Origin of the sequence: Rhizobium sp. ZK1, from assembly GCF_047782645.1 — a bacterium.
Lineage (GTDB): Bacteria > Pseudomonadota > Alphaproteobacteria > Rhizobiales > Rhizobiaceae > Rhizobium.
Window position 1 is genome coordinate 1436479 of the sequence record NZ_CP180586.1, and the last position, 55326, is coordinate 1491804.

57 protein-coding genes and 5 tRNA genes (1 of these 62 only partly in view) are annotated in these 55326 nt (G+C 59.0%); 35 read left to right on the forward strand and 27 right to left on the reverse strand.

The features are described 5' to 3' along the window. The first annotated feature begins 41 nt into the window (after positions 1-41). Positions 42-1523, forward strand: a complete 1482-nt coding sequence (gatA, locus tag ACK9YZ_RS07450; RefSeq protein WP_216757854.1) for an Asp-tRNA(Asn)/Glu-tRNA(Gln) amidotransferase subunit GatA — start codon at positions 42-44, stop codon at positions 1521-1523. A 157-nt stretch (positions 1524-1680) separates the two neighbouring features. After that, positions 1681-1956: a hypothetical protein gene (locus ACK9YZ_RS07455; RefSeq protein ID WP_416066150.1), complete on the forward strand. Its 276-nt coding sequence runs from the start codon at positions 1681-1683 to the stop codon at positions 1954-1956. A 52-nt stretch (positions 1957-2008) separates the two neighbouring features. Here the strand turns inward: ACK9YZ_RS07455 and ACK9YZ_RS07460 are convergent, their stop codons facing one another. Then, entirely contained in the window at positions 2009-2266 is a 258-nt protein-coding gene (locus tag ACK9YZ_RS07460; RefSeq protein ID WP_416066151.1) for a YjhX family toxin, read from the reverse strand. Positions 2267-2585: 319 nt separating this feature from the next. On the opposite strand from ACK9YZ_RS07460, the gene ACK9YZ_RS07465 reads away from it, so the two are divergent. From ACK9YZ_RS07465 to ACK9YZ_RS07490, 6 genes are all read left to right on the forward strand, one after another. Further along, positions 2586-3095 (forward strand): GNAT family N-acetyltransferase, encoded by a 510-nt coding sequence (locus ACK9YZ_RS07465; protein WP_216757857.1) that lies wholly within the window; start codon positions 2586-2588, stop codon positions 3093-3095. A 76-nt stretch (positions 3096-3171) separates the two neighbouring features. After that, positions 3172-4674 carry an Asp-tRNA(Asn)/Glu-tRNA(Gln) amidotransferase subunit GatB gene (gatB, locus tag ACK9YZ_RS07470; protein WP_416066152.1) on the forward strand — a complete coding sequence of 501 codons (1503 nt, stop codon included), beginning with the start codon at positions 3172-3174 and terminating at the stop codon, positions 4672-4674. 65 nt (positions 4675-4739) lie between these two features. Next, entirely contained in the window at positions 4740-5246 is a 507-nt protein-coding gene (locus ACK9YZ_RS07475; RefSeq protein WP_416066153.1) for a GNAT family N-acetyltransferase, read from the forward strand. A gap of 1 nt (position 5247) precedes the next feature. Further along, positions 5248-5715, forward strand: coding sequence for a GNAT family N-acetyltransferase (locus ACK9YZ_RS07480; RefSeq protein ID WP_416066154.1), 468 nt, complete (start codon positions 5248-5250; stop codon positions 5713-5715). A gap of 102 nt (positions 5716-5817) precedes the next feature. Next, complete coding sequence (locus ACK9YZ_RS07485) at positions 5818-6213, forward strand: NADH:ubiquinone oxidoreductase subunit NDUFA12 (RefSeq protein ID WP_416066155.1); 396 nt, start codon at positions 5818-5820, stop codon at positions 6211-6213. A 117-nt stretch (positions 6214-6330) separates the two neighbouring features. Further along, the gene (locus ACK9YZ_RS07490) at positions 6331-6771 is read left to right on the forward strand and encodes a DUF2155 domain-containing protein (RefSeq protein WP_416066156.1); all 441 of its coding nucleotides are present in this window, start codon (positions 6331-6333) and stop codon (positions 6769-6771) included. Positions 6772-6799: 28 nt separating this feature from the next. Here the strand turns inward: ACK9YZ_RS07490 and aat are convergent, their stop codons facing one another. From aat to ACK9YZ_RS07515, 5 genes are all read right to left on the reverse strand, one after another. Next, positions 6800-7417: a leucyl/phenylalanyl-tRNA--protein transferase gene (aat, locus tag ACK9YZ_RS07495; RefSeq protein ID WP_416066157.1), complete on the reverse strand. Its 618-nt coding sequence runs from the start codon at positions 7415-7417 to the stop codon at positions 6800-6802. A gap of 7 nt (positions 7418-7424) precedes the next feature. Next, entirely contained in the window at positions 7425-8777 is a 1353-nt protein-coding gene (gene accC / locus ACK9YZ_RS07500; RefSeq protein WP_216757863.1) for an acetyl-CoA carboxylase biotin carboxylase subunit, read from the reverse strand. 10 nt (positions 8778-8787) lie between these two features. After that, positions 8788-9264: an acetyl-CoA carboxylase biotin carboxyl carrier protein gene (gene accB, locus ACK9YZ_RS07505; protein ID WP_216757864.1), complete on the reverse strand. Its 477-nt coding sequence runs from the start codon at positions 9262-9264 to the stop codon at positions 8788-8790. Between the two features lie 21 nt (positions 9265-9285). Next, positions 9286-9723 carry a type II 3-dehydroquinate dehydratase gene (gene aroQ / locus ACK9YZ_RS07510; protein WP_216757865.1) on the reverse strand — a complete coding sequence of 146 codons (438 nt, stop codon included), beginning with the start codon at positions 9721-9723 and terminating at the stop codon, positions 9286-9288. Positions 9724-9967: 244 nt separating this feature from the next. After that, complete coding sequence (locus ACK9YZ_RS07515; protein WP_416066158.1) at positions 9968-10726, reverse strand: DsbA family protein; 759 nt, start codon at positions 10724-10726, stop codon at positions 9968-9970. 206 nt (positions 10727-10932) lie between these two features. Here ACK9YZ_RS07515 and ACK9YZ_RS07520 point away from each other — a divergent pair, with 206 nt between their 5' ends. Beyond that, positions 10933-12090, forward strand: a complete 1158-nt coding sequence (locus tag ACK9YZ_RS07520; protein ID WP_416066159.1) for a pyridoxal phosphate-dependent aminotransferase — start codon at positions 10933-10935, stop codon at positions 12088-12090. A 7-nt stretch (positions 12091-12097) separates the two neighbouring features. On the opposite strand, the gene ACK9YZ_RS07525 is transcribed toward ACK9YZ_RS07520, so the two are convergent. Both ACK9YZ_RS07525 and ACK9YZ_RS07530 read right to left on the reverse strand, forming a co-directional pair. After that, positions 12098-12889, reverse strand: coding sequence for an aldolase (locus ACK9YZ_RS07525; RefSeq protein WP_416066160.1), 792 nt, complete (start codon positions 12887-12889; stop codon positions 12098-12100). Between the two features lie 22 nt (positions 12890-12911). Next, positions 12912-13613: a haloacid dehalogenase type II gene (locus ACK9YZ_RS07530; RefSeq protein ID WP_416066161.1), complete on the reverse strand. Its 702-nt coding sequence runs from the start codon at positions 13611-13613 to the stop codon at positions 12912-12914. Between the two features lie 87 nt (positions 13614-13700). Here ACK9YZ_RS07530 and ACK9YZ_RS07535 point away from each other — a divergent pair, with 87 nt between their 5' ends. Next, the gene (locus tag ACK9YZ_RS07535) at positions 13701-14555 is read left to right on the forward strand and encodes a LysR family transcriptional regulator (protein WP_416066162.1); all 855 of its coding nucleotides are present in this window, start codon (positions 13701-13703) and stop codon (positions 14553-14555) included. Here the strand turns inward: ACK9YZ_RS07535 and ACK9YZ_RS07540 are convergent. Both ACK9YZ_RS07540 and phaC read right to left on the reverse strand, forming a co-directional pair. After that, positions 14552-15889 (reverse strand): tlde1 domain-containing protein, encoded by a 1338-nt coding sequence (locus ACK9YZ_RS07540; RefSeq protein WP_416066163.1) that lies wholly within the window; start codon positions 15887-15889, stop codon positions 14552-14554. The two genes, ACK9YZ_RS07535 and ACK9YZ_RS07540, sit on opposite strands and share 4 nt — an antisense overlap. Before the next feature lie 281 nt (positions 15890-16170). After that, positions 16171-18000: a class I poly(R)-hydroxyalkanoic acid synthase gene (gene phaC / locus ACK9YZ_RS07545; RefSeq protein ID WP_416066164.1), complete on the reverse strand. Its 1830-nt coding sequence runs from the start codon at positions 17998-18000 to the stop codon at positions 16171-16173. Between the two features lie 148 nt (positions 18001-18148). Here phaC and ACK9YZ_RS07550 point away from each other — a divergent pair, with 148 nt between their 5' ends. From ACK9YZ_RS07550 to recJ, 4 genes are all read left to right on the forward strand, one after another. Next, on the forward strand, positions 18149-18571 hold the full coding sequence (locus ACK9YZ_RS07550; RefSeq protein WP_416066165.1) for a hypothetical protein: 423 nt from the start codon (positions 18149-18151) through the stop codon (positions 18569-18571). Between the two features lie 224 nt (positions 18572-18795). After that, positions 18796-20013 (forward strand): LL-diaminopimelate aminotransferase, encoded by a 1218-nt coding sequence (locus ACK9YZ_RS07555; protein WP_416066166.1) that lies wholly within the window; start codon positions 18796-18798, stop codon positions 20011-20013. 66 nt (positions 20014-20079) lie between these two features. Beyond that, positions 20080-21405 carry a homoserine dehydrogenase gene (locus ACK9YZ_RS07560; RefSeq protein ID WP_416066167.1) on the forward strand — a complete coding sequence of 442 codons (1326 nt, stop codon included), beginning with the start codon at positions 20080-20082 and terminating at the stop codon, positions 21403-21405. A 439-nt stretch (positions 21406-21844) separates the two neighbouring features. Next, positions 21845-23647 (forward strand): single-stranded-DNA-specific exonuclease RecJ, encoded by a 1803-nt coding sequence (gene recJ, locus ACK9YZ_RS07565; protein ID WP_416066168.1) that lies wholly within the window; start codon positions 21845-21847, stop codon positions 23645-23647. Between the two features lie 178 nt (positions 23648-23825). Here the strand turns inward: recJ and ACK9YZ_RS07570 are convergent. From ACK9YZ_RS07570 to gloA, 5 genes are all read right to left on the reverse strand, one after another. Further along, positions 23826-23900 (reverse strand) — tRNA-Glu (locus tag ACK9YZ_RS07570). Positions 23901-24057: 157 nt separating this feature from the next. Continuing rightward, a tRNA-Glu gene (locus ACK9YZ_RS07575) sits at positions 24058-24132 on the reverse strand. A 74-nt stretch (positions 24133-24206) separates the two neighbouring features. Next, positions 24207-24281, reverse strand: a tRNA-Glu gene (locus tag ACK9YZ_RS07580). A gap of 194 nt (positions 24282-24475) precedes the next feature. Further along, positions 24476-25579, reverse strand: a complete 1104-nt coding sequence (locus ACK9YZ_RS07585; RefSeq protein WP_416066169.1) for a YcbK family protein — start codon at positions 25577-25579, stop codon at positions 24476-24478. Positions 25580-25675: 96 nt separating this feature from the next. Then, positions 25676-26116, reverse strand: a complete 441-nt coding sequence (gene gloA / locus ACK9YZ_RS07590; protein ID WP_216757878.1) for a lactoylglutathione lyase — start codon at positions 26114-26116, stop codon at positions 25676-25678. Between the two features lie 193 nt (positions 26117-26309). Between gloA and ACK9YZ_RS07595 the strand changes: the two genes are divergently transcribed. The 5 genes from ACK9YZ_RS07595 to ACK9YZ_RS07615 all read left to right on the forward strand — a co-directional run bounded on the left by ACK9YZ_RS07595 (position 26310) and on the right by ACK9YZ_RS07615 (position 28605). Next, a complete protein-coding gene (locus tag ACK9YZ_RS07595) occupies positions 26310-26888 on the forward strand; it encodes a cold-shock protein (RefSeq protein WP_183729593.1) in 579 nt (192 codons plus the stop codon). Further along, positions 26888-27376, forward strand: a complete 489-nt coding sequence (locus ACK9YZ_RS07600) for a DUF192 domain-containing protein (RefSeq protein ID WP_216757879.1) — start codon at positions 26888-26890, stop codon at positions 27374-27376. Before ACK9YZ_RS07595 ends, ACK9YZ_RS07600 begins: the two co-directional genes overlap by 1 nt. 83 nt (positions 27377-27459) lie before the next feature. Next, positions 27460-27536 (forward strand) — tRNA-Pro (locus ACK9YZ_RS07605). A gap of 632 nt (positions 27537-28168) precedes the next feature. After that, positions 28169-28474, forward strand: a complete 306-nt coding sequence (locus tag ACK9YZ_RS07610) for an ETC complex I subunit (RefSeq protein ID WP_112568114.1) — start codon at positions 28169-28171, stop codon at positions 28472-28474. Between the two features lie 54 nt (positions 28475-28528). Continuing rightward, positions 28529-28605: transfer RNA gene (locus tag ACK9YZ_RS07615), tRNA-Arg, on the forward strand. A gap of 109 nt (positions 28606-28714) precedes the next feature. Here the strand turns inward: ACK9YZ_RS07615 and ACK9YZ_RS07620 are convergent. Both ACK9YZ_RS07620 and ACK9YZ_RS07625 read right to left on the reverse strand, forming a co-directional pair. Beyond that, a complete protein-coding gene (locus ACK9YZ_RS07620) occupies positions 28715-30019 on the reverse strand; it encodes a DUF5623 domain-containing protein (protein WP_416066170.1) in 1305 nt (434 codons plus the stop codon). Between the two features lie 708 nt (positions 30020-30727). Beyond that, positions 30728-31252, reverse strand: coding sequence for a DUF992 domain-containing protein (locus ACK9YZ_RS07625; protein ID WP_216757903.1), 525 nt, complete (start codon positions 31250-31252; stop codon positions 30728-30730). A gap of 186 nt (positions 31253-31438) precedes the next feature. Here ACK9YZ_RS07625 and ACK9YZ_RS07630 point away from each other — a divergent pair, with 186 nt between their 5' ends. After that, positions 31439-31612, forward strand: a complete 174-nt coding sequence (locus ACK9YZ_RS07630; protein WP_216757904.1) for a hypothetical protein — start codon at positions 31439-31441, stop codon at positions 31610-31612. 150 nt (positions 31613-31762) lie between these two features. Here ACK9YZ_RS07630 and ACK9YZ_RS07635 read toward each other — a convergent pair whose 3' ends face one another. The 4 genes from ACK9YZ_RS07635 to ACK9YZ_RS07650 form a co-directional block, all read right to left on the reverse strand. Then, positions 31763-32539 (reverse strand): amino acid ABC transporter ATP-binding protein, encoded by a 777-nt coding sequence (locus tag ACK9YZ_RS07635; RefSeq protein WP_216757905.1) that lies wholly within the window; start codon positions 32537-32539, stop codon positions 31763-31765. A 15-nt stretch (positions 32540-32554) separates the two neighbouring features. Next, positions 32555-33700 carry an amino acid ABC transporter permease gene (locus tag ACK9YZ_RS07640; RefSeq protein WP_216757906.1) on the reverse strand — a complete coding sequence of 382 codons (1146 nt, stop codon included), beginning with the start codon at positions 33698-33700 and terminating at the stop codon, positions 32555-32557. Between the two features lies 1 nt (position 33701). Continuing rightward, positions 33702-34904 carry an amino acid ABC transporter permease gene (locus tag ACK9YZ_RS07645; protein ID WP_416066171.1) on the reverse strand — a complete coding sequence of 401 codons (1203 nt, stop codon included), beginning with the start codon at positions 34902-34904 and terminating at the stop codon, positions 33702-33704. A gap of 92 nt (positions 34905-34996) precedes the next feature. Continuing rightward, positions 34997-36022, reverse strand: a complete 1026-nt coding sequence (locus ACK9YZ_RS07650) for an amino acid ABC transporter substrate-binding protein (RefSeq protein WP_416066172.1) — start codon at positions 36020-36022, stop codon at positions 34997-34999. Between the two features lie 380 nt (positions 36023-36402). On the opposite strand from ACK9YZ_RS07650, the gene ACK9YZ_RS07655 reads away from it, so the two are divergent. Further along, positions 36403-37593: a cystathionine beta-lyase gene (locus tag ACK9YZ_RS07655; protein WP_416066173.1), complete on the forward strand. Its 1191-nt coding sequence runs from the start codon at positions 36403-36405 to the stop codon at positions 37591-37593. Here ACK9YZ_RS07655 and ACK9YZ_RS07660 read toward each other — a convergent pair whose 3' ends face one another. Both ACK9YZ_RS07660 and ACK9YZ_RS07665 read right to left on the reverse strand, forming a co-directional pair. Then, positions 37594-38742, reverse strand: a complete 1149-nt coding sequence (locus tag ACK9YZ_RS07660; protein WP_416066174.1) for an FAD-dependent monooxygenase — start codon at positions 38740-38742, stop codon at positions 37594-37596. It abuts the gene before it with no gap. Between the two features lie 28 nt (positions 38743-38770). Continuing rightward, positions 38771-39016: a zinc-finger domain-containing protein gene (locus ACK9YZ_RS07665; protein ID WP_007827409.1), complete on the reverse strand. Its 246-nt coding sequence runs from the start codon at positions 39014-39016 to the stop codon at positions 38771-38773. A gap of 147 nt (positions 39017-39163) precedes the next feature. Between ACK9YZ_RS07665 and ACK9YZ_RS07670 the strand changes: the two genes are divergently transcribed. The 6 genes from ACK9YZ_RS07670 (at position 39164) to clpA (ending at position 45023) form a co-directional block, all read left to right on the forward strand. Next, the gene (locus ACK9YZ_RS07670) at positions 39164-39949 is read left to right on the forward strand and encodes an alpha/beta fold hydrolase (protein WP_416066175.1); all 786 of its coding nucleotides are present in this window, start codon (positions 39164-39166) and stop codon (positions 39947-39949) included. 130 nt (positions 39950-40079) lie between these two features. Further along, on the forward strand, positions 40080-40913 hold the full coding sequence (cysE, locus tag ACK9YZ_RS07675; protein WP_216757912.1) for a serine O-acetyltransferase: 834 nt from the start codon (positions 40080-40082) through the stop codon (positions 40911-40913). A gap of 136 nt (positions 40914-41049) precedes the next feature. After that, on the forward strand, positions 41050-41253 hold the full coding sequence (locus ACK9YZ_RS07680) for a DUF3126 family protein (RefSeq protein ID WP_216757913.1): 204 nt from the start codon (positions 41050-41052) through the stop codon (positions 41251-41253). Between the two features lie 286 nt (positions 41254-41539). Next, positions 41540-41908, forward strand: coding sequence for a phasin family protein (locus tag ACK9YZ_RS07685; RefSeq protein ID WP_416066176.1), 369 nt, complete (start codon positions 41540-41542; stop codon positions 41906-41908). A gap of 264 nt (positions 41909-42172) precedes the next feature. Continuing rightward, positions 42173-42523, forward strand: coding sequence for an ATP-dependent Clp protease adapter ClpS (gene clpS / locus ACK9YZ_RS07690; RefSeq protein WP_216758832.1), 351 nt, complete (start codon positions 42173-42175; stop codon positions 42521-42523). Positions 42524-42533: 10 nt separating this feature from the next. Further along, positions 42534-45023: an ATP-dependent Clp protease ATP-binding subunit ClpA gene (clpA, locus tag ACK9YZ_RS07695; protein ID WP_216757915.1), complete on the forward strand. Its 2490-nt coding sequence runs from the start codon at positions 42534-42536 to the stop codon at positions 45021-45023. 76 nt (positions 45024-45099) lie between these two features. Here the strand turns inward: clpA and ACK9YZ_RS07700 are convergent, their stop codons facing one another. From ACK9YZ_RS07700 to ACK9YZ_RS07715, 4 genes are all read right to left on the reverse strand, one after another. Then, complete coding sequence (locus ACK9YZ_RS07700) at positions 45100-45528, reverse strand: HIT family protein (protein ID WP_416066177.1); 429 nt, start codon at positions 45526-45528, stop codon at positions 45100-45102. Positions 45529-45582: 54 nt separating this feature from the next. Then, on the reverse strand, positions 45583-46785 hold the full coding sequence (locus ACK9YZ_RS07705; RefSeq protein ID WP_416066178.1) for a GNAT family N-acetyltransferase: 1203 nt from the start codon (positions 46783-46785) through the stop codon (positions 45583-45585). A gap of 76 nt (positions 46786-46861) precedes the next feature. Further along, positions 46862-47581, reverse strand: a complete 720-nt coding sequence (locus ACK9YZ_RS07710) for a glycerophosphodiester phosphodiesterase (protein ID WP_416066179.1) — start codon at positions 47579-47581, stop codon at positions 46862-46864. Further along, positions 47581-48048, reverse strand: a complete 468-nt coding sequence (locus tag ACK9YZ_RS07715) for a RidA family protein (RefSeq protein ID WP_216757919.1) — start codon at positions 48046-48048, stop codon at positions 47581-47583. Before ACK9YZ_RS07715 ends, ACK9YZ_RS07710 begins: the two co-directional genes overlap by 1 nt. A gap of 150 nt (positions 48049-48198) precedes the next feature. On the opposite strand from ACK9YZ_RS07715, the gene ACK9YZ_RS07720 reads away from it, so the two are divergent. From ACK9YZ_RS07720 to rseP, 8 genes are all read left to right on the forward strand, one after another. Continuing rightward, a complete protein-coding gene (locus ACK9YZ_RS07720) occupies positions 48199-49038 on the forward strand; it encodes a cell envelope integrity EipB family protein (protein WP_216757920.1) in 840 nt (279 codons plus the stop codon). Between the two features lie 250 nt (positions 49039-49288). Further along, a complete protein-coding gene (gene rpsB / locus ACK9YZ_RS07725) occupies positions 49289-50056 on the forward strand; it encodes a 30S ribosomal protein S2 (RefSeq protein WP_183729538.1) in 768 nt (255 codons plus the stop codon). A 238-nt stretch (positions 50057-50294) separates the two neighbouring features. Continuing rightward, positions 50295-51221, forward strand: a complete 927-nt coding sequence (gene tsf / locus ACK9YZ_RS07730; RefSeq protein ID WP_183729535.1) for a translation elongation factor Ts — start codon at positions 50295-50297, stop codon at positions 51219-51221. A gap of 95 nt (positions 51222-51316) precedes the next feature. Next, positions 51317-52039, forward strand: coding sequence for a UMP kinase (gene pyrH / locus ACK9YZ_RS07735; protein WP_183729532.1), 723 nt, complete (start codon positions 51317-51319; stop codon positions 52037-52039). Positions 52040-52090: 51 nt separating this feature from the next. After that, a complete protein-coding gene (gene frr / locus ACK9YZ_RS07740) occupies positions 52091-52651 on the forward strand; it encodes a ribosome recycling factor (RefSeq protein WP_183729529.1) in 561 nt (186 codons plus the stop codon). 37 nt (positions 52652-52688) lie between these two features. Beyond that, positions 52689-53432: an isoprenyl transferase gene (locus ACK9YZ_RS07745; RefSeq protein ID WP_183729527.1), complete on the forward strand. Its 744-nt coding sequence runs from the start codon at positions 52689-52691 to the stop codon at positions 53430-53432. After that, positions 53432-54262 (forward strand): phosphatidate cytidylyltransferase, encoded by an 831-nt coding sequence (locus tag ACK9YZ_RS07750; RefSeq protein WP_216757922.1) that lies wholly within the window; start codon positions 53432-53434, stop codon positions 54260-54262. The genes ACK9YZ_RS07745 and ACK9YZ_RS07750 overlap by 1 nt, the downstream gene beginning before the upstream one ends. Positions 54263-54291: 29 nt before the next feature. After that, positions 54292-55326, forward strand: partial view of an RIP metalloprotease RseP gene (gene rseP, locus ACK9YZ_RS07755; RefSeq protein WP_216757923.1) — the 5' portion only. It continues 99 nt past the right edge of the window; 1035 of the gene's 1134 nt are visible here — the first part of the coding sequence; its start codon is at positions 54292-54294; the stop codon falls past the right edge of the window.

The following is a 55326-nucleotide window of genomic DNA, read 5'->3' on the forward strand; positions in this document are numbered from 1 at the left end:
TCCGACCCTGTTGCCATTTTCAGATCTGAAGCGAAAACACGATGAGCGAACTCACCAGCCTGACCATTGCCGAAGCCCGCCAGAAGCTGCGCGCCAGGGAGATCACCGCAACCGAACTGACCGAAGCCTATATTTCGGCGATCGATGCGGCCAATGGCCAGCTCAACGCCTATATCAAGGTCACGCCGGATCTCGCACGCGTCATGGCGAAGAATTCTGACGAGCGAATTGCCGCCGGCAAGGCAGGTGATCTTGAAGGCATCCCGCTCGGCATCAAGGACCTGTTCGCCACCGTTGGCGTGCACACCCAGGCCTGCAGCCACATTCTCGATGGTTTCGAGCCCCGTTATGAATCGACGGTGACCCAGAACCTCTGGGATGACGGCGCCGTCATGCTCGGCAAGCTGAATATGGACGAGTTCGCGATGGGCTCTTCCAACGAGACCTCGTATTATGGCGCTGTCATCAACCCTTGGCGTGCCGCAGGCTCCAACCAGCAGCTCGTTCCTGGTGGCTCGTCCGGCGGTTCGGCCGCAGCCGTTGCCGCCCATCTCTGCGCCGGTGCGACCGCCACTGATACCGGCGGCTCTATTCGCCAGCCGGCAGCCTTCACCGGCACCGTCGGCATCAAGCCGACCTATGGCCGCTGCTCGCGCTGGGGTACGGTTGCCTTCGCCTCTTCGCTCGATCAGGCCGGCCCGATCGCCCGCGACGTTCGCGATGCCGCAATCCTCTTAAAGTCGATGGCAAGCGTCGATGCCAAGGATACGACCTCGGTCGATCTGCCGGTTCCGGATTATGAGGCCGCCATCGGTAAATCGCTCAAGGGCATGAAGATCGGCATTCCGAACGAATATCGCGTCGACGGAATGCCGGACGAGATCGAAGCTATCTGGCAGCAGGGTATCGCCTGGTTGAAGGATGCCGGTGCCGAGATCGTCAACATCTCTCTGCCCCACACGAAATACGCCCTGCCGGCCTATTACATCGTGGCCCCTGCCGAAGCCTCTTCGAACCTCGCCCGTTACGACGGTGTGCGCTACGGTCTGCGTGTCGACGGCAAGGATATCGTCGACATGTACGAAAAGACGCGCGCCGCCGGCTTCGGCCAGGAAGTCAAGCGCCGCATCATGATCGGCACCTATGTTCTGTCGGCCGGTTACTACGACGCCTATTACCTGCGCGCCCAGAAGGTCCGCACGCTCATCAAGCGCGATTTCGAACTCGCCTTCGATGCCGGAGTCGATGCCATTCTGACGCCCGCAACCCCGTCATCGGCCTTCGGCGTTGCCGACGAGGACCTCGCATCCGATCCGGTGAAGATGTACCTGAACGACATCTTTACGGTGACGGTCAACATGGCCGGTCTGCCGGGCATTGCCGTTCCCGCCGGTCTGGACCATAGGGGCCTGCCCCTCGGCCTGCAGCTCATCGGCAAGGCCTTCGACGAGGAAACCCTCTTCAAGACCGCCCATGTCATCGAACAGGCCGCCGGCAAGTTCACGCCGGCCAAGTGGTGGTAACCGGCTTAACGATCCGAAAGCTTACCTGACCATCCACAACAGTACGGGCGGGTTGATGAACGACATCATCAATCTCCGCGATTGAAGAAAAGCAGGTGCCGTCTCGGATTTCGAGGCGGCGCCTGTTATAGAGGGAGGACTTTGCGGGGAGGGCCTCATGCCGAAACGGGATCTTGCACGGTTGATCGAGGCCTTTGATCGCCTCGCTGCCAGCGGCTTTAAGATGGGCGCGGAATGGGAGGCGGTTCACGAAATCTGCCAGAACCATGAAGGCGAACAGCCCTTCGACTGGGGCCACGCGTTTTGTCATCGCGTCGAAGGCGACGACTGGAACGCCGGCTACTGGTATCGCCGCGCCGGCAAGACCGTCGGCGGGGGCACGATTGCCGAGGAGTGGACGGCGATGCGTCCGGAGCTTTCCGCAAGGCTCTGAAACTCTGCTGGCCGCACAGCAACTTTGCTGCACGGCCAGGCTCTCGTCAGACCTATCTGTTATCGAGTTGCGACCTGACCAGCTTCAGACCTCTGTCCGTGATCCGATAAGGCTGGCCGGCGGAAGATTTGATCGCCTTCAGCCGTTTCAGCTTACGGAAAAGCTCCAGACCGAAGCCAGGATAGACCCAGCCGTCGCGGGTGAAGCAGTTCACCGTTTCGATCTTCTTATTGTTGTCGCGGGTAATTTCGATACGGCCACCCTGGGCCATAAGGTGCAGGATGCGCTGTTCTGCGCGCGAGATGTCCATTGCTGTTGATCCGGAAACGCGCCTTCACGGAGGCGCACAAAAACGATCTGGCGTTCGGGCTTAGCCGATACGCCGCGGCTTCGTTTTTCGGGTCCATGCGCGCGAGCCTGTGCTTGCGGCAGGGACCTTTACCGGGTCTCAGACAGGTTAGACATAAAACACCTCTGGCGCGTCTTTTATCAGCAACCACAATCCGGTCAAGCCGGACGAGGGTTGCGGAGAAAAGCCGATCGAAATGCTTTCCCCTTTTATCTCATTGGAGGCACTGGAAAATTGCCCGACTCAATGGTCTACTCTCTATTGTAGAGCGGAGGTGCCATTGATCCACATTCGCAATGCCCGCGAAGGCGAAACGGAACTCTTGAGCGAGATCGGCTTACGAGCCTGGCAAAGAGCAATGGCATTGATCGGCGAATCGGACGCCATGACGGATGGAGCCCGCAGCGCCTTCCGGACTTTTGTGGATAATAGCTGGCTGACCATCACTGTCGTCGAGCAGAACGGACAGGTTGCCGGTTGGGCGGCGCGCGAGGGGCTGGACGAAACGATTTCCGACTTCTGGATCGACCCGAGCTTCAACCGGCAGGGGCTGGGTACCGCTCTGCTGGAGCGTATCGAGGCCGATATCTTTGAGCGAGGCTTCGAGGAGGCGGCAATGCAGACCCACTCGGGAAATTCCGAGGCAATCGCCTTCTTTCAGAAGCACGGCTACTCGATCCACTGGCTCTCGGTCGCCTATAATCCGAAGCTTGATCGTGACGTACCGTCCGTCGGGCTCACCAAGCATCTCGGCCCGCAGGAGCCGGAAGGTTACGGCCCCGGTTTCTAACCGCTGAAAGCCTTGCACCGGCAGGCCATTTCCTTTACCTCACCAGTTGAAAAGAACAGCCTTCGAAGAGCATCTCATGACCATTGTCGACGTTCGCACGCCTGATCCGAAACGTTATATCCCCGGCGCCACCGGCGATTGGGAAGTCATCATCGGCATGGAAGTCCATGCCCAGGTGCTCTCCAATTCCAAGCTTTTCTCCGGAGCCTCGACGGAATTCGGCAAGCCGCAGAATTCGAATGTCTCGCTCGTCGATGCGGCCATGCCTGGCATGCTGCCTGTCATCAACGAGGAATGCGTCAAGCAGGCGGTTCGCACCGGTCTCGGCCTGAAGGCTGCGATCAACAAGCGCTCGGTCTTCGACCGCAAGAACTATTTCTACCCGGACCTGCCGCAGGGCTACCAGATCTCGCAGTACAAGGACCCGATCGTCGGCGAGGGCAAGATCGTCATCTCGCTCGGCCCGGATCGTCAGGGTCAGTTCGAGGATATCGAGATCGGTATCGAGCGCCTGCACCTGGAGCAGGATGCCGGCAAGTCGATGCACGACCAGCATCCGACCATGTCCTATGTGGACCTCAACCGTTCCGGCGTGGCGCTGATGGAAATCGTCTCCAAGCCGGATATGCGCACCTCCGATGAGGCCAAGGCCTACATGACGAAGCTGCGCTCGATCGTACGCTACCTCGGCACTTGCGACGGCAACATGGATGAGGGCTCCATGCGCGCCGACGTCAACGTCTCCGTGCGCCGCCCGGGTGAGCCTTTCGGTACGCGCTGCGAAATCAAGAACGTCAACTCCATCCGTTTCATCGGCCAGGCGATCGAATTCGAAGCCCGCCGGCAGATCGGTATTCTCGAGGATGGCGGCACGATCGATCAGGAAACCCGCCTGTTCGACGCGAACAAGGGTGAGACGCGGTCCATGCGCACTAAGGAAGATGCGCATGACTATCGCTATTTCCCCGATCCGGACCTGCTGCCGCTCGAATTTGATGACGCCTTCATCAGTGATCTGGCCAAGCATCTGCCGGAACTGCCTGACGATAAGAAAGAGCGTTTCGTTCGCGAACTCGGTCTCTCGATCTACGACGCTTCCGTGCTCGTCTCGGAAAAGGCGATTGCCGACTATTTCGAAGCCGTTGCCGAGGGCCGCGACGGCAAGACGGCTGCCAACTGGGTCATCAACGATTTGCTCGGCGCACTGAACCGTACCGGCAAGAGCATAGAGGAAACCTCGGTTTCTCCGGCTCAGCTCGGTGCCATCATCGACCTCATCAAGGCTGAGACCATCTCCGGCAAGATCGCCAAGGACGTCTTCGAAATCATCCTCAACGAGGGTGGCGATCCCAACGAGATCGTTGAAAGCCGCGGCCTGAAGCAGGTGACGGATACAGGCGCGATCGAAAAGGCCGTCGATGAGATCATCGCCGCCAACCCGGATCAGGTTGCCAAGGTCAAGGCAAAGCCGACGCTTGCAGGCTGGTTCGTCGGTCAGGTGATGAAGGCGACCGGCGGCAAGGCCAACCCGCAGGCCGTGCAGGCTCTCGTCAAGGCAAAGCTCGGCATCGAGGAATAAGCCAACGGCATCCGCCGAAACGTGCGAAGCGGTTTTCGGTGGACCGATACCGCAAGGAGAAGGTCTTGGTTTATTTCGTCCGAACGGCCAGCGAACGTGATCTGGAAAAGGTCCGCACTCTGCTCGACGAGAGCTTCCATGCGGCCTACGATGCGAGCCACGGCGTTGCAAAGGTCAACGAACTGATCGCCCATCTTTTTTCGCCGGCTACGCTGAAGGCGCGATTGACGAAGAAGAATGCCGAGTTCCTCGTTGCCGATGACGGCCGGGATATCGGCGGCATGGGATACGCGGCGATGTCGGATGAAATGACGAAGACCGTCATGCTGCATCTGCTCTATGTCAGGCCAAACCTGCAGCGCCAGGGTATTGGCCGCGATATCTTCGCCGAGCTCGAAACCTGCTTTCCCGATGCCGAGATCATGCGGTTGGAGGTCGAGGTGCAGAACCACGAAGCCGTCCATTTCTACGAGCGCCTCGGTTTCGTCGAGATCAGCCGCAAGGAGAACAGCGGTCCCGATCAGTCCGGCATTCCGACACTGGTCTTCGAAAAGGCGCTCGAGCTCCACTGACATGGCATCCGGCGACATCATCATTCGTGAAGCGCGTGAACGCGATCTGCCCGCCTTGATTGCGATGTTTGCCGCCGATCCTCTCGGCGGTCATGGTGATACCACCGATCCCGAGGCCTATCCGGATTATGCCTGCGCTTTCGCGACGATCACGGCGTCTTCCAACCAGGCGCTTCACGTTGCAGAGCGGGACGGTGACGTCGTCGGCACCTTCCAGACGATGATCACCACCTCGCTCAACGCACGCGGCTCGTCCGCCATGATCATCGAGGCGGTGCACACGCGTGCCGATCTGCGCGGGCAGGGCATCGGTGCTCGGATGATCGAATTCGCCATTGCCGAGGCGAAAAGTCGCGGCGTGCGGCTCGTCCAGCTGACATCGAATGCAGTGCGCAAGGATGCCCATCGTTTCTATGAAAGGCTCGGTTTCAAGCCCTCGCATATCGGTTTCAAGATGGCTCTGAAATGACCGTCGTTTCGGCGGGAATCACTGGACAATTCGGCTTGGCGGCGGCATAAGCGAAAAATCCTATCTGCTTTCGTCCGCGTTCTGCGGCCACGAGGAAAAGACATGATCAAGTTCCTGCTGCACACCTTCACCTGGTGGAACAACTATACGTTCGGCACGCTTTTCGCCCTTCGCGGCTTCAAGCGCGTTGGTGAGGACGAGTTGGGCAATGTCTATTACGAAGGCGGCCTTTCCTCATATGGCCTGCCGAAGCGCTGGGTAATCTACAAGGGTTACGCGGAAGCTTCTGCCATCCCTCCGGGCTGGCACGGCTGGATGCATCACCGCACCGATGTTCCGCCGTCCAACGAAAACTACGTTGCAAAAGAGTGGCAGAAACCGCACCGCGCCAACCCCACTGGCTCGCCGCAGGCTTATCGTCCGCCAGGCTCTCTGGCTGCGACTGGCGAACGTCCGCGCGTGACCGGCGACTACGACGCCTGGACGCCGGGCAACTGAGCATCAAGCATTGGATGGCGGTGTCTGCCCCGCGCTTTGGCCACAATTGACCTTTACCCGCAGGGTGGCTGCAGTCGATGTGGCCATGAACTGAATATGCGCTGGAGACGGGTAGATATGAAGCTTTCCCTGCGAAACATGGTCCTGCCGGCTGCGGGAGCTGTATCGCTGTTGGCGGTTGGTGCCGGGCTTCTTTCCACTCCAGCCAAGGCGGCTCGCATCGACAATCCGGTCGCCGTCTTCTCCGGCCTCGACAAGATCACCGGCCGCATCACCACGTTCGACGTTTATGTCAACGAAACGGTCCAGTTCGGCGCTCTGCAGGTCACGCCGAAGGCGTGCTATTCGCGCGACCAGTCGGAAGCCCAGAAGATCGACGGTTTCGTCGAAGTCGACGAGATCACGCTGGACCGCAAGATCCGCCGCATCTTCACCGGCTGGATGTTTGCCGACAGCCCCGGCCTCAACGCCGTCGAGCATCCGATCTATGACGTCTGGCTGAAGGACTGCAAGCAGAACTCCGACGTCCCGCCGCCGGATAGCGCCGGCGCGAAGTAAACGTCTTCTCTGGCAAAAAGAGAGTTCCTTAGAACTCCAGATGTGGCGATTCCATTGCTGCGGCGAGCAACAGCGCATAATCCGCCTTCGGTACGTCGATCGCCCCGAATGTCTTTAGATGTTCCGTCGTGAATTGTGTATCGAGAAGCGTGAAGTGCTTCTGCTTCAAACGTTCCACCAGATGCACGAGACAGATTTTCGAAGCGTCGGTCCGCCGAGAGAACATGCTTTCCCCGAAGAAGGCCGATCCGAGCGACACGCCGTAGAGCCCGCCGACGAGTTCATCGCCATCCCAGGCTTCGACGGAATGCGCGTGACCCATGCGGTGCAGGGCGGAATAGAGCGTCTTGATGGTTTCGTTGATCCAGGTGCTCGGGCGATCGGATGTCTCGCTGGCACAGGCAGTAATCACGGCATCGAAGTCACTGTTGAAGCGAATGTCGAAGGGCTTCTGGCGGATTGTCTTTCGAAGGCTTTTGGAGATGTGGAAACGATTGTCCAGCGGCAGGACGCCGCGGATATCCGGCTCGACCCAGAAGATTTCGGGATCGTCGGCTGATTCGGCCATGGGAAACAGGCCGATAGAATAGGCACGCAGGAGAATCTCCGGGGTAATACCTGGTGACTTCCTGCGCGCTCCTGCCATTCTTGTCCTATGCTGCCGGCTTGCTGTTGGCGAGGTACTTTTCCAGCCAATGAATATCGTAGTCGCCGTTGGCGATATCCTGGTTGGAAACGAGATCCTGGAACAGTGGCAGCGTCGTCTTGATTCCGTCAACGACAAATTCATCGAGCGCGCGGCGCAGGCGCATCATGCATTCGACGCGTGTCCGACCGTGAACGATCAGCTTGCCGATGAGGCTATCGTAATAGGGCGGGATCTTGTAGCCCTGATAGGCACCGGAATCGATGCGCACGCCAAGTCCACCCGGTGCATGGAAATGCGTGATCGTGCCGGGCGAGGGCACGAACGTGCGTGCGTCCTCGGCATTGATGCGGCATTCGATGGCGTGGCCGTGGAAGTGCACTTCGTCCTGCGTGACCGAGAGACCGCCGCCGGAGGCAACGCGGATCTGCTCATGCACGAGGTCGATGCCGGTAATGGCTTCGGTGACCGGATGCTCCACCTGCAGGCGGGTGTTCATTTCGATGAAATAGAACTCGCCATTTTCGTAGAGGAACTCGATCGTGCCGGCGCCGCGGTATTTCAGCTTCTTCATGGCGTCGGCGCAGATCTGGCCGATCTTCTTGCGCTGCTCGACATTGAGGGCAGGCGAGTTTGCCTCTTCCCAGACCTTCTGGTGACGGCGCTGCAGCGAGCAGTCGCGTTCGCCGAGATGGATGGCATTGCCTTCGCCGTCGCCGAACACCTGGATTTCGATGTGGCGTGGCTTTTCGAGGTATTTTTCCATGTATACGGCGTCATTGCCGAAAGCGGCGGACGCTTCGGTGCGGGCCGTCGACCAGGCTTCAATCAGGTCGGCTTCGGTCTTGGCGACCTTCATGCCGCGTCCGCCGCCGCCGGCCGTTGCCTTGATCAGCACCGGATAGCCTATATAGGCTGCCGTCCTCAGCGCATCCTCTTCGGTCTTCACTTCGCCATCGGAGCCGGGAACGACGGGGATGCCGAGTTCCTGCGCCGTCGTCTTGGCGGTGATCTTGTCGCCCATGATGCGGATGTGTTCCGCCGTCGGGCCGATGAAGGTAATGCCGTGGGCTTCGAGAATATCGGCGAACTTGGCATTTTCCGACAGGAAGCCGTAACCCGGATGTACGGCATCAGCGCCGGTGATTTCGCAGGCTGCGACGATCTGGTGGATGTTGAGATAGCTTTCGCGCGAAGGCGGCGGGCCGATGCACACACTTTCGTCGGCAAGGCGCACATGCATGGCGTCGGCATCAGCCGTCGAATGCACGGCAACGCTCGCAATTCCGAGTTCCTTGCAGGCGCGCAGCACGCGAAGGGCGATCTCGCCGCGGTTGGCTATGAGGATCTTCGAGATCATTGGCAAAGCCTTATTCGATGACGACGAGCGCCTGGCCGTATTCGACGGGCGAGCCGTCTTCGACGAGGATTTCCGTAACCTTGCCCGACTTCGGCGAGGGGATCTGGTTCATCGTCTTCATCGCTTCGATGATGAGGAGCGTCTGGCCTTCCTTGACCGTAGCGCCGAGTTCGATAAACGCGCGCGCGCCCGGGGCCGGGGCCATATAGGCGGTGCCGACCATCGGCGCGTTCACCGTGTTCGCCGGGTTGCGGCCTGCCGCTGCGGGAGCAGCGGCAGCAGCTACCGGGGCTGCTGCAGCTGCAGCCGGTGCTGCATAGGCGGGGGCCGCAATCGGCGCCTGGATGTACTGGGTCGTGCCTGCGCGGGAAACGCGGATACGCAGATCTTCCTGTTCGACTTCGATCTCGGTCAGATCCGTGTCCTTGAGGATATTGGCGAGATCGCGGATCAGTGCCTGATCGATACCGGATTTCTTTTCAGCCATGAGTGTTGCCCTGTCTTCTTCTTATGCCGTGATGTTCTTCAGCGCGTGGAGCGCCAGGATGTAGCTGTGAGGCCCGAAGCCGCAGATCACGCCTTTGCATGCCGGCGCGATCATCGACTTGTGACGGAATTCTTCCCGTGCATGCACATTGGATATGTGGAGTTCGATGACGGGAATGGAAATAGCACGGATCGCATCATGCAGCGCGACGGATGTGTGCGTATAGGCGCCTGCATTGATGGCAACGCCGACAGCCTTTTCATCCGCTTCGTGGAGCCAGTCCACCAGCGTGCCTTCGTGATTGCTTTGGCGGAAATCGATGTCGAATCCGAGCTCGCGGCCCGCAGCCTTGCAGTCCGCCTCTATGTCCTTGAGCGTCTTGCCGCCATAAATGCCAGGTTCTCGCTTGCCCAGCATATTCAGGTTGGGGCCGTTCAGGACGAAAATCGTTTGCGTCATCGAATGTTCCGTTTGGCGCACCGGCTCTTGATCCTCTCTGGATCAGGCGACCGTTACGCGGTTCATTGTATTCATCGCGTCCTGTGTCAGCCTTTCGGCGGCAAAGGCACGGGAATGCGCGAGCGCCACCTATAGACTCCGCGCGGGCTTATTGAAAGCCCTTACAGAATCGGCAGAGGAGGTCGCGCCATGTTTGTCCACATGGCTGAAACGCTTCGATTTAGGCGATTTGATGGGCGCGGGTTCAGCAGCTTGTCTTGCCGCAGGCCCGCATGTTCTTCACCTTGGCTTCGAGGTCGTCGATGCCGACGGCACCGGGCACCATTTCGTTGCCGATCACATAGGACGGTGTACCGCTGATACCGAGATTGGCTGCAAGCTGATAAGTCGCCTGCACGATGCCATCGTTCGGGCTCTTTTTCATCTCCGCGCGGATCTTGTCTTCGCTGACGCCGAGAGAAGAGGCGACCTGGATTGCGGTGTCCTCGGAGGCACGGCCATCGCTGCCGAGCAACGCGACGTGGAAATCGCCGTATTTTTCCGGCGCAAGGCGGCGGAAGGCATCCGCCACGCGGTGCGCCGCGACCGAATCCGACCCGAGGATCGGGAATTCCTTCAGCACGAAGCGGACATTCTTGTCCTTCTTCAACAAGGCCTGCATGTCGGGCAGGGCGTGACGGCAATAGGTGCAATTATAATCGAAGAACTCGACGACGGTGACATCGCCTTTGGGGTTGCCGAGCGTCACGTCGTTCTTGGAATCGAAGATGCCGTCGGTGTTGTTCTCGATCGCCATCGTGGCCTTCACCTGCTGGGCCATCTGCTGCTTTTTCTGCAGCGCGTCCTGCACCTCGAGCATGATCTCCGGATTTTCGATCAGGTACTGCTTGATGAATTCACCGAGCTCCTTCTTCTGCTGATCGTCGAATGCAAACGCCTGAGCCGGAAGGGCGATGGAGGCTGCAAGCACCAGCGCGGTGAGCGTTTTGGAGAAGAAGGCCATGGTATCCTCGTCGTCGGCTGATGGTTTTCGAAGCGGAAAATACCATCGCCGGGTTAATGGGCTTGGATGCGTCCGCATCAAATTACGGCGCGTCGGGCCGCCATCAAACAGGAATTTTCCTCCGATCCAAGCCCTCGCGGGATTGTGATGAGCCGATTATTGCGGCAATTGTCTGGCCTTCAGTCGAAGCCAGGCAGGAAGTGATCGTGTTTTCCATCTCGAAACGCAGCGAAGTCGAACCGTTCCATGCCATGGATGTTCTGGCCGAGGCGACGAAGAGGCGCGCAGGCGGTCACCCCGTCATTTCCATGGCCGTCGGCCAGCCGTCTCATCCTGCGCCCCAATTGGCTCTTGAAGCCGCCCGCGCGGCGCTCGCCGAAGGGCGCATCGGTTATACGGATGCGCTCGGCACGGCACGGCTGAAAAATGCGCTCGCCGAGCACTATCGCGATCGCCACGGCATCGAGATCGCTCCTGCGCGTATCGCGATCACAACCGGTTCGTCCGCCGCCTTCAATCTCGCCTTCCTGTCGCTTTTCGATGTCGGCGATGCCGTTGCAATCGCCCGGCCGGGCTATCCCGCCTATCGTAACATCCTCGGCGCCCTTGGCCTCAATGTGGTCGAAGTGCCCGTCAGCGCAGAAACGCATTTCACGCTGACGCCAGAAAGTCTCGAAGCGATCCAAGCGGAAAAAGGCGTGAAGCTGAAGGGCGCGCTGCTTGCCAGCCCCGCCAACCCGACCGGCACTGTCACTGGCCGCGAAGGCCTGAAAGCGCTTGCTGCTTACTGCGACGCCAACGACATCGCCTTCATCTCCGACGAGATCTATCACGGCCTGACCTTTGCAGGAGAAGAGACGAGCGCGCTGGAGCTGACGGACGAGGCGATCGTCATCAACTCCTTCTCCAAATATTATTGCATGACCGGCTGGCGCATCGGCTGGATGGTGCTGCCCGAGCGGCTGGTGCGTCCGATCGAGCGCGTCGCCCAGAGCCTCTATATCTCTCCGCCGGAGCTTTCGCAGATCGCCGCCAGCGCCGCCCTCGGTGCAGGCGACGAACTTGATCACGTCAAGGCAAGCTATGCCGCCAATCGCGAGCTGCTGCTCGATCGGTTGCCGAAGATCGGTCTTGCGCCGGCCTCACCGATGGACGGCGCCTTTTACGCGTATGTAGATGTTTCGCGCTTCACCAATGACAGCATGGATTTCGCAAGGCGCATGCTGGCGGAGATCAATATCGCCGCCACCCCCGGCCTCGATTTCGATCCGGTTGAAGGACCGCGCACCCTGCGCATGTCCTATGCCGGTTCGGAGGCCGAGATCGCCGAGGCTCTGGAGCGCATCGGCGCCTGGCTGAAATGAGCGGGATTTAGCTCCGGTATTCCGGCGCTTGCCGGTCGAGAACACGCCTGACGCTTTCAAGATGCAGGCGCGCACTTTCCGGATCGCCTTCCCGCATCTGCTTTGCGGCCTGTTCGGCGATATCGGTCGGCACAGCAATCAATTGCCGCCCGGTGCTCATCGCCTTGAGCTGAACTTCAGCGGCGCGCTCAAGATAATAGAGGTCGTCCCAGGCTTCGGCGATGTTTGGTGCGCAGACCATGACGCCATGGTTCTTCATGAACAGGATGTCCTTGTCGCCAAGCACGGCGGCGATCCTGTCGCCCTCGCGCTCATCGAGTGCCAGTCCGTTATAGTTTTCATCGACCGCGACGCGGCCATAGAATTTCAGTGACGTCTGACCTGCCCAGACGAAGGGTTCACCCTCGATCATGCTGAGCGCGGTCGCGTTCGGCATATGCGTATGGAAGGCGGCACCCACGCGCGGCGACATCTTGTGCAGGCGGGCATGGATGAAGAAGGCGGTCGCTTCCGGCACACCGTCGCCGGCGATGATATTGCCATCGAAATCGCAGATCAGCAGAGACGAAGCGGTGGCCTCCTGAAAGGCCCAACCGAGCCTGTTGACCAGGAAGAGATCGGGATGGCCGGGCACGACGGCCGAGAAATGATTGCAGATGCCTTCCTCGAGCCCGAGCCGCGCGGCCATTCTGAGGCAGGCCGCCAAATCGACGCGCGCCTGCCAGATCTCGTCCGTATCGAGCGGCAAATTGCGCAATATCGCGGGCTGTCCTTTCGCAAGGTTCAGTTCATGAGCCATGTCTTGTCTCCAATCGCGTCAATTACATCCAGCCGTTTGCGGCAAATAAGCCGGGCACCTTATCGAGCGTCGGCACGATCTCGTTGGGACGGTAATCGCTGAGCGGCTTCCGTCCCGTGCCGCGATCCACCCAGATCGCACGAAAACCAAGTTCGCGCGCGGCCGCAAGGTCAAGATGCGGGCTGGCGCAGATATGCACGAGATCATCCATGCCGATGTGGAGCGTTTTCCAGGCATGCCGGAAGATCTGTGGCGACGGCTTATAGGCTTCCGCCTGTTCAGCGGTGATCACCCGGTCGATGAGGCCGCCGAGTTGTGCGACATTGCCGGCAATGATCGCGTCGTCCGTATTCGAGATAATGGCGAGCCGGAACCCGGCAGTCTTCAGCTTGTCGAGCGTTTCGACGACTTCGGGGAAGGGGGGCATCCGGCCGATCGATGACGTCAGCAGATCGGCATCAGCGGTGTTGAACGGCAGGCCAAACTCGTTCATCGCCAGTTCCAATGCAAGGGCGGTGACTTGGCCGAAGGATCGGTGCGGCTTCTGCTGTTCCAGTTCATGCTCGTATCGGTCGTAGACAGCAATGAAGGCCGACTGGTCGATATCGCCGCCCTTTGCCGACAGGATAGCATCCATCGCGGCAAGCAGCCCTTCATCCCATTGGATCAGCGTGCCGTAACAGTCGAATGTCAGCCAGGTCGGCCGGTTTCCGGGAAGTGTCATCTCTCGTCTCCACGATTTTCGTCATGTTGACAAAGAACAGCGTCATTGAGAAATTAAATGTTGTAATTACACCTAGTGGAAAATCAAATGAGCTTCGCTTTCGACCTCGATCTTCTTCGCACCTTTGCAGCCGTCGTCGACGCCGGCGGCTTCACGCGTGCGGCCGAGCGCGTTCACCTCACCCAGTCCACTGTCAGCCAGCAGATCAAAAAGCTTGAGGCCAATATTGGTCGCACCCTGCTGCTGCGCGACAAGTCGACGGGCGGCATCCAGACGACGGAGGAAGGCGAAGTGCTCCTGAGCTATGCGCGACGTCTGCTGGCGACGGCAGAAGAGGCAATGGACGTCATGCGCAAGCCCGCTGCGCCCAAGACCGTGAGGCTTGGTGTTCCCGAGGATTTTGCCGGCCGCAGGCTCATCGATCTTCTCTCCGGGTTTTCTGCTGCCTCGTCGCATATAAGGCTCGACACTGTCAGCGGGTGGAGCGTCGAGCTTCGCCGCCTTCTCGACGTCGGCGAAATCGATCTGGCGCTGATCAAACGCGAGCCCGGCGACGGCACCTGTCTGGCCAATTGGGAGGAAGAGCTGGTCTGGGTCGAGAGCATGAACCGGCCGGTGAAGGACGATGAGACGGTGCCGCTCGCAGTTTTTCCTGTTGGATGCATCTATCGCGAACGGGCGATACGCTTCATCGAGCGCAGCGGGCGGCGTTGGCGCATTGCCTATACGAGCCAGGGTTTGATGGGAGTTCAGGCCGCAGTCGCTTCCGGCCTCGGCATCAGCCTGCTACCATCGGATGCCGTCCTGCCTGAACATCGCCGGCTTACAGCGGCGGATGGGTTCGATCCGCAGCCGGCATCCGAACTTGCGCTCGTCAGGGGAAAGCTGCGCCTCTCGGCGGAGAGCCGGTCGCTCGCCGATTTCCTCGCGGCCAGTCTTTAGGTGCGCGACGAGAAGAGCGAAGCGAGCGTCGAAGCAGGCTTGTTGTTCATCCGCGGCACGACGACGATCTGCCTGATATCACCGCGCTTGTAAGCGGCGAGGAAGCGCTTGTAATCCTTGAAGGAAATGCAGCCGTTGGAATCGCCGTTCTTGCCAAGCATATAGGTGTGTGCCAGCAGGCCGACGCGATTGAAGATCGCGTCCGAACCCTGCACCGGTGTCAGGCGAATGGCCGCTACGCCATGGAACAGGGCTTCACGCATCGTCAGATTATAGGTATGCGGCGGCGTCGGTCCGCGCATCTTCTGATCAATGTAGCGTGGGTTGTCACGCATCTTTCCGAGGCCGGAATGGGCCTCCAGTCGCTCGCCGTTCGGCAGGTAGACCGTAGCATTTTCGATGTCGTAGATCGCCACGCCTGCACGCAGGCGCGGCGAGAAGACCGGCTTATCGTAGCGCGGCACTGCATCGTCTTGACCATCCTCGATCGGCGAGTTCGGCTTGGCATAAGCAAGTACAGGCTCGGCAGCGCGCGGCGAACCTTTGGAGGCCGGAGCGGGCCTGCCGACGAGGCCATCGGGCCGCGCCATCGGCAGCGGTACGGAATCCTCATCGGGCGCCAGAACCAGATCGAAGGGCTGCGGGCCGTCTGCCTCGGCAACGTCCACCTCTGCCGGCTTGCCGGCAGCAGGAGCGGCAGCGCGATTGACCGGCGCCGGCTCGACCGGAGCAGGCATCACGCGTGGCCCCCCTTCGGTAAGCGCGAGCATGGCCGGCATTTCGGCAGCCGCAACGGCTTCCTTCGACGGAATGATGATCCTGTCATCGTCGTCAGACGCAGCGGAAGCGGTTTCGACGACGGTTGCCGGCGCCTCGAGCGTGTCGTCCTTGTTGAAGCGCGGATTGTCGGAGACGGCAACCGGCTGAAGTTGCGCGACGGCAACGGGAAGGCGGTTGGTTTTCGCAAGCGCCAGCGCTCCATTCGAGGCAGCCGATGTCTTCTCCGCATGCGACTGGATCAACTGTGCCGTCAAAGGCACAACCGGCTTCGCATCGAATGCCGCAAGCCGCGAAGCCTTGTTCACGTGGATGAGCCGCTCGTGCTCAACGGCAACAGGTGTTGCCTTCGGCGCAGCCGTGACCGGAGCAATCTCCTTTTGGGAGCGGAACGGTATCGACATGGATTGCATCGTCGCAACAGTGCCGATAAGCCACGTGGAGGCCAAAAGTCCGGCAATTGCGATGCCGGTAAGAAAACCGCGAGATCTGCCCGAACGAACAGGGGATCCGCCAAAAGGGGCGACGTTGTTGAACGTCCCTACTGCAAACGCCATACTCTACTCGTCTTCCAAAACTCGCTATGCAGGCCGGCAACACTGACTACTGATCTATGCCGGAGCCGCTAACTGCCCAAAAAGGCCGAATTTTGGCCCGCCCGCGGCATGCGACCGTTTCTTAAGGATGGCGAACTATGGTTTCCAATTGGTTTACGGGCACGGCACTCTGCTTCGATTGTCACGAAAAGAGACGCAATATTTTAGGCAAAGCTATTTTTCGAAGGTTTGCAGTCACCGCCCGTTGAGGGGTGATTCGATGATGGAAGAACTTTCCGACGTCAGCTTCGCGCCATCACATAGCTGCCGGGTGCTTCCTCGATGGCGTTGAGTGCCGCGCCGCCCGGCTTGCGGGCCGTAACGCGCTCGCCGTCTTGCGCCTCGATCCACGCATGCCAGTGCGGCCACCAGGAGCCTGCCGTTTCCTTTGCCTTGGTGAGCCAGGCGTCATAGTCGCCCTTGGCCGGGCCGCCGGTCCAGAATTGGTATTTGTGCTTGTCGGGCGGGTTGACGACGCCGGCAATATGGCCGGAGCCGGTCACGACGAACTGCACCTTGCCGCCGAAGAACTGGCTGCCAAGGAAGACGGACTTCGCCGGCGCGATATGATCCTCGCGCGTCGCGAGATTGTAGATCGGAATCTTGACGTCTTTCAGCGAGACGGTTTTGCCGTCGAGGACCATCTCACCCTTTGTCAGCGCATTCCTCAGGTAGCAGTTGCGCAGGTAGAAGGCATGGTTGGCCGCCGCCATGCGGGTCGAATCGGCATTCCAGAACAACAGGTCGAAGGGGAGTGGCTCCTGGCCCTTGAGGTAGTTGTTGACGAAATAGGGCCAGATGAGCTCGCTTGCTCTCAGCATATTGAACGCCGTCGACATGCGCGAACCGTCGAGATAGCCGAGTTCCTGCATATGCGCTTCCAATGCCTGAAGCTGCTCCTCGTCGACGAAGACCTTGAGGTCGCCGGCATGGGTGAAATCGACCTGCGTGGTAAAGAGCGTCGCAGTCTTGATGCGCTTGTTCTTCTCCTTGGCATGCAAGGCAAGGGTTGCGGCAAGCAGTGTGCCGCCGACGCAATAGCCGATGGCGTTGACCTCTTTCTCGCCGGTCGCCTTCTCCACCGTCTCCAGCGCGAAGTCGATGCCTTCCCTTGCGTAAGCCGTCCAGTCCTTCAGCGCATGGCGGCTATCCGGATTGACCCAGGAGATGACGAAGACCGTATGCCCCTGGTCCACGCACCATTTGATGAATGATTTCTGCGGGTTGAGATCGAGAATGTAGAACTTGTTGATCCATGGCGGGCAGATCAGCAGGGGCCGCTTCAATACGGTTTCCGTCGAAGGCTCGTACTGGATGATCTGGCAGATTTCATTCTGGGCGATCACCTTGCCCGGCGTCAGCGCCATATCGCGGCCGACGGCGAATTTGGTCATATCGGTCTGGCGCAGGCGTAGTTCGCCGCGGCCGGCGATGATATCCTCGGTCAGCATCTTCATGCCGCGCACGAGGTTCTCGCCGCTGGTCGCGATCGTTTCCCGATAGACCTGCGGGTTGGTGACGACGAAATTGGTGGGCGATAGTGCCGCCGTGATCTGCTTCACATAGAAGCCGGCCTTGTGCTTCGTATGCTCATCCAACCCTTCGGTCTCGGCCACGAGCTTTTCAGCCCAGTCGGCGGTCACGAAATAGACCTGCTTCAAAAATTCGAAGAAGGGGTTCTTCTGCCAGTCCTCGTCTGCGAAGCGCTTGTCCTTGCGCTCGATCTCCTGTTCGACCGTCTCGCCCTGCATGCGCTGCATCGACCGCATCCAGATTCCGAAGAACGAGGTCATCAGCTGCGTCTGGGCTTCGAAGGTGCGGCGCGGATCGGAAATCCAGTATTCCGTAACCTTGGAGAGCGTCTTCACCATATCGGTGACGGGTTCGACGACCGTGTCGGAGATTTCGCCACGCTCACGCGGAGCCAGCCACGCTGAAGCTGCCTTGCCGAGGTTTTCGAGCGCACGGGCGAAGTTCATCGCCATGGCCTCGGGATCCTTCAGGAGATAGGGATCGAGATCCTTGGCGTCGAAATCCCGCTTGGCACCATTCTCCCGCTTGCTGTCGGTCACGCACTTCCTCCGGCGGCAGCATCCACTATCCGTTCGTTGTACATCTGCGACGATGAAGAAAACAAGTTCCGCACACTCGCTCTCGTGCTATTGCTTTGTCGCTGCGACGAATTTAACAGTCGAAGCAGGCAGGATTGGATCATCAGGCATGACGACGACAGGCATTGGGCATTTCGCGACCTTCACCCGCACCGCAGCAATCTGCGCGGCGGCCGCGGCGATTGCCTTCGCGCTTGTCGGATGCAACAAGACCGCCGAGGAGAAGAAGGCCTTCGCCCAGCGTATGGCAGCGCCGACCGCAGTCGTGATGCCGGCGTCCAAGGGAGAGCCTGTCGAAGGCGGCCTGACCAAAAGCAGTGATGGTTATCCCTCATTCGGTGCGCCACTGACCGCCGCCAACGTGCAAATGAGCGACGAGGAGGCAGCCGAGCTGCAGCACCAGCTGACAGCGCTGACAGGCAAGCGCAATTCAGGCGCGATTTCGGAGGCGGAGTATCAGCGTCGCGTCGCCGAGATGCGCGCGCTTGCCGCCGACCACGGGGCCTCGACGCTCTCCGAAATCACCAAATAAGCCTTGCCTTTAAGGCGATTTGGACGCAAAGCCTTCCGGATGGATCGGAAGATGCAATTTTCCCGATAATGCGCTTCATGCGCGGCCTCTCCGTCAAAGATTTGCCGCGCAGTTTGAGTTGAAGAGGAATACGGCGCTGCGAGTCTGAAGCTCGTATCGCAGATGCCGGGAGACGGAACGAGCTTCGACAGCGGTCAGTTGGCCGCATTTCCATGGGGAAAGAGATGGAAGAGTTTCACAAAGTCCGGCGTTTGCCGCCCTACGTTTTCGAACAGGTCAACCGTTTGAAAGCGAGCGCGCGAGCGGGCGGAGCCGATATCATCGATCTCGGCATGGGAAATCCTGATCTTCCGACCCCTCAGGCAATCGTCGATAAGCTCTGCGAAGTCGTCCAGGACCCGCGCACACACCGCTATTCGTCCTCCAAGGGCATTCCCGGTCTGCGCCGCGCCCAGGCTGCTTATTACGCGCGCCGATTCGGCGTGAAGTTGAACCCGGACACGCAGGTGGTCGCCACCCTCGGCTCGAAGGAAGGCTTCGCTAACATGGCGCAGGCGATCACGGCGCCGGGTGATGTCATCCTTTGCCCGAACCCTACCTATCCGATCCATGCTTTCGGCTTCCTGATGGCCGGCGGCGTGATCCGCTCGATGTCGGTCGAGCCGGATGAAAGCTTCTTCCCGCCGCTGGAACGCGCCGTGCGTCACTCGATCCCGAAGCCGCTGGCGCTGGTCCTGAACTATCCGTCGAACCCGACGGCCTTCGTTGCCAGCCTCGACTTCTACAAGGACGTCATTGCCTTCGCGAAGAAGCACGACATCATCGTACTGTCGGACCTCGCTTACTCTGAAATCTATTTCGATGGCGAGCCGCCACCGTCGGTTCTGCAGGTTCCGGGCGCAATGGACGTGACGGTCGAATTCACCTCCATGTCCAAGACCTTCTCCATGCCTGGCTGGCGCATGGGCTTTGCCGTCGGTAATGAGCGGCTGATCGCGGCTCTGACGCGTGTGAAGTCCTATCTCGATTACGGCGCCTTTACGCCGATCCAGGTTGCGGCCACCCATGCCCTGAACGGCGACGGCTCCGACATTGCGGAAGTCCGCAACGTCTACAAGCGTCGCCGCGACGTCATGGTCGAAAGCTTCGGCAAGGCCGGCTTTGAAGTGCCGCCGCCGGCGGCCACCATGTTCGCCTGGGCAAAGATCCCGGAAAAGTTCCGTCATCTCGGCTCGCTGGAATTCTCCAAGCTGCTGGTCGAGAAGGCCGACGTCGCCGTTGCCCCGGGCATCGGCTTTGGCGAACAGGGCGACGACTACGTCCGTTTGGCGCTCGTAGAGAACGAACACCGCATCCGCCAGGCTGCGCGCAACATCAAGAAGTTCATGTCGACGGCCGACGAGACGATGCACAACGTCATCTCGCTCAACGCCCACCGTTAATTCCAACCTTGAAGACAGCCGCGAAACTGCGGCTGTCTTTCATCAGAGACATTTCAGGATCGATCCATGGCAGATGCCCTCAAAATCGGCATTGCGGGCTTGGGTACCGTTGGTGCCGCGCTTGTTCGCATCATCAAGCAGAACAGCAACGAACTTGCAGTCACCTGCGGTCGCCCGATCACGATTACGGCAGTTTCGGCCCGTGACCAAACGAAGGACCGCGGCATCGATCTGACCGGCATCACCTGGTATGAACGCCCGGAAGAGCTGGCCGAAAGGGCCGACATCGATGTTTTCGTCGAACTGATCGGTGGCGCAGAAGGCGCGGCAAACACAGCCGTTCGTGCCGCCCTCGCTCGAGGTCTCCATGTGGTGACAGCCAACAAGGCGCTGCTTGCCTATCGTGGCGTCGAGCTTGCGACGATTGCCGAAGAAAAGGGCTCGCTCCTGAACTTCGAAGCTGCGGTCGCCGGCGGCATTCCGGTTATCAAGGCGCTGCGTGAGTCGCTGACGGGAAATACGATCTCGCGCGTCTATGGCATCATGAACGGCACCTGCAACTACATCCTCACCAAGATGGAGAAGGAAGGTCTGTCCTTTGCCGATTGCCTGAAGGAGGCTCAGCGTCTCGGCTATGCCGAGGCCGATCCGGCTTTCGACATCGAAGGCAATGACACTGCTCACAAGCTGTCGATCCTGACGACGCTTGCCTTCGGCAATAGGATTGCCGCCGATGATATCTATCTCGAAGGCATCACCAATATCTCGATCGAGGATATCCGCGCTGCCGCCGATCTCGGCTACCGTATCAAGCTGCTCGGCGTTGCCCAGCGCACGGATACCGGCATTGAGCAGCGCGTGCATCCGACCATGGTGCCGGTCGATTCCGTCATCGCCCAGGTCGATGGCGTCACCAACGCGGTCGCAATCGAATCCGATATCCTCGGCGAATTGCTGATGGTCGGCCCCGGTGCCGGTGGCAACGCCACAGCATCTTCTGTGCTTGGCGATATCGCCGACATCGCCAAAAGCCAGCCGGGCGCCCAGCGCGTTCCCGTTCTCGGTCATCCGGCAAAGTCACTGGAGCCTTACCGCAAGGCGCAGATCCAGAGCCACGAAGGCGGTTATTTCATTCGCCTGACCGTTCTCGACCGTACCGGCGTCTTCGCCAGCGTCGCCACCCGCATGGCTGAAAACCAGATTTCGCTGGAATCGATTGTCCAACGCTCCAAGCAGCATCTGGCGCCCTCGCATCATCAGACGATCGTCCTCGTCACTCATGCGACGATGGAGGATTCCGTGCGCAAGGCAGTCGCGGCGATCAAGGAGGAGGGCTACCTCGTCGGAGAGCCGCAGGTGATCCGCATCGAACGTCCGAAGGAAGAATCCTGACGCTTTGTTCCAGTTTGGAACGGTTCAACCCGTCCGAGGTCACTCGGACGGGTTTTCTGTTATTAATCAAGGCACTTCGCCAAAATTTATATTAACAGATATTGAGATATAGATATAATCAATCCGCGAGAGTTGGAGTCGTGGGTTGAGGAATATCGAGCAGCATACGGATGATCATGCTCCCACGGAGCTTGAGAGTCCTCGGGCGGATTTACAGAGATATGATCAGGCGACCCTTGGAGTGGCCCTCGAATGCGAGGGGCCGCAAGGGCGAAATTGGGCCACGCTCCTGATCCTGCTTTCGATCGTATTCGTCCAGGCTCTGGGTATCGGCTTGGTTATCTGGACACTTTTCTGGTAATCCACAGCCTTCAAATCACCGCTTTGCTATCCGTTCCGCATCTGTAAAAAGAGGCAGATGATGAAAGCGGAGTTTGGCATGGCAGATATGGTCGATCCGGTACCGCGCGCCTTCCTGGGCGTCGAAAGGTCCGTTCTCGACAATCGCTGGGTTTCACGTCTCGACCAGGCGGGGCAAAACCGCGCGCTCGCCATGTCGCAGATGCATGGCCTGCCTGACCTGATCGCCCGCGTGCTTGCCGGGCGCGGCGTTGCGGTGGATGAGGCGGTCGAATTCCTCGATCCGACGATCCGCAGCCTCATGCCTGATCCCTACAAGCTGACCGACTGCGAGAAGGCCGCCAAACGCCTTGCCGCGGCGATCCGTAGTAGTGAGCCTGTTGCGATCTTCGGCGATTACGATGTCGACGGTGCGGCCTCTTCCGCGCTCATGTATCGCTTCCTCACCCATTTCGGCGTCAAGGCGCATATCTACATTCCGGACCGCATCTTCGAAGGCTACGGTCCCAACCCGACCGCGATCAACCAACTGATCGACAATGGTGCGAACCTGATCGTCACCGTCGACTGCGGCTCCACCAGTCATGAGGCGCTGGCGGCTGCCGCAGACCGCAACATCGATGTCGTCGTTATCGATCACCACCAGGTGACACATGCGCTGCCGCGCTGCCATTCTCTGGTCAATCCCAACAGGGAGGATGATCTTTCGGCGCTGGGCCATCTTTGCGCCGCCGGCGTCGTCTTCATGGTGCTGGTGGCGACTTTGCGCCTGCTGCGCGAGGCAGGAGATAAGCGCATTCTCGCGATCGATCTCCTGCAGTGGCTTGATATCGTCGCACTCGCCACTGTCTGCGATGTCGTGCCTCTCAAGGGGCTCAACCGCGCCTATGTGGTCAAAGGACTGGTCGCCGCGCGTCACCAGAGCAATGCCGGTCTTGCAGCACTTTTCCGCAAGGCGGGCCTGGCAGGCCCTGTTACGCCTTATCATTTCGGCTTCCTGATCGGCCCGCGCATCAATGCCGGCGGGCGAATCGGCGATGCAGCGCTTGGAAGCCGCCTCCTGACACTGGATAATGCCGTAGAGGCCGAAGCCATCGCCCAGCGGCTGGATGAGCTCAACCGCGAGCGTCAGGCCATGGAAGCGGTCATGCTGCAGGAGGCTGAGGCCGAAGCGCTAGCCGAGTATGGAGACGGCGAGGGGGCTTCTGTCATCGTTACCGCGCATGAGAAATGGCATCCCGGTATTGTTGGCCTCATTGCCGCGCGCCTGAAGGAAAAGTTCAAGCGACCTGCCTTCGCCATCGCCTTCGATTCATCGGGCAGGGGTACCGGCTCGGGGCGTTCGATCAACGGCTTCGATATGGGCAGGATGGTGCGTGCCGCAGTTGATGAGGGACTGCTCGTCAAGGGTGGCGGACACGCCATGGCGGCCGGTTTGACCGTGGAGCGCAGCAAGCTCGGCCTGCTGCGCGCCTTCTTCACCGAGAAGGCCCAGAAGACGGTGTCGGCCCTCGTCGCCAACGAGACGCTGAAGATCGATGGCGCCATCGCTGCAAGCGGCGCGACGATCGAGCTCATCGATCGCCTGGAAACGGCCGGCCCCTATGGCTCGGGACACCCTCAGCCGGTCTTTGCCGTGCCGGCGCATCGTGTGCGTGATTCGCGTCTCGTCGGCGAGCGGCATGTGAAGGTGACGCTGGAAGCCATGGATGGCGCACGCCTCGACGGCATCGCCTTCAGGGCTGCCGAGACCCCGCTCGGCAATCTGCTTCTTAACTCTCGCGGCGCCAATCTGCATGTCGCAGGCTCGCTCGGTGCCGAACACTATCAGGGCTCGCGCAGAATCCAACTGCGGATCAGCGACGGCGCGCCGGCCAAGTGACCGGCTGAAGGGCAAGAGGTCAGGAGGAGGGCAGGTCGGCTGCGGCCGGAAAAAGGATGCTTTTCCGCGAGGACGAGTGACGGCATAACAAGCGACACGCCACCGTCAATTCGCATATCGCGGCTGAGCGAACGTACGAGATAACTCTATAAAAATAAAAGGAAACAATGGAGGAGAGTGGCACGCCCTAGGGGAGTCGAACCCCTCTTTACAGAATGAAAATCTGTCGTCCTAACCGATAGACGAAGGGCGCGTGCTCTGTGGTGGCGCCCTTATAGTCAGCACCTTTGTGCGCCGCAAGCGGCAAAATGAGAAATTTTCATAGGATTATGCAGTTTTTTTCCGAGCTTGTGGAAAAGCTGAACAGAGCCGCCTTATCGCCCTTACAAGGTGCCGTCATCTGCTGACGTTGGTACGCCCTAGGGGAATCGAACCCCTCTTTACAGAATGAGAATCTGTCGTCCTAACCGATAGACGAAGGGCGCAGGCTTTCAGCTCAAATAGGAAGGCGTAGAGCGTACCGCAAGCGGTAGATATGGCACCGGATGGAAAGAAAAGGTGGCACGCCCTAGGGGAGTCGAACCCCTCTTTACAGAATGAAAATCTGTCGTCCTAACCGATAGACGAAGGGCGCGTGCTGTGGTGGCGCCCTTATAGTCAGGCACTTCCGATCCCGCAAGCCGCAAATTCGAAATTTTTCAAAAAAATGACAGGCAATTTCCGACTGGGGAAATTGGAGATTATTGCAACCGAATCAAAGGGCTGCAGCGGCCACCGGAAACCAGCTGCCGGCCGCCTCCCTAACGTCAGGCTGCTGAGGGGTGAAGGTCAGATGGCCCTTGCCGAAGCAATCGGCGCGCTCTTGCGGCCGCAGCCCCAGTTCCAGTCGCGGGCGTTGCCGGTGTCCAGATGGACCGAATCCGTATGGCAATAGGTGCCGACGCCACCACGGTTCGGCAGCGAGCGAATATATGCGGCGATATCCCATTTGCTGATGCCGTCGATGTGGATATCGGCCGCTTCGCAGCTCTTATGCATCGATTCCTCGGCACCGCCGACTTCACGGTTATGCTGCGGATCGCGGTAGCCCGATGTTACGACGACTGGCTTGCCGAAATGGGTCTCGACCGTCTTGATGACCCGCATGAGATCGGGTTTGAAGCAGCCGACCTGTACGCTGTCGTTCTGCACATGCAGGCCATTCGGCGCGACGCGCGTCATGCCAGGCAGCGATGCCTTCTGCAGAAGCCCGGAAAGGCTGCTGAGCAGGTTCTGTTTCGGCGCACTGTAGAGCGCATTCGTCGTCGATCCCGGAATGCTGCCGCCGGCAAGCGAGGCGGTCTGTACGGGCGCAATCCTGGTGCTGGTATTCTGCGACGATTGCTGCGGCAGCATCTCGCCTTGCTGTGGCTCTGGCGGCGCGCTGAACACGCTCGATCTTGGGCCGGCATTCTCAGGTGCGTAAGCGTTCACGCCCTGCGGCTGGATGACCGTGGAGGTCGAGTTGTTCTGTGGCAGCGGCTGATGATCGGAAAAGATGCTCATCGCCTGCGCATTGATTCGCGTCGACTGCATGACGAGACCGCCGATATTGGCAGGCTGCTGCGGCTGAATGGCCGGATCGACGGGTGGAGCGGACGGTGCCGCATTCGGATCCTGTACCGCAACCTGCGGATCGACGCCGGAAACATTCGTCAGCATCGGATCGCGATAGAGCTGCTTTGGTGCCGTGGACGTCGATGCTGCCGGCATTGCCGCCGCCAGTCGCGGCACAGGCTGTCCCGCTGCTGCAGCCGGCGCGGCGACGGCGGCCGAATCAAGTGCCTTCTTGTCGGAAACGCAGCCGGAAAGCGCCAGGACGGAACTGGCGATCAGCAAAGCACCGACAGCCTGCCGGCTCGGAGGGGCAATCCGCTTGTTATTTCTGGTCAACCGAGAAATCTCCGGTGAATGCGGAAGGCGCAAGAATGCGCGCTTCCGTTACGATAGAGCCGGAGAGTGCCCTGCGAAGCTTGCCCGCAGCTTGGCTTACCAGGTGCCGGTATTGCCCATGGACAGCCAGGGTTCGGCCGGAGCCAGTTTTTCGCCCTTCTGCAGGATCTCGATAGAGATGCCGTCGGGCGAACGCACGAAGGCCATGTTGCCGTCGCGCGGCGGGCGGTTGATAATTATGCCGTTGTCCATCAACTTCTGGCAGAGCGCGTAGATATCATCCACCTCATAGGCGAGGTGACCGAAATTGCGTCCTCCAGTATAATCTTCCGTGTCCCAGTTGTAGGTGAGTTCGAGGCAGGGAGTCTTTTCGCTACGGGCACGGTCGATATCGTCCCTAGCAGCCAGGAAAACGAGCGTAAAGCGGCCCTTTTCGTTATCATGGCGGCGGATTTCCTCGAGACCGAACAGGGTGGAGTAAAAATGGAGGGAGGCGTCGAGATCTTTGACGCGAACCATGGTGTGGAGATAACGCATTTTGTTTCCTCTCTCTTTTTGGGCTAGCCCGTCTGGGTAACAGACACCAGTTTCGGGCAAGTCATCGCTATAAAATGTACAGTTGGGAATAACCGAAAACTAGGACTTGCGCTTATCCGTTACCAAGATGTTAATCTTGATTTCAAGAATCAGTTAACCGTAACAGTGTGACGCGTATTGAGGGGCTGGCGACATGGCTGACAGGATTTCATCGAATGGCTTTACCGACCTTGAAGAATTGTCGGCGGAACCGGTCGATCTCGTTGAAATCACCGGCGTGGTGAAATGGTTCGACGTGGCCAAGGGCTTTGGCTTCATCGTTCCTGACAACGGCATGCAGGACGTCTTGCTGCACGTAACGTGCCTTCGCCGCGATGGCTACCAGACCATTCTCGAAGGCACCCGCATCGTCGCTCTCGTCCAGCGCCGCGAGCGTGGCTACCAGGCCTTCAAGATTCTCTCCATGGACCAGTCGACTGCGGTTCATCCGTCGCAGATGCCGCCCGTTCGCACTCATGTGCAGGTCACGGCAACCAGCGGCCTCGAGCGCGCCCTCGTGAAGTGGTTCAACCGCACCAAGGGCTTCGGCTTCCTGACGCGCGGCGAGGGCACGGAAGATATCTTCGTGCACATGGAGACGCTCCGCCGTTTCGGCCTTACCGAATTGCGCCCCGGACAGGTGGTGCTGGTGCGCTTCGGCGACGGCGAGAAGGGCCTGATGGCCGCCGAGATCCATCCGGATGTTCCGAGCCCGGTGGGCCGGTCTCACTGATGCGCGGCCTGTTCCCGGTCGAAATGATAAGAAGCGCCTTCATGGCGCTTTTTTTCATGGTCGCCCTGCCGGCATTTGCGCAGCAGGACATGCGATTCGAAAAAGAGCCGCTGATCATCCAGACTGCTGCCGGCAAGATGCTGCACTTCACAGTGGAGATCGCGGCCACCGGCGATCAGCGCGCCTATGGCCTGATGTTTCGCAAGGCGATGGCCGAAGACGCCGGCATGATCTTCGATTTCGGCATATCGCGGCGTGTCACCATGTGGATGGAAAACACCGTCCTGCCGCTCGATATGCTCTTTGCCGACGATCGCGGCGTGATCACCCATATCAAGGAAGACGCCACGCCCTATTCCCGCGACATCATCGATTCGATGGGTGCCGTTCGCTATGTGGTCGAGGTGAATGCCGGCACAGCCCGCAAGCTCGATATTCGCCCCGGCGATCGCATCGTCAGCGCCACGACAACGAAAAAGGTGAAGTAAGCCTGTGAAAACTGCCTAGAAAGGCAGATTTATGGGGTTGCTAGGGCAGGGGGAAGCGTGTATTCCCGCTGCCATCAAAGGCTCGGAGTGTAGCGCAGTCTGGTAGCGCATCTGGTTTGGGACCAGAGGGTCGGGAGTTCGAATCTCTCCACTCCGACCATTATTCTCCCAATATCTTCCGCAATTTGAGATGGCTTCGCAGCGTGTCGTCGCCTGTGGCTGTAGAGATATTTTTGTCCGGGACGTGTTTCGCACAGAAAGATGGCGACGATACCATTCACGTCGCAAATCACACCTGCTCAGGCGTGCTGTGACTCAGCCTTGAGCAAGCAAGCCGACATATTGAGCATAGCTGATCGCTGCGTAGAAAAACGCAGTGATGCTTGCTCCAATCATGATGGCATGGAATTCTGCAGAAGTTCTCATAGCTCTCACCCGTATCACAACGGTTGGTAGACATCGTAGTCCCCTATGCCGGCCATAACAATTAGAAAGCGATCAAAACATGCAACAATCCGAAACATTTCGGATTGTGTGACAGGATTGCCCGCTTATCCACACCCGGCTACGAGGGCTACGCCTTAAGCGCTCCGTATAAGAAACGCGCTATGCGGCAATCGGTTTCATCGATCCACCGGTGCTGTGGCAGCAGCGCTTTTCCCTTGAAAAAACGGGGATTCGCGGCTAAGCAAAATTCACTTCTTCCTGCGATGTTCGGTATGGAAGCAAAGCCTGATCCCAGGCTGAATTATGAAAGGCGGGCGTTGCCCGCATATCGGAGGCGCCGCAGTCATGTCTGCTAAGATCTATCGTCCGGCCAAGACCGCAATGCAGTCCGGCAAGGCCAAGACGCATCTCTGGGTGCTGGAGTTCGATCAGGAGCAGCCACGCAAGATCGACCCGATCATGGGCTACACGTCTTCGGGCGATATGCGCCAGCAGCTGAAGCTGACCTTCGAAACGCAGGAACTTGCCGAAGCCTATGCCAAGCGCAACGGCATCGAATACCGCGTGATCGCGCCCAAGGATCCCGCACGCCAGGTCGTCGCTTACCCGGATAATTTCCGCTATACCCGTACCCAGCCCTGGACGCATTGATCCGTCCGCTGCTTGAGACAGAATTCTGGTGTCGCGGGCTCGCGACATGCAGACGGCCCCTTAGCTCAACTGGATAGAGCAGCTGCCTTCTAAGCAGCAGGTCGCAGGTTCGAGTCCTGCAGGGGTCGCCATCTTTATCTTTGTCCGACCCGGAGACATAGGTAACAGTCCGTACCTAAGACATGAGTGACAATCTGGTGCGAGCGCGCCTCGAGGTCATGCCCTGAGGCGTGCTGAAGTTTACTTCCAACTCGTTAGAGACTGAAGCGCAAGATCAAGCTTTCGAAGCAGACCGCGAACTGGCTTGCAATCGGGATAGGAGGAGGCGATCAGCGCCTTCGCTTCCTGCAAGCGTTCGATGTGAAGACTGCGGCCGGCGATGCCATACTCATCATCAGGCACAAGGTTGCGCTCGTGATAGTAGAGTTCGAAGAATACATCGTCAGGCAGAGTGTTGCTGTCATACTCAAGCTGGACCCAATCATCCAGTTCCGAACGAACGGAAGCGAGCCTGTTGACGATCCCCGCTCGTTGCCGGGTCGCACTTATAACATCCTTCAACAGTTGGCCGACACGCTGATGCGTCGCGATAGCCATTTTTACATCCGGCCGCCGGCCAGAGGCCATCACCATCCGGTACGGCACGCTATTGCCCGTCGTACGGGGACCGCGCTTCTGTTTCGCCTTCTGAGCTTTTTCTTCTGCGTCCCGTACCTCTCCAGGGGACCGGAAAAACTCACCGTCACTCGTGGTCACCCGTTTGCAATTTTCGGGTACAACAGGGGCGGGCATGCGTGACAGCACCAAAAGAACTGGTCCAAGTGGCAAGCCTTTCTGCCCGTCAGAAATCAGATAAAGCTCGCTCCCGCCTTCCGGATAGTACATGCCAGCCCAAAGCGGCTTGGCAATTTCCCAGCGATTGCGAAGAGACCATGCACTGCGCTCCTGCTGCCGATCCTTTACCGCTGCCGCGTAGGGTTCATCGACGAAGAGATAACGCTTTTCGATTGGATCGTACCAGCTGCTGCCATGATCTTTTCCAGGGAGGTCGCGTCCAAAATCACCCCTGATGGGCATGCTTTTTGAGGAGGGCCTAAGTCCGGTAGAAGCCATGAACTGCAACGTACGCGCCGCTTTACAGGCGAGGGCAAGAGCTGAATCCGCGCCCTCTATGTTCATCTGGCAGTGGATCAGGTCGGACGCCCAGCGCGTGAAGTATCCCAGTCCGCGAGCCTGCTTGTATTGGCGAGCTGCGATGATCTCGTCGAGGGGCTTCGACAGCGAAACCTCGATGATCTCGTTGCCACTCGCTTTTGTCTTCGGATTCCGCCAATGAACGCTAATAAACGTGGAGAAAATGGGCGACGACGGAACGAACGTTGAGGTTTGTAGCATCCGCAGAGCGTTGGTGTAGTTTGAAAAACCGGCTCGAACCGAAGCGCGATCAAGACCCACGGAATGGGCAACGTCGTCCTGCTTGGAGATGCTTTTCGCGAGGCGCTTGATGCCCTTGATTGTGGTAGGCCTAATGTCGTTGACGGACATGTTCTTTTCTCCCGGACTCTTTTTGAAGCGTCACCCGTCAACCGCTTCTCGAGCCCGATCAAAAAACATGAACGGGTTCGACTTTCCACCAAGGCAGTGCTGTCAACAGCTTCGCAACTGACGGGCGGCATGCTCCTGCCGGGAGCGGGAAAAACATAGGAGCGATTCGGTTAGGCACGCAAGGTGCCAGCCGCAACGGTGGTCCGTCGACATGATCCGCCCATCTCGGTGCACGGTCGGTGATCGGGAATAGAGCATCCCTCCGCATCAACGAGGAAGCTAAGCTTACTGTCATCTTCGACAATCCGACGTGCGATACGACCAGGTTTTGGGTCCGCTGGAAACACCCTAAAATTCGAGAGGCAGTCGTTGGCTATCGAAGTGCCATGCAGCTCCGCATAAGGCTTTCGAACTACCTTTCAGCGCACTTCCGTAGTGAGGGCAAAATGACTCTCAACAGTTGTGTCTGGAAGTCCGACGACTCTCACAGGCAACGTCGGCCATTCTCAATCGTGGCTGTGGAGTTGGCGGAAATTGCGTGATTTCACAGCGGCTTTGAATTCGACAAAATGTGCCAGAATATAAGTTTTTCCGAGAATTTGCAGATATCGCGGCTTGGCCGCGAACCTGTGTTCGCGGCCAAGTACTGCATTGCAATCGGTAGTAAAAACGAAGCCGCTGGCCCCTGTTTTCCGGGTTCTCGCCGCCTTAGCCCTCGGGCGACAGCGTCATGGACGTGCCGGTGGCGGCAACGTTGAGGCCGAGCTGGCCGGTGACACTGATCGTCTGCAGATGGATCGAGCCGGAAGTGCCGCCGAAGAGAACATTGGTGCCGAGGCCGCCGACGAGTGTGGCTTCCGCGGTGGCGCCCTGGTAGAGGCCAGCCAGCGAGCCGCGGTGATAGCCGGCTGTCGGCGCGAAGACGGCCCAAAGCAGGCGGCCACGCGTGGTGAACCCGAGATCCACGCCGAACTTGCGCAAAGCACCGCTGTAGTGCTCAGGCGATTCGCTACGGCTCGTCGGCTGGAAGACGCAATCGATCTGCTTGGAGGAACCGAGCACATAGCCGACGCCGCCGCCGATATTGCAATCGAGGTAGCCGATCTTCACGCCCCCACTTGCATCGGGAGCTACCGGCGGCTCCGTCCGTACCAGGTCCGCCGCGGTCGCGCTCATGGCCAAAGCCTGGAACAACGAGGCTGCGGCGATAGTGGTCGCGAGTATCTTTTTCATTTCCGTCTCCTGTGGATATCGCAAGAAGGATATAGCGTCGGCTTTGTCAGAACCAAGGCAGGAAAGTCTTCGCCGTCATTTTGGTTCCGAGATCCGCTGTGCCAATCTGCCGCGGCCGTCTTTTATGGAACCCTATCGTCCTGCATCGGTTGTCCAGATGTCCATTTTCAGACAATGGGGATCAGAATGAGCAAGACCAATGCAGATGACATCCGCAAGCGAACGGAACGGCAGGTAGAAAACACCAGTGCCGGAGGACATCTTGGCGGGACTTATTTCGGCCAGCAACCGGATGGAAAAACAGCCTCTTCCAGCAATGCCGAGGCGCGGAAGTCCCGTTCGAACGATGGAAGCAACTGATGCAGTGGATGGTTTCGACCATCCTCGCCGGCCGGGAAGCCTATCGCGCTCATCCTAAGGGACTCTACTGCCGCGCTCTGCGGCTTCCCGCCAAATGCGCAAAACCCGCCTGCTGTCAGCCGACGGGTTTTTCATTCCATACGTGTCCGATCAGTGCAGGATCTGGCTGAGGAAGAGTTTGGTGCGTTCGTGCTGAGGATTGTCGAAGAATTCGGCCGGTGAATTCTGCTCGACGATCTGGCCTTGGTCCATGAAGATCACGCGGTTCGCAACCTGACGGGCAAAGCCCATTTCGTGGGTGACGCAGAGCATGGTCATACCTTCTTCGGCAAGGCCTACCATCGTATCCAGCACCTCCTTGATCATTTCCGGATCGAGCGCCGAGGTCGGCTCATCGAACAGCATGATCTTCGGGTTCATGCAGAGTGAGCGGGCAATCGCCACGCGCTGCTGCTGGCCACCCGAAAGCTGGCCCGGATATTTGTTGGCCTGTTCGGGGATCTTGACGCGCTTCAGGAAGTGCATGGCGATGTCTTCCGCCTGCTTCTTCGGCATCTTACGTACCCAGATCGGCGCCAGCGTGCAGTTTTCCAGGATCGTCAGATGCGGGAAGAGGTTGAAGTGCTGGAACACCATGCCGACTTCGCGGCGCACTTCATCGATCTTCTTCAGGTCGTTGGTCAGCTCCGTGCCGTCAACGATGATCTTGCCCTTCTGATGCTCTTCCAGACGGTTGATGCAGCGGATCATCGTCGACTTGCCGGAACCCGAAGGGCCGGCAATGACGATACGCTCGCCGCGCATGACCTTCAGGTTGATGTCGCGAAGAACGTGGAAGTCACCGTACCACTTGTTCATGTTGATGATCTCGACGGCAACGTCGGTCGTCGACACGGTCAATTTCTTAGTTAGGGCTTCTGCTGCCATTGCTTGTTCCTCTTTTTATCGTTTGTGGCCGGTGTCGAGATGACGTTCCATGAATGCTGAATAGCGCGACATGCCGAAGCAGAAAAGCCAGAAGGCGAAGCCGGCGAATATCAGCCCTGTCAGCGGCGTTACCGCGGTTGCCCAGTTCGGATCGACGAAGTTGAGGCGAACGATGCCGAGCAGATCGAACATGCTGATGATTGACACCAGCGAGGTATCCTTGAACATGCCGATGAAAGTGTTGACGATACCCGGGATCACCAGCTTGATCGCCTGCGGCATGATGATCAGCCGCATCTTCTGCCAGTAGCCGAGGCCGAGTGAATCGGCCCCCTCGAACTGGCCCTTCGGAATTGCCTGCAGGCCGCCGCGGATGACCTCGGCCATATAGGCGGAGGCAAAGATCGATACACCCACGATCGCGCGCAAGAGCTTGTCCACCGTCCAGCCGGCCGGCAGGAAAAGCGGCAGCATGACGCTCGCCATGAAGAGAACCGTGATCAGCGGCACGCCGCGCACGACCTCGATGAAGATGATGCAGACCGTGCGGATGACCGGCATCTGCGAGCGTCTTCCGAGTGCCAGAATAATACCGACCGGGAAGGAGACGGCGATGCCAACGAAGGAAAGCACCAGCGTCACCAGCAGCCCGCCCCAGAGCGGCGTCTCGACGATTTCCAGTCCAAAGCCGCCGTAAAGCAGAATGAAGGAGACGATCGGCAGCGCGATGAAGAGCAGGATGGCGTTCAGGCCCTTGCGAGGCGCCGAGGGGATGAGCATCGGGACCAGCAGGAGGACGAAGAGAATGCCGACCAATGTTGGCCGCCAGCGCTCGTCGAGCGGATAACGTCCAAAAATGAACTGGTCGAATTTGGCATTGACGAAGGCCCAGCACGCGCCACTCCAGCCGTCCGGCTGGATGCCGCCCTGGACAGCAGTGGCGCAGAAGGTGCGGTCCGGGCCAGTCCAGACCGCCTGTACGAACAGCCAGTTGATGGCATGCGGCAAGGCCCAGGCGAGGAAGGTCACTGCCAGAAGGGTGAGGACGATATCCTTGGGTGTTGCAAGCAGGTTGCGGCGTATCCAGGCGCCAGCGCCCTTCTCCCCAGATGGCGGCGGCTCCTGCGCCAGCATGGTGGTTCTGACAAAACTATTGCTCATCTTACCTCTCCACCAGGGCCATCTTGGCATTGAACCAGTTCATCAGCAGCGAGGTCACGATGCTGATGGCGAGATAGATGACCATCCAGATGAGAATAACCTCTACCGACTGACCGGTCTGATTCAGCGTCGTGCTGCCGACGGCGACGAGATCGGCAAAACCGATAGCGATTGCCAGTGACGAGTTCTTGGTGAGGTTCAGATACTGACTGCTTAGCGGCGGAATGATGATGCGAAACGCCTGCGGAATGACGACCAGTCGGGTAATTGCCGAAGGATGCAGGCCGAGTGCAGCTGCCGCCTCCGTCTGTCCTTTGGGCACGCCGCGGATACCTGAGCGCACGATCTCGGCTATGAAGGCGGCCGTATAGAAGGAAAGTGCCAGGAAAAGCGACATGAATTCCGGGCCGACCACGGAACCGCCGGTCAGATTAAACTTGCCGGCGACCGGGAAATCAAAAGACAGCGGTGCGCCTGCGAGCAGGAAGGCAACGAGCGGCAGGCCTACGATGAGGCCGATCGAAACCCAGATCGTGTGGAACGGCTGACCTGTCGCTGCCTGACGGCGATGCGCCCACCGTGCGGTGATAACAGTGGCAATGATCGCGACAGCGAAGGCAACGCCGACCAGCCAGAAACCGTCGCCGAAGATCGGCTTGGGGAAGGCGAGGCCGCGATTGTTCAGATATGATCCGAGGGGGAGATGCAAAGAATCACGGGCATTGGGCAGAATAGCCAGAACGCCAGAATACCAGAAGAAGATCACGAGCAACGGCGGAATGTTACGGAAGACTTCCACATAGACCGTGCAGAGCTTGGCAATCAGCCAGTTCCGCGACAGGCGGCCGATGCCGATGACGAAGCCGATTATTGTTGAAGTGATGATGCCGGTGACGGCGATCAGCAGCGTGTTCAGAAGGCCGACGAGAAGTGCACGGCCGTAGGTCGAATCACTCGAATATTGGATCAGCGACTGGCCGACTTCGAAACCAGCGCGGCCGTTCAGAAAGCCGAAACCCGATGCGATGTTGGCGCGTGCAAGGTTGACTGCTGTATTGTGAGCAATCGACCAGACCAACGCGACCAGCAATATAATGGTAAGAGCTTGGAAGAAGATGCCCCGAATTGTCGGGTCATAGAGGGCAGACTGGAAGCTCCAGCCGCTCCTGGTCAAAGAGGATGAATCCGCAACCTGATGCGTCATGCCTGGCCAATTCCCCACGTTATGCGCCCCTTTTCGGAGCTTTTTTATAGGAGGATGAGGAAAGGCGGTTTCCCGCCTTTCCGGCTTTTCGGTTAGCGAACCGGCGGAGCGTACTGAATGCCGCCCTTGTTCCAGAGAGCGTTAAGGCCGCGTGCGATCTTCAGCTGGCTGCCTTGGCCGATGTTCTTTTCGAAGACTTCACCGTAGTTGCCGACGGTCTTGACGATGTTGTAGGCCCAGTCGTTGGTCAGGCCGAGGTCGGTACCGATCTTGGTGTCGGCTTCCACGCCGAGGAAGCGCTTGATATCCGGGTTCGGCGAGTTCTTCATCTCGTCGACATTGGCCTGCGTGATACCGAATTCTTCGGCATTGACCATCGCATAGCCGACCCAGCTGACGATATCGAACCACTGGTCGTCACCCTGGCGGACGGCTGGACCGAGCGGCTCCTTGGAGATGATTTCCGGCAGGATCATGTGTTCGTCGGGATTCTTCAGCGTCAGACGCAGCGAGTAGAGGCCGGACTGGTCGGTCGTGTAGACGTCGCAACGGCCGGAGTCATAGGCGGCGTTGACTTCGTCGAGCTTCTCGAAGACCACTGGATTGTACTGGAGATTGTTGGCCTTGAAATAGTCGGCGAGGTTGAGTTCGGTCGTGGTGCCCGACTGAACGCAGACGGATGCGCCGGAGAGTTCCAGAGCCGACTTCACGTTGAGGCTCTTGCGAACCATGAAGCCCTGGCCGTCATAGTAGTTTACGAAGCGGAAGTTCAGGCCGAGAGCCGTATCACGGTTGATCGTCCAGGTCGTATTGCGGGCGAGCACGTCGACTTCACCGGACTGCAGGGCAGGGAAACGGTTGGCGGCGCTGAGGGGGGTGAACTTCACCTTGTTGGGATCGCCGAAGATCGCAGCGGAAACCGCACGGCAAAAATCGACGTCGAAGCCCGACCAGTTGCCGGAAGCGTCAGGGGCAGCAAAGCCGGCAAGACCGGTGTTGACGCCGCACTGGACAAAACCTTTTGCCTTTACGTCTCCGAGAGTTGTGGCCGAAGCGGCCGAAGCGCCAAGAGCGAAAACTGCTGCGCCGACAGCTGCGGACAGGAGCTTGTACTTCATTTTTCCCAACCTTTTTTCCGTTGTCTTATATTTTATCGTTTTGGGGAGTGGCCGGATTGAATTTGCCCGTGTGCCTCCCCGTTTCCCGCAACCCTCCCGGCGCGAGTGAGTCTATCACAGTCGCAAATATCACTATGGTCAAGTGTCGCGGCCAATAATTGCGGCAAAATTCAGCATTTTGGTAGATTGCGCTGCGTCTCTAGGCACTTGGCTAGAAATTGGGCTTTAGCCTGAGGAAAAAATAGCGCTAAAATCGCGAAATAGAGGCCAATGGCTTTGCAGGGCGAGGCTATCACGTCAAGTTGCAGGGGTTGACCCTGATGACGACGGGGTTCAAGAGTTCGGCCTTTGCATACCCTCGCCAGAAGGCCATTTTCCGCATGAAAGATCTAGACAGTCTCCTGCCGGGTGCCGGCATCAATACCCGTCTTTCCCATATCGGCTATGATCCCAGCGATTATCACGGCTTCGTTAACCCGCCGGTGGTGCGCGCGTCTACGGTGCTCTTTCCCGATGCCAAGTCCATGGAAACGCGCAACAAGAAATACACTTACGGGACCCGCGGCACGCCGACGACCGACGCTCTGGCCGAAGCGATCAATGCGCTCGAAGGCTCGGCCGGCACTGTGCTGGTGCCTTCTGGGCTCGCCGCCGTCACGGTCGCGATCCTCGCCTATGTTGCGGCGGGCGATCACGTTCTGGTCGTCGATTCCGTCTACGGTCCGACGCGCCATTTCTGTGACACGATCCTGAAACGCATAGGGGTCGGGGTCGACTATTTCGATCCGGCGATCGGCCCGGCCATCGAAACGCTCTTCAAGCCGAACACCACGGTCGTGCTGACCGAAGCTCCTGGCTCCAATACTTTTGAGATGCAGGATATCCCGGCAATCGCAGCGGTGGCACACAAGCACGGTGCCGTCGTGCTGATGGACAATACCTGGGCCACACCTCTTTATTTCCGGCCGTTGGATTTCGGCGTCGACGTGTCCATCCATGCCTCGACCAAATATCCATCGGGACATTCCGACATTCTGATGGGAACCATTTCCGCCAATGCGGAGCACTGGCCGAGACTGATCGAGACGCATGGCACGCTTGGCCTTTGCGGTGCGCCTGACGATTCCTATCAGATCCTGCGTGGCCTGCGCACGATGGGCATCCGGCTGGAGCGCCACTATGAAAGCGCATTGGCGATCGCCACATGGCTCGAAAGCCGGGAAGAGGTTGCTCGCGTCCTGCATCCAGCCCTGCCGAGCTTCCCGTCGCACCATATCTGGAAGCGTGACTTCAAGGGTGCCAGCGGCATCTTCTCCTTCGTGTTGAAGGCCAGCGATCCGCAGAAGGTCAAGCCGAAGGCGCATGCCTTCCTCGATGCTCTCACTTATTTCGGGCTCGGCTATTCCTGGGGCGGTTATGAAAGCCTGGCTGTGCTGGTCAATCTTTCCGATCGCAAGATCGCCAAGGCGCCGGCTGAAGGTCCGGTCATTCGCCTGCAGATCGGCCTCGAAGATATCGGTGACCTCAAGGCCGATATCGAACGCGGTTTTGCTGCGGCAAACGCCATATGATCAGTCGATGGGGCAGTAGCCGTAAATCCAGTCAAGATCCGCCGCGAGGCTTTGCGGCGGTTTCAGCGACAGCACGATGTCGCGGCCGAGGCGGATCGGTCCGCTTGCATGATAGGCGAAGCGGTTGAAGGCACCGCGCTGGCGAAGCTTGGCGATGCGCGGCATGCGATGTCGTTCGAAAAGCGAGATGGCTTCGGAAACCGGACGGGTGGCGAGGAAGGCCGCAAGCTCGAAGGCATCCTCGATCGCCATTGCCGCGCCCTGCGCAGCAAAAGGCATCATCGCGTGCGCTGCATCGCCGATCAGCACGGTCTTGCTCCCATCCTGCCATTTGCCCGGCGTCGCTTCGAAAAGCGGCCAGAAGGTGATGTCGCTGCGCCCGCGAAGCAGGCCGGCAATAACAGGATGCCAGCGACGGAAGCGCGACTGCAGAAGCTCCTGCTGAGCCTGTGTCGGCGCGCCCTGCCAGGCCCGCGTGGCAATATTGCCGGCGGTGATCGCCACCATGTTGAAGCCGCCGGTCTCCTTCAGCGGATAGCAGACCATATGCGCCGAGGAGCCGAGCAGGGCCGAGACGCTGGCGCGGTCGAGAAAGCCCGGCGCCTCGGCTTGTGCGATGGTAAAACGGAAGGCAATATTTCCGGAGAATTGCGGGGCAGGGGCGCCCGGTATTGCCTGCCGCAGTTTGGACCAGACGCCGTCGGCGCCGATGATGACGTCGGCCGAACGTCGGCCCTGCGGGAGATCCGATTCGAAACGCGTTCCGAGATGAAGCGTGCAAAGCGGATTGGCGATCACCGCATCCAGAAGAGCCTTTTGAAGCGTCTTGCGATGCAGGACACCATAGGGCGCTCCCCAGCGATGCCTGGCGAAACTCCCGGCAGGAACGGCAGCGAGCTCGCGCAGCGAACTGCCCGAGATCAGCCGGATGGATTGCGGCTCGAGCCAGAGGTTGGCCAGCCCGTCGAGCACACCGAGTTCGGCAAGCACGCGCGATGCATTGGGAGAGATCTGCAGGCCGGCACCTACCTCTGCAAGCTCGGACGCCTGTTCGAAAATATCGGAGCTGATGCCACGCCTTGCGAGCGCCAGTGCGGCTGTCAGGCCCGCAATTCCGGCGCCGATGATGGCGGCATGTTCGACCGGCATGGGGTGTCCGATCTAATGAAGAGGAAAATTACGCTGCCTTCACGTGGAAGACGCAGCCGGGCGGGTTGGTCTGGTTGGACTTCAACGAAGCATTGTAGCGATAGAGGGTCGAGCAGTAGGAGCAGACCTTCTCGTTGTCGTCGCCCATATCGATGAAGATATGCGGATGGTCGAAGGGAGCGGAGGCACCAGTGCACATGAATTCCTTGACGCCGACTTCGATAACGCGGTGACCGCCGTCGTTCTGGAAGTGGGGAATGCTGTGGCCGGCCATGTCTGTCTCCGAATGCTTTGAAATTCTGCGCGGACCTTATAGGCCTTCGAAAGAAAAGTGTAGTGCCAAAGCAAAGCCCCAATGCGAGTTTTTGGCTTCACGCTCAAAGGCCGCTGGACTATGGTCGCGCCAAACAAGGACGGCCCGATGAACCTGAATACGCCTGCATTTTCAAGCTTCACCCATGATGGACTGAAACTCGCTTTCTTCGACGAGGGGGATCACTCCGGCCCGCCGGTGCTGCTGATTCACGGCTTTGCCTCGTCGGCGAGCGTCAACTGGGTTCATCCGGGCTGGCTAAAGACTTTGGGTGACGCCGGCTATCGTGTCATTGCCATCGACAACAGGGGGCATGGCGCCAGCGACAAGCCGCGTGATGCCGAAGCTTACAGGCCATGGTTCATGGCTGGCGACGCGATCGCGCTGCTTGATCATCTGGGTATTTCCGAGGCCAATCTGATGGGCTACTCCATGGGTGCCCGCATCTCCGTCTTTGCGGCACTTGCCCATCCGCACCGCGTCCGCTCGCTGGTGCTCGGTGGCCTCGGTATCGGCATGACCGATGGGGTGGGCGATTGGGACCCGATCGCCGATGCGTTGCTTGCGCCCTCGCTTGCCGACGTCACCCATCAGCGCGGCCAGATGTTCCGTGCTTTTGCCGAGCAGACGAAGAGTGATCGTGAGGCGCTTGCCGCCTGTATCAAGGGTTCGCGTGATCTGGTTGCACGCGCGGACATGGGCAAGATCGATGCGCCCACCTTGATCGGGGTTGGAACGAAAGACGATATTGCCGGTTCTCCCCAGGAGCTTGCGGCGCTGATGCCTGACGCCGAAGCGCTGGATATCCCCGGCCGCGACCACATGCTCGCCGTGGGTGACCGGGTGTTCAAGAAGGCCGTGCTGGAATTCTACGCAAAGGTCGCCGCTGGTTGATGTCGCCGGCAGGTGACATAACGTGATTTCCAAGAAAACGCACTGCACCGGTGTGCCGCGGGCACCCATTTATGTTATCGGCGTTTTCCTCTATATAATCGCATTCCAACGGGAAATGAGGAGGCCGTAAATGGTCGCTAAGACGGATATTCGCACGCTGGACGCAGCCCATCCGCTGAAGGTGATGGACCCTATCTGGGACAGTCTGCGAGAAGAAGCGCGCCTTGCTGCGGAAAGCGATCCGGTGCTGGCAGCCTTCCTCTATTCGACTGTTATCAACCATCGCTCGCTCGAGGAATGCGTCATCCATCGCATCTGTGAGCGCCTCGACCATCCCGATATGCAGGCAAACCTGCTACGCCAGACCTTTGAGGAAATGCTCGAGGACTGGCCGGAATGGAGTTCGATCCTGCGCGTGGATATCCAGGCAGTCTATGATCGCGACCCTGCTTGCCTGCGCTTTATGGAAGCTGTTCTGTACTTCAAGGGCTTCCACGCGCTGCAGACGCATCGGCTGGCGCATTGGCTGCTGAACCGCGGCCGGCGCGACTTCGCGCTGTACCTGCAGAGCCGCTCCTCCAGCGTCTTCCAGACGGACATTAATCCGGCCGCCCGCATCGGCAAGGGCATCTTCCTCGACCACGCGACCGGCCTGGTCGTCGGCGAAACGGCTGTTATCGGCGACAATGTCTCCATCCTCCATGGTGTAACGCTCGGCGGCACTGGCAAGGAAGGGGCTGATCGTCACCCGAAGATCGGTACGGGCGTAATGATCGGCGCCGGCGCCAAGATCCTCGGCAATATCGAGATCGGCTTCTGCTCGCGCGTCGCCGCCGGTTCCGTCGTCCTGAAGCCGGTGCCGCCAAAGACCACGGTGGCGGGCGTGCCTGCTAAGGTCGTCGGTGAAGCCGGTTGCTCCGAGCCTGCACGCGTGATGGATCAGGTTATCGGCGCCGATATCTGAGCCTTCATTGGAAAAATGCGGAAAACTGCCTAGATGCAGGCAGGGGCAGTTTTTGCTACCCGATCTCGCGACCTTTACAGCGCGGCTTTACCTGTGCAAGAAGCGGCCAACCGAGATTGCTCACGGAGATGGAAGAGTGAAGCCTGAAGAAATCAAGAAACTCGACGCCTATTTCAAACGCACGCTGAATCCGCAGATGGTGGTGAAGGCGCGCCCGCGCAAGAACGACTCCGCGGAAGTCTACATTGGCGAAGAATTTCTGGGTGTCATCTACATCGATGACGAGGATGGCGACCGTTCCTACAATTTCTCGATGGCGATTCTCGACGTCGATCTCTGATCGGCCGTCACATCGATCGAAAGCCATGCATCGCCAGCCGATGCATGGCTTTTTTGTTTACGCCGATCGCCAAATACGCTGGGTCGCCAAAATTTCTTATAACCCTATGGTTGTAGTCGCCTGATATATTTTAGCAAAATCAATAAAAGACGAACGTGCCCAAAAATCCGGCTTTTAGCACGGGCAGTGGATGCAACCATTGGATGTTTTGCAATGCACAAGACTACTTGACTCTTTGTGCATTGCAGCTACCCTCTGCTTGCAACAGCCAATTGGAGGATGGGTCATGTTCAATTTCGACGATGCAAACCGGAAGAGCAAGGAAGCTGTGGATTCGATGCTTAAGAGCTATTCCGATACTGCCAAGGGTTTTCAGGCGATCGCCTCCGAGGCGGCCGAATATTCCAAGAAGTCCTTCCAGGATGCCGTCACCCATTTCGAGACGCTGTCGGGCTTAAAGAGTTTCGAGGCGGCTTTCGAATTGCAGACCAATTATGCGAAGTCTTCCTATGAGGCTTTCGTCACCGAGGCGACCAAACTCGGCGAAATGTATGCCGACCTCGCCAAAAATGCTTACAAGCCCTACGAAGCACCGATGGCCGCCGCTGTCGCCAAGGTCTCGAAAGCGACCCCGGTAGCCCCCGCCGCCGCATAAATCTTGTGGCGCATTGGGCGCCACCTATTGAAAATCAAAGACCGGCACCGCATCTGCGGCCGGTCTTTTTTGTTTCCCGAAGCCTGCCCTGGTTTTTACGCAGACTTTTTTGGCCTTTGCGTCAAGTCCTGCGGAATTGTGATTGCAGTCGGAAACAAGGGGCTTAAAATCGCTCTATTATGAACTACCTTAGGGTTTCAGATATTCGTCGGGAAAGCACCCCTCCCATGCTCCCCTGCCGGATTGATTGAGGAATGAATGACAATGATCGCCACACCGATCCGGATGCAAAACGACAGCGAAAGGAACGGGGACAACGGAAATCGAACCTCGGTCATCACGCGCACCAAGCCGAAGACCAAGAAGCCTAATCTCTATCGCGTACTGCTTTTGAATGACGACTACACCCCAATGGAATTCGTCATCCATATCCTGGAGCGTTTTTTTCAGAAGGATCGGGAAAGTGCCACCCGCATCATGCTGCATGTCCATAACCACGGCGTCGGCGAATGCGGAATATTCACATACGAGGTAGCGGAGACCAAGGTGAGCCAGGTGATGGATTTTGCCCGGCAGCATCAGCATCCGCTGCAATGCGTCATGGAAAAGAAGTGAGGAACTGAACGTGCCAACATTTTCGCCTAGTCTTGAGAAGGCGCTCCATCAGGCACTGACCTTTGCCAACGAGCGGCACCATGAATATGCGACGCTCGAGCATCTGCTGCTCGCCCTGATCGACGATGCCGATGCGGCTGCGGTCATGGGTGCCTGCAATGTCGACCTCGACGCGCTCCGCAAAACGCTTCTGGAATATGTCGATAACGAACTCTCCAACCTGGTCACCGGTTATGACGAGGACTCCAAGCCGACGTCAGGCTTCCAGCGAGTCATTCAGCGCGCGGTGATCCATGTCCAGTCTTCCGGCCGCGAGGAAGTGACCGGCGCCAACGTGCTCGTCGCGATCTTCGCCGAGCGCGAGAGCCATGCTGCCTATTTCCTGCAGGAGCAGGAAATGACCCGCTACGACGCCGTCAACTACATCTCCCACGGCATCGGCAAGCGCCCCGGCGTATCCGAAAGCCGTCCACCGCGCGGCGCTGAGGACGAGTCCGAGTCCAAGCCAACCGCACGCGGTAACGAGGAAGAAAGCGGGCCGAAGAAGCAGCAGGATGCACTGAAGGCCTACTGCGTGAACCTCAACGAGAAGGCCAAGGGCGGCAAGATCGACCCGTTGATCGGCCGTAACGCCGAGGTGAACCGGACCATCCAGATCCTGTGCCGTCGCTCCAAGAACAACCCGCTCTATGTCGGTGACCCAGGCGTCGGTAAAACGGCGATTGCCGAAGGCCTTGCCAAGCGCATCGTCGAAGGCAAGGTTCCGGAAGCTCTGGCCGATGCCACGATCTTTTCGCTGGATATGGGCACGCTGCTCGCCGGCACGCGATATCGCGGTGACTTCGAAGAGCGCCTTAAGCAGGTCGTCAAGGAACTGGAAGAATATCCGGGTGCCGTTCTCTTCATCGACGAAATCCACACCGTCATCGGTGCAGGTGCGACGTCGGGTGGGGCCATGGATGCCTCGAACCTCTTGAAGCCGGCCCTGTCTTCGGGTGCGATCCGCTGCATCGGTTCGACTACCTACAAGGAATACCGCCAATTCTTCGAAAAGGATCGGGCTCTGGTCCGCCGCTTCCAGAAGATCGATGTCAATGAGCCGTCGATCGATGATGCGATCGAGATCATGAAGGGCCTGAAGCCCTATTTCGAAGAATACCACCACTTGCGCTATTCGAACGAGGCGATCAAGACCGCTGTCGAGCTCTCGGCTCGCTACATCTCGGACCGCAAGCTGCCGGACAAGGCGATCGATGTCATCGACGAGACGGGTGCGGCCCAGATGTTGCTGCCACCGTCCAGGCGCCGCAAGCTGATCACCGAAAAGGAGATCGAAGCGACGATTGCGACGATGGCCCGCATCCCTGCAAAGACGGTGTCGAAGGACGACGAAGCCGTTCTCGCCAATCTCGAGCAGGAACTGCGCTCGGTCGTCTATGGTCAGGATGTGGCGATCGAAGCCCTGTCCACCTCGATCAAGCTGGCCCGGGCCGGCCTGCGTGAACCGAACAAGCCGATCGGCGCCTATGTCTTCTCTGGTCCCACGGGCGTCGGCAAGACGGAAGTTGCCAAGCAGCTTGCCGCCTCTCTGGGTGTCGAGATGCTGCGCTTCGATATGTCGGAATACATGGAGCGCCATACGGTTTCCCGTCTGCTCGGTGCACCTCCCGGCTATGTCGGCTTCGACCAGGGCGGCCTGTTGACCGATGGCGTTGACCAGCATCCGCATTGCGTGGTGCTGCTGGACGAAATCGAGAAGGCGCATCCGGATATCTACAATATCCTGCTGCAGGTCATGGACCACGGCACGCTGACCGACCATAACGGCAAGAAGATCGACTTCCGCAACGTCATCCTGATCATGACGACCAATGCGGGTGCTTCGGAAATGGCCAAGGCCGCCATTGGCTTCGGTTCGTCCAAGCGCACCGGTGAAGATGAAGAGGCGCTGACCCGCCTGTTCACGCCGGAATTCCGCAACCGTCTCGACGCGATCATCCCGTTCGCGGCGCTGCCGACGGCCGTTATCCATAAGGTCGTACAGAAGTTCATCATGCAACTGGAAGCTCAGCTCTCCGAACGCAACGTCACGTTCGACCTGCACGAGGATGCGATCGCCTGGCTGTCCGAAAAGGGTTACGACGAGAAGATGGGTGCCCGCCCGTTGTCCCGCGTGATCCAGGAAAACATCAAGAAGCCGCTGGCGAACGAAATCCTCTTCGGCAAGCTGAAGAAGGGCGGCGTCGTCAACGTCACCGTCGGTCCCAAGGAAGACGGCAAGCCAGGTCTTATTCTGGAAGCCATTCCGGAAACGGCGCCGATCAAGCCGAAGCCGGAGGCCGAGCTGGTTCATCCGGAAGCGGCTCACGAGGATGATGGCGAGCTGAAGACCAAGCCGGTCAAGAAGACGAAGGCCAAGACCGTGCCGCGGCCTGAACCGGAAGTCCGCGACGCGCCTAAGAAGGGCTCGACCGTTCCGAAAGTTCCTCGAAAGAAATAGGCTTCGGGTGAAATACGCGAAAAGGCCGCTGCGAAGCGGCCTTTTTGCTTGCTGTATATGTCAAGGTTTTGCGTCGTTACGCAAGTTCCGCCTTGATCTTCTCCGCATTGGCTGCGAGCACCGCACCGTCCTCCATCTTGCCGGAATGCGGCTTCAGCGCCACGCCCTCATGCCGCGGGATGACATGGAAATGCAGGTGGAAAACCGTCTGGCCTGCGGCCGGCTCGTTGAACTGGGCGATGAAGACGCCGTCGGCGTCGAAGGCTTCTTTCACCGCATTGGCGACCTTCTGGACGACGGTGATTGTGTGAGAGAGCGAAGCCGGATCGGCGTCGAAGATATTGCGGGAAGGTGCCTTCGGCAGGACCAGAACATGGCCCGGCGCTTGCGGCATCACATCCATGAAGACGACCGTCTCGTCGTCCTCGTAGACGCGATACGACGGGATCTCGCCGCGCAGGATCTTGGCGAAGATGTTGTTGTCCTCATAGGCGGCGCTGGTCATGGCGAAATCTCCTCGTGCTTTCCTTGATCGCGTAGCGCGGCGGAGCCAAGCGCGTCAATCCTCCTGCAGCCGTTCGCCCTTGCGGAAGGGAGTGTGTTCACTCAGCATCTCATTCATGTACTCGACATCCTCCCGCTCGCGCTCGAGATAGTCGGCAACCGCACGGCGCAGTCCCGCATGGGCGATATAGTGGGCCGAATGTGTCGTCACCGGCAGATAGCCGCGCGCAAGCTTATGTTCGCCCTGGGCGCCGGCCTCCACTTTCTTGAGGCCTTTTTCCAGCGCGAAATCGATGGCCTGATGATAGCAGACCTCGAAATGCAGGTAGGGATGATCTTCGATGCAGCCCCAGTGCCGCCCGTAGAGCGTATCGCCGCCGACGAAATTGATGGCGCCTGCCACATAGCGGCCGTCGCGCTTCGCCATGACGAGCAGGATATCGTCGGCCATGCGCTCGCCGATCAGCGAGTAGAATTTGCGCGTCAGATAGGGGCGGCCCCATTTGCGGCCGCCGGTGTCCATGTAGAAGGCGAAGAACTGATCCCAGATGCCTTCGGTCAGGTCTTTTCCGGTCAGCCAGTCGATGGTGATGCCATTTTCAACCGCCGTCCGACGCTCCTTGCGCAATGCCTTGCGCTTGCGGGAGGCAAGCGTTTCCAGGAACTCATCGTGGTCGGCATAGCCTTCATTGATGAAATGGAACTGCTTGTCTGTGCGATGGAGATAGCCATCGGTCTCGAAGACCGGCATCTCGTCCTCTGGCACGAAGGTGATATGGGCCGAGGAAATATCGAGACGGCGCACGACCTCCTTGAGGCTTTCCGCCATGGCATTCTGAACTGGCAGTCTTGTAAATCCTTCGGCCACGAGCAGGCGAGGGCCGGTTGCGGGCGTGAAAGGGATCGAGCATTGCAGCTTCGGGTAATAGCTGCCACCGGCCCGTTCGAAAGCGTCGGCCCAGCCGTGGTCGAAGACATATTCGCCCTGGCTGTGGTTCTTGAGATAGCCGGGCAGGGCACCGACCAGTTCACCCTTGTCCGTTTCCAGAAGCATGTGATGGCCGAGCCAGCCGGTCTGTGCCGTGGCCGAGCCGGATTCTTCCAGCGACGAGAGAAAGGCATGCGAAACGAAGGGGTTATAGGCGATGATATCGCACGCCTTCGATGCTCCCGAAAGCCTGGACCAGCGCTCTGGGGAAATCGCAGTGAATGATCGCTCGATGCGAATGGAAAGTTCGTCTGACGATTCGTCTGTCATGAAGCAAATGCGAAGCCGTTGGGGAGGGAGTGGGCTCCCTCCCAGTCTGCGCACGATCTTGTCGAAAAAGCGAGCGTCAAACCGCCGCGCGTGGATCGAAGCCCTCAAAAGTCATCTGGTCGGCGTTCTCGAAAGTCTGCTTGCGAGCCTCACTGTCGCGCACCGTCCAGGTGATGACCGGAACGCCCTTTTCGCGCTGAGCCGTGATGAACGGGTTCGGCAGGTCCGCATAATAATAGGAGACGAAATCGAGGCCGATTTCCATCGCCTTCTCGTGCTCGGCATAGTCTTCCTCCGTGTTGCCGTTGGCCGTTAGCCCGAGCGGGTAGGGGGTATCAAGCTGTTTCAGGTCCTTCAGCAGCCAATGGTCGAAGCTCATCAGCGCAACCTTGCCTTCATAGCCCTCGAGGACTTCGAGAACGGCTTCGGCAAAGCCCTCGTCGTCGGCTTCGCGGCCCTTGAGCTCCAGCACCAGTGGTACCTTGCCCTGCACGAGGGTGAGAAGCTGCTTCAGCGTCGGCACTTTGTCCTTCGTGCCGCCGACGGCAATCAGACCGAGTTCCTGGGAGGTCCGTTCACGCACGTCGCCCTTGAGGTTGCAGAGGCGTTCCAGATCTTCGTCGTGGAAGACGACCGGCACTGCATCGGAGGCGTAATGCAGGTCGCATTCGATGGCAAAGCCTGCTTCGACGGCACGCGAGAAAGCCGACAGCGTATTTTCCCAGACGACATTGTTGAGGTCATGATAGCCGCGGTGCGCAACCGGCAGCTCTTTGATCCATGAGGCATTCGTCATTATGCGATTTCCATGATAGCATCGATCTCGACTGCGGCATTGAGCGGCAGAGCAGCCATACCGACGGCAGCGCGGGCATGTTTGCCGGCTTCGCCGAGCACGCCGGCGATCAGGTTCGATGCGCCGTTGATGACGAGGTGCTGCTCGACGAAATCAGGTGCAGAGGCAACGAAACCGTTGAGCTTGATGACGCGGCGGATACGGCCGAGATCGCCCCCAAGCGCTGCTTTTGCCTGAGCGAGGATGTTGATGGCGCAAAGTTCTGCAGCACGCTGACCGGCGGCGACGTCGACGGTCTTGCCGAGGTGGCCGGAGATCGCGACTTTGCCGCCTTCCAGCGGCAACTGGCCGGAAATAGTGAGAAGATTGCCGCTGATGACATAGGGGACATAATTGGCGGCAGGTGCGGCAGCTTCGGGCAGGGTTATCCCCATTTCCGACAGGCGCGTGGCGATTTGATCGGACATTTTCGTCTCCGCTTTTGTTGTCAATTCTTCAAAAATTATGCATCAAGACTAGAATCTTTAATGTGACAGTTTCGAGCCTCGACTTGGCTGCCTCTATTTGGCCGAAACGGTTCTTATAACATCGCGGACGAGTCCAACAGGAGTTAATGAATGTTCCGATCGTCACTTGCCGCTCTTCTTCTCGCAAGCGTTTCCGCCAATGTTTCGGCGGCCGCGCCGGCGACGAGCGCTGCGATCGCGACCGGGCTCGTCGCTCACCGCGCCGTCTACGACCTGGAACTGAAGGACGCCTCGGACCGTTCCGGCATCTCCTCCATGTACGGCCGCATGGTCTATGAGTTCGATGGCAATTACTGTGAAGGCTTCACCACGAATTTCCGCTTCGTCACCCAGATCGACACCGGCGACAGCGTGCGTGTCAGCGACCAGCAGACCAAGACCTTCGAAAGCCTGAAGGACGGCAAGTTCACCTTCGATACCAAGTCTTTCACCGACGATCAGCTCGACAAGGAAGTCAACGGCGCGGCTCAGGATAAGCCGGAAGGCGTGAAGGTCGACCTGACGCAGCCAGCCAGCCGTGAACTGCAGCTCGAGGAAAGCCGTTTTCCGACCGAGCACATGCTCGACGTCATCCAGAACGCCAAAGATGGCAAGCGCTTCTTCGAGGCTCGCGTTTTCGACGGCTCCGACGACGGCGACAAATCCCTTGTCACTACGACCATTGTCGGCAAGCAGGAGACCCCTGTCACGGATGAGGCCGATGCCGGCAATGCCGGCCAGTTCGCCAAGTCGTCCTTCTGGCCGGTGACGATCTCTTATTTCAACGAGAACGCTAAATCGGACACGCTGCCGGTCTACCGCATGTCGTTCAAGCTCTATGAGAACGGCATCACGCGCGACTTGACGATGGACTACGGTGATTTCGTCCTGACCGGCAAGCTCGCCAAGCTTGAGCTTCTCGACAAGAAGGCTGCGCCGGCCTGCCACTGAGGCGGCCTTCGCCGCAGGCCTGACCGGTACTGGCAGGCTGAGCCGATCGTCTCCATAATTCGCACGCGGATCCAAGCAGATTTTTTGGCATAAGCCTTGCTTTTACGGCAAATCGAATGTAAGGCCACGCGCATTCCACACGTAAGGCATGGGATCGTCCGGGAGAAATCCGGCTTTTCCGCCCGGTGGCATCTTCAAAGAGGATGCTGTTCGCCTTGCGGAGGTTCAACCGGAAAAGGAGTAACAAGGCATGGCATTGCCTGATTTTTCTATGCGCCAGCTGCTCGAAGCAGGCGTTCACTTCGGTCACCAGACGCACCGCTGGAACCCGAAGATGAAGCCGTACATTTTCGGCGATCGTAACAACATCCACATCATCGACCTGGCCCAGACCGTTCCGATGCTGTCGCGCGCCCTGCAGGTCGTGTCCGACACCGTTGCTCGCGGCGGCCGCGTTCTCTTCGTCGGCACCAAGCGCCAGGCTTCCGAGCTGATCGCTGACTCGGCAAAGCGTTCTGCCCAGTACTACGTCAACTCGCGTTGGCTCGGCGGCATGATGACGAACTGGAAGACGATCTCCAACTCGATCCAGCGCCTGCGCAAGCTCGATGAAATCCTCAGTGCCGAGCAGTCCGGCTACTCCAAGAAGGAGCGCCTGAACCTCGAGCGCGAGCGCGAAAAGCTCGACAAGGCCCTCGGCGGTATCAAGGACATGGGCGGCACGCCGGACCTGATGTTCATCATCGACACCAACAAGGAAAAGATCGCGATCGACGAAGCCAAGCGCCTCGGCATCCCGGTCGTCGCCATCATCGACTCGAACTGCGATCCGGACCTGATCGACTATCCGATCCCGGGCAACGACGACGCCTCGCGCGCCATCGCTCTCTACTGCGACCTGATCGCCCGCGCTGCCATCGACGGTATCGCCCGGCAGCAGAGCGCATCGGGCCGCGACCTCGGCGCTTCGACCGAAGTTCCGGTCGAGCCGGCGCTCGATGAGGCAGCCGACGCCTGATAAAGCGGGCGGAGCAAATCTCCGCTGAAGCTTGTGAAGATTGGGAAAGGCCGCTCGCGACTCTCTGAAGTTCGGCGGCCTTGCTCGTTTCCGGCGGAAGCGCACGCTGCTTTCGCCCCAAGAGTTTTGTTATGATGCGTCTTCATAACGCTGTCATACATACAGGTACATTTCGTGCCTCAATCCGGTGCCGCACCGCGTTCAACGGGCCACCGTATAAACCGACAAGAGGAAGCTTATGACCGAGATTACGGCTGCACTGGTGAAAGAACTGCGCGAAAAGTCTGGCGCAGGCATGATGGACTGCAAGAAGGCGCTGACCGAGACCAACGGCGATATCGAAGCCGCGATCGACTGGCTGCGCGCCAAGGGCATCTCCAAGGCCGACAAGAAGTCCGGCCGTGCCGCCGCTGAAGGCCTGGTCGCTATCGCTGGCGCCGGTCACAAGGCTGTCGTCATCGAGCTCAATTCCGAAACCGACTTCGTTGCCCGTAACGATGCCTTCCAGGACCTCGCACGCGGCGTCGCCGAAGTTGCGCTGTCCACCGACGGCACGGTCGAAGCCATTTCGGCTGCGACCTATCCCGCATCCGGCAAGCCGGTCGCCGACACCATCAAGGAAGCGATCGCAACCATTGGCGAAAACATGACGCTCCGTCGTGCCGCCAAGCTGGAAGTCGAGCACGGTGTGGTGGCAACCTACATCCACAACGCTGCCGGCGACGGCATTGGCAAGCTCGGCGTTCTCGTCGCGCTGAAGTCCGTCGGCGACAAGGCCGTTCTGACCTCGATCGGCCGCCAGGTTGCCATGCATATCGCGGCTACCAACCCGCTGGCGATCCGCGCCGAAGAAGTCGATGCTGCTGTGGCCGAGCGCGAACGCAACGTCTTCATCGAGCAGTCCCGCGAATCCGGCAAGCCGGAAGCCATCATCGAAAAGATGGTGGAAGGCCGCATGCGTAAGTTCTTCGAGGAAGTCGCTCTTCTCTCGCAGTCTTTCGTCATCAACCCGGACTTGACGGTCGGCGCTGCGATCAAGGCAGCCGAGAAGGAAGCCGGCGCGCCGATCGAAATCACCGGCATGGCTCGCCTGCTCCTCGGCGAAGGCGTCGAGAAGGAAGAGACCGACTTCGCAGCCGAAGTTGCTGCTGTCGCCAAGGGCTGATCTTGCTGCCATATTTGGGAAAACCGAAGGGCATCGCGTGACAACGCGATGCCCTTCGTGTATCGGGCAATTGCGGCAATATACGAGGAGCCAACATGACGTCGGAGCCAATCTATAAACGTGTTCTACTCAAGGCTTCCGGAGAAGCCATGATGGGTGCCCAGGGGTTCGGCATCGACGTTGCGGTGGCAGATCGCATCGCGTCCGACATTGCCGAGGCAAGGCACATGGGTGTCGAAGTCGGCGTCGTTATCGGCGGCGGTAACATCTTTCGCGGCGTGGCTGTTGCATCCAAGGGTGGTGATCGTGTCACCGGCGATCACATGGGCATGCTCGGCACCGTTATCAACGCGCTGGCGCTGGCAACGTCGCTGCGCAAGCTGAACATCGATACGGTGGTTCTCTCGGCAATCTCCATGCCGGAAATCTGCGAAAGCTTCTCGCAGCGCGCGACCCTCTATCATCTGTCGCTTGGCAGAGTTGTGATTTTCGCCGGCGGCACTGGAAATCCCTTCTTCACGACCGATTCCGCTGCCGCGCTTCGCGCCGCCGAAATGGGCGCTGAGGCAATCTTCAAGGGCACGCAGGTGGACGGCATCTATACAGCCGATCCAAAGAAGGATCCGGACGCGACCCGTTTCGACCATCTGAGCCATAAGGAGGTTTTGGACAGGGGCCTTGCCGTGATGGATGTCGCAGCCGTTGCGCTGGCGCGAGAAAATTCCATTCCGATCATCGTTTTCTCGATCCACGAGAAGGGGCGTTTCGGTGAAATCTTGACGGGCGGTGGTCTCAAGACCATCGTATCCGACAACTGATAGGGAGCTGCGCCGCTGACGGCGCAAAACTTCTGAGACGGGAGCATAGACATGAGTGAAGGTATCGACATCAAGGAATTGAAGCGCCGTATGGACGGTGCCATTTCCTCGTTCAAGAGCGACATTGCATCGCTGCGCACCGGCCGTGCTTCGGCCAACATTCTCGATCCGGTGACGATTGAAGCCTATGGTTCGCGCATGCCGCTGAACCAGGTTGCGAATATCACGGTGCCCGAGCCGCGCATGCTGACGGTATCCGTCTGGGACAAAAGCATGGTCGGCGCCGTGGACCGTTCGATTCGCGAATCGAATCTCGGCCTGAACCCGATCGTCGATGGTCAGAACCTTCGTATCCCGCTGCCGGAGCTCAACGAAGAGCGCCGCAAGTCGCTCGTCAAGGTGGCGCACGACTATGCCGAAAAGAGCAAGGTTGCGATTCGCCATGTTCGTCGCGATGGCATGGACGGCCTTAAGAAAGCCGAAAAGGATGGCGTAATCGGCCAGGACGAAAGCCGGGCACAGTCGGAACGCGTTCAGAAAATGACGGACGAGACGATTTTGGAAATCGACCGCTTGCTTGGCGAGAAAGAAAAGGAAATCATGCAAGTCTAGTATACTTGCGTCCTCGCCAAGAAAGACCGGACGGAAAATGTCGGAAACCTCATTTTTGACTGCGCCAGAACACGTTGCGATCATCATGGATGGCAACGGCCGTTGGGCAAAGCAGCGCGGCCTGCCGCGGACGATGGGACACCGCAGGGCGGTCGAGACCGTTCGCCAGACCGTGCGCACCGCAGGCGATCTGGGCATCAAGTACCTGACGCTCTTTGCCTTCTCCTCGGAGAACTGGCGCCGCCCGGAGGCCGAGGTCACTGATCTCCTCGGCCTGCTGAAGGCTTTCATTCGCAGCGATCTCGCGGAACTCCATCGGCAGAATGTACGCATCAGGGTGATTGGCGACCGTGTCAATCTGCGCAGCGACATCCTCAAGCTGCTGCTGGAAGCCGAGGAGACGACCAAGGCCAATACGGCACTCACTCTCGTCATCGCCTTCAACTACGGCTCTCGCGACGAGATCGCCCGCGCCATGATGAGCCTTGCCAAGGATGTGGAGGAGGGGCATCTCCGGTCGCAGGATATCACGCCCGCGTTGATCAACGCCCGGCTCGATACGGCCGGTATCCCCGACCCTGATCTCATCATCCGCACCAGCGGCGAGGAGCGGCTTTCCAACTTCCTTTTGTGGCAGGCTGCCTATTCGGAATTCGTTTTCCTGCCGGAATACTGGCCGGATTTTAGCCGTGAGCTCTTTCTTTCAGCGCTCGAGAAATTCGCCTCGCGTGATCGCCGCTTCGGCGGACTGTCCGCGCAGGCTGCAGCAGTGAACACCTGATGAAGCAGGAACTGAAGCTCCGCATCGTTTCAGGCCTGATTCTCGCAATCGTCGTTCTTGCCGCAACCTGGTATGGCGGCCTTATCTTCCGCGTCGTGGCGGCAGCGATCGCTCTTCTGATCTATTACGAATGGTCGACGATAACAGGCATTGCCCGTGACCCGGTCACCAACGTGCTCGGCTGGGTGGGTGAGGGGCTGGTTGCCCTTCTCGTTCTGGCCGGCGCGTTCGAATATGCCCTGGGAATGCTGATTGCCCTGACTGCGGTTGGCATTGCCATGATCTTTCTGCATCGTGCCAGCCGCTGGTTCGCGCCAGGGCTTTTATACGCCGGCGGGACCGGACTGACGCTCGCTGCGATCCGCGGTGATGAGACACTAGGTCTCTATGCGATGCTCTTCATCTTCGCCGTGGTCTGGGCGACCGATATTCTCGCCTATTTCGTCGGCCGCGCGCTCGGTGGCCCAAAGCTTGCGCCGCGCATATCGCCTGGCAAGACCTGGTCGGGGGCGGTCGGCGGGGCCATTTCCGCCGTCATTGCCGGAGCTGTCATTGTACATTTCCTGATTCCGCAAGCCCAGGATCAAGCAGCGGTAATTGCGCTTGTCCTGTCCGTTTTCAGCCAGTCAGGCGATCTTTTCGAGAGCTTCATCAAGCGAAAATTCGGCGTGAAGGACTCAAGCCGTCTCATTCCGGGGCATGGCGGTGTCATGGACCGTGTCGATGGACTGATTTTCGCCTGTTTTTCAGCGTTCTTGCTTGCTGGTCTTTTTTCGCTGATAAAGGGCGGCGGAACGACGTCGCTCGGTGCGGCGTTGTTCGGCCTTTGATCATTACGGCCAGATAGAAGAAGGAACTCATGGAAGCGGTGACCGGCATATTTGGTTTTTTGACGGGCTATATCGTCCCCTTCGTCATCGTGCTGTCGCTGCTCGTCTTCGTGCATGAGATGGGCCACTATCTCGTCGGACGCTGGAGCGGTATCCGTATCCTTGCCTTCTCCGTCGGCTTCGGCCCGGAGATTGCCGGTTTCACCGATCGCCACGGAACGCGCTGGAAGATCTCGGCGATCCCGCTCGGCGGCTATGTACGCTTTTTCGGTGATGAGGATGCCTCCAGCAAGCCGGATACGGACAGGCTTGCCGCTATGACGGACGAAGAGCGCGAGCGTTCTTTCGCCGGTGCAAAGCTGTGGAAGCGTGCTGCAACGGTCGCCGCCGGTCCGATTGCCAATTTCATCCTGGCCATTGCCATCTTTACGGTCCTTTTTTCGATCTATGGCCGGACGGTGTCCGATCCAGTCGTCGCTGAAGTAAAGCCGGATAGTGCTGCCGCGGCAGCCGGCGTACTGCCCGGCGACCTGCTCTTCTCCATCGACGGCACTAAGGTCCAGACCTTCGACGACGTGCGCCGTTATGTCAGCATCCGTCCGAACCAGAGCATCGTCGTGACCGTCGAGCGTAACGGCGAAAAGATTGACCTGCCGATGGTGCCGCAGCGCACCGATATCACCGACCAGTTCGGCAACAAGATCGAGATCGGCCTGATTGGAATCGTCACGAACGAAGAAGTCGGCCACTTCCGCCTGCAGACCTTCACGCCGCTGGAAGCGCTGCATGAAGGCGTGATCCAGACCTGGCATATCGTGACTGGCACCTTCAAATATATCGGCAACCTGCTCAATGGATCGATGAAAGCTGACCAATTGGGTGGTCCGATCCGCGTGGCGCAAGCTTCGGGCCAGATGGCTACGCTTGGAATAGGTGCGTTGCTGCAGCTTGCTGCGGTTTTGTCGGTTTCGATTGGATTGCTGAATTTGATGCCGGTCCCGGTACTTGATGGCGGCCACCTGATGTTCTATGCGGTGGAAGCGGTTAGGGGAAGGCCGCTCGGT

What these genes read in the sequence shown, in the direction of transcription:
- ACK9YZ_RS07715 (WP_216757919.1), bottom strand. Translation starts at nt 48,048, where the DNA reads ATGTCCGATCAAATCGCCACGCGCCTGTCGGAAATGGGGATAACCCTG.
- gatB (WP_416066152.1), top strand. Translation starts at nt 3,172, where the DNA reads ATGACCATTGTCGACGTTCGCACGCCTGATCCGAAACGTTATATCCCC.
- ACK9YZ_RS07600 (WP_216757879.1), top strand. Translation starts at nt 26,888, where the DNA reads ATGCGCGGCCTGTTCCCGGTCGAAATGATAAGAAGCGCCTTCATGGCG.
- tsf (WP_183729535.1), top strand. Translation starts at nt 50,295, where the DNA reads ATGACCGAGATTACGGCTGCACTGGTGAAAGAACTGCGCGAAAAGTCT.
- ACK9YZ_RS07555 (WP_416066166.1), top strand. Translation starts at nt 18,796, where the DNA reads ATGGAAGAGTTTCACAAAGTCCGGCGTTTGCCGCCCTACGTTTTCGAA.
- aat (WP_416066157.1), bottom strand. Translation starts at nt 7,417, where the DNA reads ATGGCAGGAGCGCGCAGGAAGTCACCAGGTATTACCCCGGAGATTCTC.
- ACK9YZ_RS07625 (WP_216757903.1), bottom strand. Translation starts at nt 31,252, where the DNA reads ATGAAAAAGATACTCGCGACCACTATCGCCGCAGCCTCGTTGTTCCAG.
- gatA (WP_216757854.1), top strand. Translation starts at nt 42, where the DNA reads ATGAGCGAACTCACCAGCCTGACCATTGCCGAAGCCCGCCAGAAGCTG.
- ACK9YZ_RS07480 (WP_416066154.1), top strand. Translation starts at nt 5,248, where the DNA reads ATGGCATCCGGCGACATCATCATTCGTGAAGCGCGTGAACGCGATCTG.
- frr (WP_183729529.1), top strand. Translation starts at nt 52,091, where the DNA reads ATGAGTGAAGGTATCGACATCAAGGAATTGAAGCGCCGTATGGACGGT.
- gloA (WP_216757878.1), bottom strand. Translation starts at nt 26,116, where the DNA reads ATGCGTTATCTCCACACCATGGTTCGCGTCAAAGATCTCGACGCCTCC.
- ACK9YZ_RS07525 (WP_416066160.1), bottom strand. Translation starts at nt 12,889, where the DNA reads ATGGCTCATGAACTGAACCTTGCGAAAGGACAGCCCGCGATATTGCGC.
- ACK9YZ_RS07655 (WP_416066173.1), top strand. Translation starts at nt 36,403, where the DNA reads ATGAAAGATCTAGACAGTCTCCTGCCGGGTGCCGGCATCAATACCCGT.
- accB (WP_216757864.1), bottom strand. Translation starts at nt 9,264, where the DNA reads ATGGCTGAAAAGAAATCCGGTATCGATCAGGCACTGATCCGCGATCTC.
- recJ (WP_416066168.1), top strand. Translation starts at nt 21,845, where the DNA reads ATGGCAGATATGGTCGATCCGGTACCGCGCGCCTTCCTGGGCGTCGAA.
- ACK9YZ_RS07595 (WP_183729593.1), top strand. Translation starts at nt 26,310, where the DNA reads ATGGCTGACAGGATTTCATCGAATGGCTTTACCGACCTTGAAGAATTG.
- ACK9YZ_RS07710 (WP_416066179.1), bottom strand. Translation starts at nt 47,581, where the DNA reads ATGACGAATGCCTCATGGATCAAAGAGCTGCCGGTTGCGCACCGCGGC.
- ACK9YZ_RS07650 (WP_416066172.1), bottom strand. Translation starts at nt 36,022, where the DNA reads ATGAAGTACAAGCTCCTGTCCGCAGCTGTCGGCGCAGCAGTTTTCGCT.
- ACK9YZ_RS07530 (WP_416066161.1), bottom strand. Translation starts at nt 13,613, where the DNA reads ATGACACTTCCCGGAAACCGGCCGACCTGGCTGACATTCGACTGTTAC.
- ACK9YZ_RS07620 (WP_416066170.1), bottom strand. Translation starts at nt 30,019, where the DNA reads ATGTCCGTCAACGACATTAGGCCTACCACAATCAAGGGCATCAAGCGC.
- ACK9YZ_RS07665 (WP_007827409.1), bottom strand. Translation starts at nt 39,016, where the DNA reads ATGGCCGGCCACAGCATTCCCCACTTCCAGAACGACGGCGGTCACCGC.
- ACK9YZ_RS07460 (WP_416066151.1), bottom strand. Translation starts at nt 2,266, where the DNA reads ATGGACATCTCGCGCGCAGAACAGCGCATCCTGCACCTTATGGCCCAG.
- ACK9YZ_RS07455 (WP_416066150.1), top strand. Translation starts at nt 1,681, where the DNA reads ATGCCGAAACGGGATCTTGCACGGTTGATCGAGGCCTTTGATCGCCTC.
- ACK9YZ_RS07720 (WP_216757920.1), top strand. Translation starts at nt 48,199, where the DNA reads ATGTTCCGATCGTCACTTGCCGCTCTTCTTCTCGCAAGCGTTTCCGCC.
- ACK9YZ_RS07670 (WP_416066175.1), top strand. Translation starts at nt 39,164, where the DNA reads ATGAACCTGAATACGCCTGCATTTTCAAGCTTCACCCATGATGGACTG.
- ACK9YZ_RS07640 (WP_216757906.1), bottom strand. Translation starts at nt 33,700, where the DNA reads ATGAGCAATAGTTTTGTCAGAACCACCATGCTGGCGCAGGAGCCGCCG.
- clpS (WP_216758832.1), top strand. Translation starts at nt 42,173, where the DNA reads ATGATCGCCACACCGATCCGGATGCAAAACGACAGCGAAAGGAACGGG.
- ACK9YZ_RS07700 (WP_416066177.1), bottom strand. Translation starts at nt 45,528, where the DNA reads ATGACCAGCGCCGCCTATGAGGACAACAACATCTTCGCCAAGATCCTG.
- ACK9YZ_RS07535 (WP_416066162.1), top strand. Translation starts at nt 13,701, where the DNA reads ATGAGCTTCGCTTTCGACCTCGATCTTCTTCGCACCTTTGCAGCCGTC.
- ACK9YZ_RS07635 (WP_216757905.1), bottom strand. Translation starts at nt 32,539, where the DNA reads ATGGCAGCAGAAGCCCTAACTAAGAAATTGACCGTGTCGACGACCGAC.
- ACK9YZ_RS07610 (WP_112568114.1), top strand. Translation starts at nt 28,169, where the DNA reads ATGTCTGCTAAGATCTATCGTCCGGCCAAGACCGCAATGCAGTCCGGC.
- ACK9YZ_RS07540 (WP_416066163.1), bottom strand. Translation starts at nt 15,889, where the DNA reads ATGGCGTTTGCAGTAGGGACGTTCAACAACGTCGCCCCTTTTGGCGGA.
- aroQ (WP_216757865.1), bottom strand. Translation starts at nt 9,723, where the DNA reads ATGACGCAAACGATTTTCGTCCTGAACGGCCCCAACCTGAATATGCTG.
- ACK9YZ_RS07550 (WP_416066165.1), top strand. Translation starts at nt 18,149, where the DNA reads ATGACGACGACAGGCATTGGGCATTTCGCGACCTTCACCCGCACCGCA.
- ACK9YZ_RS07560 (WP_416066167.1), top strand. Translation starts at nt 20,080, where the DNA reads ATGGCAGATGCCCTCAAAATCGGCATTGCGGGCTTGGGTACCGTTGGT.
- ACK9YZ_RS07750 (WP_216757922.1), top strand. Translation starts at nt 53,432, where the DNA reads ATGAAGCAGGAACTGAAGCTCCGCATCGTTTCAGGCCTGATTCTCGCA.
- ACK9YZ_RS07705 (WP_416066178.1), bottom strand. Translation starts at nt 46,785, where the DNA reads ATGACAGACGAATCGTCAGACGAACTTTCCATTCGCATCGAGCGATCA.
- rpsB (WP_183729538.1), top strand. Translation starts at nt 49,289, where the DNA reads ATGGCATTGCCTGATTTTTCTATGCGCCAGCTGCTCGAAGCAGGCGTT.
- ACK9YZ_RS07660 (WP_416066174.1), bottom strand. Translation starts at nt 38,742, where the DNA reads ATGCCGGTCGAACATGCCGCCATCATCGGCGCCGGAATTGCGGGCCTG.
- ACK9YZ_RS07745 (WP_183729527.1), top strand. Translation starts at nt 52,689, where the DNA reads ATGTCGGAAACCTCATTTTTGACTGCGCCAGAACACGTTGCGATCATC.
- ACK9YZ_RS07515 (WP_416066158.1), bottom strand. Translation starts at nt 10,726, where the DNA reads ATGGCCTTCTTCTCCAAAACGCTCACCGCGCTGGTGCTTGCAGCCTCC.
- ACK9YZ_RS07645 (WP_416066171.1), bottom strand. Translation starts at nt 34,904, where the DNA reads ATGACGCATCAGGTTGCGGATTCATCCTCTTTGACCAGGAGCGGCTGG.
- ACK9YZ_RS07630 (WP_216757904.1), top strand. Translation starts at nt 31,439, where the DNA reads ATGAGCAAGACCAATGCAGATGACATCCGCAAGCGAACGGAACGGCAG.
- pyrH (WP_183729532.1), top strand. Translation starts at nt 51,317, where the DNA reads ATGACGTCGGAGCCAATCTATAAACGTGTTCTACTCAAGGCTTCCGGA.
- cysE (WP_216757912.1), top strand. Translation starts at nt 40,080, where the DNA reads ATGGTCGCTAAGACGGATATTCGCACGCTGGACGCAGCCCATCCGCTG.
- ACK9YZ_RS07485 (WP_416066155.1), top strand. Translation starts at nt 5,818, where the DNA reads ATGATCAAGTTCCTGCTGCACACCTTCACCTGGTGGAACAACTATACG.
- accC (WP_216757863.1), bottom strand. Translation starts at nt 8,777, where the DNA reads ATGATCTCGAAGATCCTCATAGCCAACCGCGGCGAGATCGCCCTTCGC.
- ACK9YZ_RS07685 (WP_416066176.1), top strand. Translation starts at nt 41,540, where the DNA reads ATGTTCAATTTCGACGATGCAAACCGGAAGAGCAAGGAAGCTGTGGAT.
- ACK9YZ_RS07490 (WP_416066156.1), top strand. Translation starts at nt 6,331, where the DNA reads ATGAAGCTTTCCCTGCGAAACATGGTCCTGCCGGCTGCGGGAGCTGTA.